The sequence below is a fragment of the Streptosporangium sp. NPDC020072 genome (assembly GCF_040631445.1).
GTDB lineage: Bacteria > Actinomycetota > Actinomycetes > Streptosporangiales > Streptosporangiaceae > Streptosporangium.
This window is the reverse complement of sequence record NZ_JBEYAB010000004.1, coordinates 1-53,865: the sequence shown is the minus strand read 5'-3', so window position 1 is coordinate 53,865 and position 53,865 is coordinate 1. Positions and strand designations below refer to the sequence as shown.

At 68.5% G+C, this 53,865-nt stretch carries 59 protein-coding genes, 3 tRNA genes and 2 pseudogenes (1 of these 64 only partly in view); 28 read left to right on the top strand and 36 right to left on the bottom strand.

The window, feature by feature from the left end:
- On the bottom strand, positions 1-387 hold the 5' portion of the coding sequence (locus ABZ470_RS09720) for a DinB family protein (RefSeq protein WP_362911043.1). 141 nt of this gene lie to the left of the window's left edge; the window shows 387 of its 528 coding nt (coding positions 1-387); its start codon is at positions 385-387; its stop codon lies off the left edge, out of view.
- 491 nt (positions 388-878) lie between these two features.
- On the opposite strand from ABZ470_RS09720, the gene ABZ470_RS09715 reads away from it, so the two are divergent.
- Positions 879-1,565, top strand: coding sequence for a dihydrofolate reductase family protein (locus tag ABZ470_RS09715; protein ID WP_362911042.1), 687 nt, complete (start codon positions 879-881; stop codon positions 1,563-1,565).
- 4 nt (positions 1,566-1,569) lie between these two features.
- Here the strand turns inward: ABZ470_RS09715 and ABZ470_RS09710 are convergent, their stop codons facing one another.
- Positions 1,570-2,076 carry a DUF6461 domain-containing protein gene (locus ABZ470_RS09710; protein WP_362911041.1) on the bottom strand — a complete coding sequence of 169 codons (507 nt, stop codon included), beginning with the start codon at positions 2,074-2,076 and terminating at the stop codon, positions 1,570-1,572.
- Positions 2,077-2,156: 80 nt separating this feature from the next.
- Here ABZ470_RS09710 and ABZ470_RS09705 point away from each other — a divergent pair, with 80 nt between their 5' ends.
- Positions 2,157-3,518, top strand: a complete 1,362-nt coding sequence (locus ABZ470_RS09705) for a hypothetical protein (protein ID WP_362911040.1) — start codon at positions 2,157-2,159, stop codon at positions 3,516-3,518.
- A 58-nt stretch (positions 3,519-3,576) separates the two neighbouring features.
- Here the strand turns inward: ABZ470_RS09705 and ABZ470_RS09700 are convergent, their stop codons facing one another.
- Entirely contained in the window at positions 3,577-4,050 is a 474-nt protein-coding gene (locus tag ABZ470_RS09700) for a carboxymuconolactone decarboxylase family protein (protein WP_352013526.1), read from the bottom strand.
- 271 nt (positions 4,051-4,321) lie between these two features.
- Between ABZ470_RS09700 and ABZ470_RS09695 the strand changes: the two genes are divergently transcribed.
- Together ABZ470_RS09695 and ABZ470_RS09690 are read left to right on the top strand one after the other, a co-directional pair.
- The gene (locus ABZ470_RS09695) at positions 4,322-4,906 is read left to right on the top strand and encodes a TetR/AcrR family transcriptional regulator (protein ID WP_352013527.1); all 585 of its coding nucleotides are present in this window, start codon (positions 4,322-4,324) and stop codon (positions 4,904-4,906) included.
- Entirely contained in the window at positions 4,903-5,988 is a 1,086-nt protein-coding gene (locus ABZ470_RS09690; RefSeq protein ID WP_362911039.1) for an acyltransferase, read from the top strand. The genes ABZ470_RS09695 and ABZ470_RS09690 overlap by 4 nt, the downstream gene beginning before the upstream one ends.
- Before the next feature lie 2 nt (positions 5,989-5,990).
- Here ABZ470_RS09690 and ABZ470_RS09685 read toward each other — a convergent pair whose 3' ends face one another.
- A complete protein-coding gene (locus ABZ470_RS09685; protein ID WP_362911038.1) occupies positions 5,991-7,508 on the bottom strand; it encodes an alpha/beta hydrolase in 1,518 nt (505 codons plus the stop codon).
- Between the two features lie 255 nt (positions 7,509-7,763).
- Here ABZ470_RS09685 and ABZ470_RS09680 point away from each other — a divergent pair, with 255 nt between their 5' ends.
- Together ABZ470_RS09680 and ABZ470_RS09675 are read left to right on the top strand one after the other, a co-directional pair.
- Complete coding sequence (locus tag ABZ470_RS09680) at positions 7,764-9,014, top strand: histidine kinase (protein ID WP_362911037.1); 1,251 nt, start codon at positions 7,764-7,766, stop codon at positions 9,012-9,014.
- Positions 9,011-9,673 carry a response regulator transcription factor gene (locus ABZ470_RS09675; RefSeq protein WP_362911036.1) on the top strand — a complete coding sequence of 221 codons (663 nt, stop codon included), beginning with the start codon at positions 9,011-9,013 and terminating at the stop codon, positions 9,671-9,673. Before ABZ470_RS09680 ends, ABZ470_RS09675 begins: the two co-directional genes overlap by 4 nt.
- A 9-nt stretch (positions 9,674-9,682) precedes the next feature.
- Here ABZ470_RS09675 and ABZ470_RS09670 read toward each other — a convergent pair whose 3' ends face one another.
- From ABZ470_RS09670 to ABZ470_RS09655, 4 genes are all read right to left on the bottom strand, one after another.
- Complete coding sequence (locus tag ABZ470_RS09670; RefSeq protein ID WP_362911035.1) at positions 9,683-10,534, bottom strand: DUF72 domain-containing protein; 852 nt, start codon at positions 10,532-10,534, stop codon at positions 9,683-9,685.
- An 83-nt stretch (positions 10,535-10,617) separates the two neighbouring features.
- Positions 10,618-11,688 carry an aryldialkylphosphatase gene (locus ABZ470_RS09665; RefSeq protein ID WP_362911034.1) on the bottom strand — a complete coding sequence of 357 codons (1,071 nt, stop codon included), beginning with the start codon at positions 11,686-11,688 and terminating at the stop codon, positions 10,618-10,620.
- Positions 11,685-12,701, bottom strand: coding sequence for a phosphotriesterase (locus tag ABZ470_RS09660; RefSeq protein ID WP_362911033.1), 1,017 nt, complete (start codon positions 12,699-12,701; stop codon positions 11,685-11,687). Before ABZ470_RS09660 ends, ABZ470_RS09665 begins: the two co-directional genes overlap by 4 nt.
- Positions 12,702-12,857: 156 nt before the next feature.
- Complete coding sequence (locus tag ABZ470_RS09655; protein ID WP_362911032.1) at positions 12,858-13,799, bottom strand: RNA ligase family protein; 942 nt, start codon at positions 13,797-13,799, stop codon at positions 12,858-12,860.
- A gap of 343 nt (positions 13,800-14,142) precedes the next feature.
- On the opposite strand from ABZ470_RS09655, the gene ABZ470_RS09650 reads away from it, so the two are divergent.
- Positions 14,143-14,631, top strand: a complete 489-nt coding sequence (locus ABZ470_RS09650) for a DUF1648 domain-containing protein (RefSeq protein WP_362911031.1) — start codon at positions 14,143-14,145, stop codon at positions 14,629-14,631.
- 73 nt (positions 14,632-14,704) lie between these two features.
- Here the strand turns inward: ABZ470_RS09650 and ABZ470_RS09645 are convergent, their stop codons facing one another.
- Positions 14,705-15,706 (bottom strand): 5'-nucleotidase, encoded by a 1,002-nt coding sequence (locus tag ABZ470_RS09645; protein ID WP_362911030.1) that lies wholly within the window; start codon positions 15,704-15,706, stop codon positions 14,705-14,707.
- Between the two features lie 165 nt (positions 15,707-15,871).
- On the opposite strand from ABZ470_RS09645, the gene ABZ470_RS09640 reads away from it, so the two are divergent.
- Positions 15,872-16,333 (top strand): HIT family protein, encoded by a 462-nt coding sequence (locus ABZ470_RS09640; protein WP_362911029.1) that lies wholly within the window; start codon positions 15,872-15,874, stop codon positions 16,331-16,333.
- Positions 16,334-16,362: 29 nt separating this feature from the next.
- On the opposite strand, the gene ABZ470_RS09635 is transcribed toward ABZ470_RS09640, so the two are convergent.
- Entirely contained in the window at positions 16,363-16,914 is a 552-nt protein-coding gene (locus tag ABZ470_RS09635) for a hypothetical protein (protein ID WP_352013540.1), read from the bottom strand.
- Positions 16,915-17,024: 110 nt separating this feature from the next.
- Between ABZ470_RS09635 and ABZ470_RS09630 the strand changes: the two genes are divergently transcribed.
- On the top strand, positions 17,025-18,188 hold the full coding sequence (locus ABZ470_RS09630; protein ID WP_352013541.1) for a histidine kinase: 1,164 nt from the start codon (positions 17,025-17,027) through the stop codon (positions 18,186-18,188).
- Complete coding sequence (locus ABZ470_RS09625) at positions 18,188-18,790, top strand: response regulator transcription factor (protein WP_362911028.1); 603 nt, start codon at positions 18,188-18,190, stop codon at positions 18,788-18,790. Before ABZ470_RS09630 ends, ABZ470_RS09625 begins: the two co-directional genes overlap by 1 nt.
- 28 nt (positions 18,791-18,818) lie before the next feature.
- Here the strand turns inward: ABZ470_RS09625 and ABZ470_RS09620 are convergent.
- Positions 18,819-19,313, bottom strand: a pseudogene (locus tag ABZ470_RS09620) (phosphotransferase); the annotation flags it as partial.
- 558 nt (positions 19,314-19,871) lie between these two features.
- On the opposite strand from ABZ470_RS09620, the gene ABZ470_RS09615 reads away from it, so the two are divergent.
- Complete coding sequence (locus tag ABZ470_RS09615; RefSeq protein ID WP_362911027.1) at positions 19,872-20,054, top strand: hypothetical protein; 183 nt, start codon at positions 19,872-19,874, stop codon at positions 20,052-20,054.
- Positions 20,055-20,129: 75 nt separating this feature from the next.
- Here ABZ470_RS09615 and ABZ470_RS09610 read toward each other — a convergent pair whose 3' ends face one another.
- The 4 genes from ABZ470_RS09610 to ABZ470_RS09595 all read right to left on the bottom strand — a co-directional run bounded on the left by ABZ470_RS09610 (position 20,130) and on the right by ABZ470_RS09595 (position 23,250).
- On the bottom strand, positions 20,130-21,044 hold the full coding sequence (locus ABZ470_RS09610) for a hypothetical protein (protein WP_362911026.1): 915 nt from the start codon (positions 21,042-21,044) through the stop codon (positions 20,130-20,132).
- A 199-nt stretch (positions 21,045-21,243) separates the two neighbouring features.
- Positions 21,244-22,911, bottom strand: coding sequence for a TROVE domain-containing protein (locus ABZ470_RS09605; protein WP_362911025.1), 1,668 nt, complete (start codon positions 22,909-22,911; stop codon positions 21,244-21,246).
- A gap of 112 nt (positions 22,912-23,023) precedes the next feature.
- Positions 23,024-23,093, bottom strand: a tRNA-Asp gene (locus ABZ470_RS09600).
- Positions 23,094-23,175: 82 nt separating this feature from the next.
- A tRNA-OTHER gene (locus ABZ470_RS09595) sits at positions 23,176-23,250 on the bottom strand.
- A gap of 631 nt (positions 23,251-23,881) precedes the next feature.
- On the opposite strand from ABZ470_RS09595, the gene ABZ470_RS09590 reads away from it, so the two are divergent.
- Together ABZ470_RS09590 and ABZ470_RS09585 are read left to right on the top strand one after the other, a co-directional pair.
- Entirely contained in the window at positions 23,882-24,103 is a 222-nt protein-coding gene (locus ABZ470_RS09590; protein WP_352013546.1) for a hypothetical protein, read from the top strand.
- A 295-nt stretch (positions 24,104-24,398) separates the two neighbouring features.
- The gene (locus ABZ470_RS09585; RefSeq protein WP_362911024.1) at positions 24,399-25,025 is read left to right on the top strand and encodes a hypothetical protein; all 627 of its coding nucleotides are present in this window, start codon (positions 24,399-24,401) and stop codon (positions 25,023-25,025) included.
- Positions 25,026-25,544: 519 nt separating this feature from the next.
- Here ABZ470_RS09585 and ABZ470_RS09580 read toward each other — a convergent pair.
- On the bottom strand, positions 25,545-25,781 hold the full coding sequence (locus tag ABZ470_RS09580; RefSeq protein WP_362911023.1) for a hypothetical protein: 237 nt from the start codon (positions 25,779-25,781) through the stop codon (positions 25,545-25,547).
- A gap of 563 nt (positions 25,782-26,344) precedes the next feature.
- On the opposite strand from ABZ470_RS09580, the gene ABZ470_RS09575 reads away from it, so the two are divergent.
- On the top strand, positions 26,345-26,491 hold the full coding sequence (locus tag ABZ470_RS09575; protein ID WP_362911022.1) for a hypothetical protein: 147 nt from the start codon (positions 26,345-26,347) through the stop codon (positions 26,489-26,491).
- Positions 26,492-26,516: 25 nt separating this feature from the next.
- Here ABZ470_RS09575 and ABZ470_RS09570 read toward each other — a convergent pair.
- The 5 genes from ABZ470_RS09570 to ABZ470_RS09550 form a co-directional block, all read right to left on the bottom strand.
- A tRNA-Ala gene (locus tag ABZ470_RS09570) sits at positions 26,517-26,589 on the bottom strand.
- A 114-nt stretch (positions 26,590-26,703) separates the two neighbouring features.
- A complete protein-coding gene (locus ABZ470_RS09565) occupies positions 26,704-27,444 on the bottom strand; it encodes an HAD-IA family hydrolase (RefSeq protein WP_362783694.1) in 741 nt (246 codons plus the stop codon).
- Positions 27,445-27,473: 29 nt separating this feature from the next.
- Positions 27,474-27,593 (bottom strand): DLW-39 family protein, encoded by a 120-nt coding sequence (locus tag ABZ470_RS09560; protein ID WP_013130296.1) that lies wholly within the window; start codon positions 27,591-27,593, stop codon positions 27,474-27,476.
- A gap of 343 nt (positions 27,594-27,936) precedes the next feature.
- Positions 27,937-29,652 carry a pentapeptide repeat-containing protein gene (locus tag ABZ470_RS09555; protein ID WP_362911021.1) on the bottom strand — a complete coding sequence of 572 codons (1,716 nt, stop codon included), beginning with the start codon at positions 29,650-29,652 and terminating at the stop codon, positions 27,937-27,939.
- Between the two features lie 50 nt (positions 29,653-29,702).
- Positions 29,703-29,987 carry a GNAT family N-acetyltransferase gene (locus ABZ470_RS09550; protein ID WP_352013554.1) on the bottom strand — a complete coding sequence of 95 codons (285 nt, stop codon included), beginning with the start codon at positions 29,985-29,987 and terminating at the stop codon, positions 29,703-29,705.
- 201 nt (positions 29,988-30,188) lie between these two features.
- Here ABZ470_RS09550 and ABZ470_RS09545 point away from each other — a divergent pair, with 201 nt between their 5' ends.
- From ABZ470_RS09545 to ABZ470_RS09535, 3 genes are all read left to right on the top strand, one after another.
- Positions 30,189-30,560 (top strand): STAS domain-containing protein, encoded by a 372-nt coding sequence (locus tag ABZ470_RS09545; RefSeq protein WP_362911020.1) that lies wholly within the window; start codon positions 30,189-30,191, stop codon positions 30,558-30,560.
- 69 nt (positions 30,561-30,629) lie between these two features.
- Positions 30,630-31,028, top strand: coding sequence for an ATP-binding protein (locus ABZ470_RS09540; protein WP_362783685.1), 399 nt, complete (start codon positions 30,630-30,632; stop codon positions 31,026-31,028).
- Between the two features lie 89 nt (positions 31,029-31,117).
- Positions 31,118-32,188 (top strand): polysaccharide deacetylase family protein, encoded by a 1,071-nt coding sequence (locus tag ABZ470_RS09535; RefSeq protein ID WP_362911019.1) that lies wholly within the window; start codon positions 31,118-31,120, stop codon positions 32,186-32,188.
- Here ABZ470_RS09535 and ABZ470_RS09530 read toward each other — a convergent pair.
- The 4 genes from ABZ470_RS09530 to ABZ470_RS09515 form a co-directional block, all read right to left on the bottom strand.
- Positions 32,163-32,591, bottom strand: a complete 429-nt coding sequence (locus tag ABZ470_RS09530; protein ID WP_362911018.1) for an NUDIX domain-containing protein — start codon at positions 32,589-32,591, stop codon at positions 32,163-32,165. The two genes, ABZ470_RS09535 and ABZ470_RS09530, sit on opposite strands and share 26 nt — an antisense overlap.
- A complete protein-coding gene (locus ABZ470_RS09525) occupies positions 32,591-33,289 on the bottom strand; it encodes an HAD family hydrolase (RefSeq protein ID WP_352013559.1) in 699 nt (232 codons plus the stop codon). Before ABZ470_RS09525 ends, ABZ470_RS09530 begins: the two co-directional genes overlap by 1 nt.
- Before the next feature lie 80 nt (positions 33,290-33,369).
- Positions 33,370-34,473: a ferritin-like domain-containing protein gene (locus ABZ470_RS09520; RefSeq protein WP_352013560.1), complete on the bottom strand. Its 1,104-nt coding sequence runs from the start codon at positions 34,471-34,473 to the stop codon at positions 33,370-33,372.
- 108 nt (positions 34,474-34,581) lie between these two features.
- A complete protein-coding gene (locus ABZ470_RS09515) occupies positions 34,582-35,889 on the bottom strand; it encodes an MFS transporter (RefSeq protein ID WP_352013561.1) in 1,308 nt (435 codons plus the stop codon).
- A gap of 236 nt (positions 35,890-36,125) precedes the next feature.
- Between ABZ470_RS09515 and ABZ470_RS09510 the strand changes: the two genes are divergently transcribed.
- The 3 genes from ABZ470_RS09510 to ABZ470_RS09500 all read left to right on the top strand — a co-directional run bounded on the left by ABZ470_RS09510 (position 36,126) and on the right by ABZ470_RS09500 (position 39,203).
- Positions 36,126-37,256: a M20/M25/M40 family metallo-hydrolase gene (locus ABZ470_RS09510; protein ID WP_362911017.1), complete on the top strand. Its 1,131-nt coding sequence runs from the start codon at positions 36,126-36,128 to the stop codon at positions 37,254-37,256.
- A gap of 92 nt (positions 37,257-37,348) precedes the next feature.
- Complete coding sequence (locus tag ABZ470_RS09505) at positions 37,349-38,476, top strand: glutamate--cysteine ligase (protein WP_362911016.1); 1,128 nt, start codon at positions 37,349-37,351, stop codon at positions 38,474-38,476.
- A 64-nt stretch (positions 38,477-38,540) separates the two neighbouring features.
- A complete protein-coding gene (locus ABZ470_RS09500) occupies positions 38,541-39,203 on the top strand; it encodes a nitroreductase family protein (RefSeq protein ID WP_362911015.1) in 663 nt (220 codons plus the stop codon).
- Positions 39,204-39,245: 42 nt separating this feature from the next.
- Here the strand turns inward: ABZ470_RS09500 and ABZ470_RS09495 are convergent, their stop codons facing one another.
- On the bottom strand, positions 39,246-40,778 hold the full coding sequence (locus ABZ470_RS09495; protein WP_362911014.1) for an NAD(P)-binding domain-containing protein: 1,533 nt from the start codon (positions 40,776-40,778) through the stop codon (positions 39,246-39,248).
- A 176-nt stretch (positions 40,779-40,954) separates the two neighbouring features.
- Between ABZ470_RS09495 and ABZ470_RS09490 the strand changes: the two genes are divergently transcribed.
- Positions 40,955-41,497: a carboxymuconolactone decarboxylase family protein gene (locus tag ABZ470_RS09490; protein ID WP_362911013.1), complete on the top strand. Its 543-nt coding sequence runs from the start codon at positions 40,955-40,957 to the stop codon at positions 41,495-41,497.
- 110 nt (positions 41,498-41,607) lie between these two features.
- On the opposite strand, the gene ABZ470_RS09485 is transcribed toward ABZ470_RS09490, so the two are convergent.
- The 3 genes from ABZ470_RS09485 to ABZ470_RS09475 all read right to left on the bottom strand — a co-directional run bounded on the left by ABZ470_RS09485 (position 41,608) and on the right by ABZ470_RS09475 (position 44,267).
- Entirely contained in the window at positions 41,608-41,847 is a 240-nt protein-coding gene (locus ABZ470_RS09485) for a hypothetical protein (RefSeq protein WP_352013567.1), read from the bottom strand.
- Between the two features lie 249 nt (positions 41,848-42,096).
- Entirely contained in the window at positions 42,097-44,028 is a 1,932-nt protein-coding gene (locus ABZ470_RS09480; RefSeq protein ID WP_362911012.1) for a hypothetical protein, read from the bottom strand.
- A complete protein-coding gene (locus ABZ470_RS09475; protein ID WP_362783659.1) occupies positions 44,028-44,267 on the bottom strand; it encodes a hypothetical protein in 240 nt (79 codons plus the stop codon). Before ABZ470_RS09475 ends, ABZ470_RS09480 begins: the two co-directional genes overlap by 1 nt.
- A 1,262-nt stretch (positions 44,268-45,529) precedes the next feature.
- Between ABZ470_RS09475 and ABZ470_RS09470 the strand changes: the two genes are divergently transcribed.
- Together ABZ470_RS09470 and ABZ470_RS09465 are read left to right on the top strand one after the other, a co-directional pair.
- Entirely contained in the window at positions 45,530-46,291 is a 762-nt protein-coding gene (locus tag ABZ470_RS09470; RefSeq protein ID WP_362911011.1) for a DUF2127 domain-containing protein, read from the top strand.
- Positions 46,292-46,368: 77 nt separating this feature from the next.
- Positions 46,369-46,794 (top strand): hypothetical protein, encoded by a 426-nt coding sequence (locus ABZ470_RS09465; RefSeq protein ID WP_362911010.1) that lies wholly within the window; start codon positions 46,369-46,371, stop codon positions 46,792-46,794.
- Positions 46,795-46,799: 5 nt separating this feature from the next.
- Here ABZ470_RS09465 and ABZ470_RS09460 read toward each other — a convergent pair.
- From ABZ470_RS09460 to ABZ470_RS09440, 5 genes and pseudogenes are all read right to left on the bottom strand, one after another.
- Positions 46,800-47,024 (bottom strand): annotated as a pseudogene (locus tag ABZ470_RS09460) (IS5/IS1182 family transposase); the annotation flags it as partial.
- Positions 47,025-47,086: 62 nt separating this feature from the next.
- Entirely contained in the window at positions 47,087-47,317 is a 231-nt protein-coding gene (locus ABZ470_RS09455; protein WP_352013571.1) for a BldC family transcriptional regulator, read from the bottom strand.
- Positions 47,318-47,329: 12 nt separating this feature from the next.
- Positions 47,330-47,563, bottom strand: a complete 234-nt coding sequence (locus ABZ470_RS09450; RefSeq protein WP_362911009.1) for a hypothetical protein — start codon at positions 47,561-47,563, stop codon at positions 47,330-47,332.
- Positions 47,564-48,313: 750 nt separating this feature from the next.
- Positions 48,314-48,730, bottom strand: coding sequence for a hypothetical protein (locus ABZ470_RS09445; protein ID WP_362911008.1), 417 nt, complete (start codon positions 48,728-48,730; stop codon positions 48,314-48,316).
- On the bottom strand, positions 48,727-48,948 hold the full coding sequence (locus ABZ470_RS09440; RefSeq protein ID WP_362911007.1) for a hypothetical protein: 222 nt from the start codon (positions 48,946-48,948) through the stop codon (positions 48,727-48,729). Before ABZ470_RS09440 ends, ABZ470_RS09445 begins: the two co-directional genes overlap by 4 nt.
- Before the next feature lie 633 nt (positions 48,949-49,581).
- Here ABZ470_RS09440 and ABZ470_RS09435 point away from each other — a divergent pair.
- The 4 genes from ABZ470_RS09435 to ABZ470_RS09420 all read left to right on the top strand — a co-directional run bounded on the left by ABZ470_RS09435 (position 49,582) and on the right by ABZ470_RS09420 (position 51,939).
- Positions 49,582-50,868, top strand: coding sequence for a helix-turn-helix transcriptional regulator (locus tag ABZ470_RS09435; RefSeq protein ID WP_362911006.1), 1,287 nt, complete (start codon positions 49,582-49,584; stop codon positions 50,866-50,868).
- The gene (locus ABZ470_RS09430; protein WP_362911005.1) at positions 50,856-51,062 is read left to right on the top strand and encodes a DUF397 domain-containing protein; all 207 of its coding nucleotides are present in this window, start codon (positions 50,856-50,858) and stop codon (positions 51,060-51,062) included. Before ABZ470_RS09435 ends, ABZ470_RS09430 begins: the two co-directional genes overlap by 13 nt.
- 100 nt (positions 51,063-51,162) lie before the next feature.
- Positions 51,163-51,423, top strand: a complete 261-nt coding sequence (locus ABZ470_RS09425) for a winged helix-turn-helix domain-containing protein (protein ID WP_362911004.1) — start codon at positions 51,163-51,165, stop codon at positions 51,421-51,423.
- A gap of 303 nt (positions 51,424-51,726) precedes the next feature.
- Positions 51,727-51,939, top strand: a complete 213-nt coding sequence (locus tag ABZ470_RS09420) for a DUF397 domain-containing protein (RefSeq protein WP_362911003.1) — start codon at positions 51,727-51,729, stop codon at positions 51,937-51,939.
- Positions 51,940-52,007: 68 nt separating this feature from the next.
- Here the strand turns inward: ABZ470_RS09420 and ABZ470_RS09415 are convergent, their stop codons facing one another.
- Positions 52,008-53,084 carry a methyltransferase domain-containing protein gene (locus tag ABZ470_RS09415; RefSeq protein ID WP_362911002.1) on the bottom strand — a complete coding sequence of 359 codons (1,077 nt, stop codon included), beginning with the start codon at positions 53,082-53,084 and terminating at the stop codon, positions 52,008-52,010.
- Positions 53,085-53,169: 85 nt separating this feature from the next.
- Positions 53,170-53,586 (bottom strand): SPASM domain-containing protein, encoded by a 417-nt coding sequence (locus ABZ470_RS09410; protein ID WP_362911001.1) that lies wholly within the window; start codon positions 53,584-53,586, stop codon positions 53,170-53,172.
- Positions 53,587-53,692: 106 nt separating this feature from the next.
- Here ABZ470_RS09410 and ABZ470_RS09405 point away from each other — a divergent pair.
- On the top strand, positions 53,693-53,865 hold a 173-nt coding region (locus ABZ470_RS09405), incomplete at its 3' end, for a helix-turn-helix domain-containing protein (RefSeq protein WP_362911399.1).

The following is a 53,865-nucleotide window of genomic DNA, read 5'->3' as shown; positions in this document are numbered from 1 at the left end:
CAGGTCGGCGTCGGTGAGGCCGTCCAGCACGGTCAGCCAGGTGGTGCGGAGGCCACGCAGCCACTCGACGGCGCTCGTTCCGTCGCCCGGCCAGGTGACCTCGGTCCTGTCCCGAGGCGCGCGTCCCTGGGCGTGGTCGATGGTCACACTCCACCACCAGCCGATATGCCAGCTCACCCAGCCGATGGTGGGAACGGGGATGGGGTCGGGCTCGGTCTCCGCCCAGTCGGGCACCCATGCTCCGGTGGCGTCACGGCGTACGGTCCAGCAAAGGGGGGCGGGTTCCCACAGGAAGTCATCGGGTCGTAGTCGTTCCAGGTGGTAGTCGAACAACGACCAGGTCAGGTCGAACTGCCAACGCAACAGATCACATCGAGATGCACGCATCAAGACAGAATGGCAGGCTCCGGACAACGATCGACCGTCCCACACGGGGGTTCGGACGAGGTGCGGGGTGGGCACCGCCACGACGCGGGGGTTTTCCGTGCCAGGGGTCGAAACGGTCGGTCGGCGCCACCACGCCACCAGGGCCGCCCGTGAAGGTTCGTGAGAACGTTGATCGACACCGCCACGGCACCAGGGTCGTCCGCGGAAGTTCGAAGCCGGGTGAAGGATCGGTCGCTGGGACTTCCCTGGGAGAGCGGGGCCGGGGAAGGATCAGTCGACACCGCCACGGCGCTGGGACCCTCCACACGAGGGTTCGAAGCCGGGTGAAGGCGTTGCGACGCCGCCACGACGCCGGGGCTTCCCTGGGAGGGTGAGGCGGAGTTCCGCCGGAGGGTAGCGTGGGACGCGGCGCCGTACAGGTGTGGAGTCCGCCGGTTCGGATGGAGGCTCCGCCTTCGCGCCGTCGTCGGGAACGTTCCGGGGAGCACCACATGACCAGGCCGTTCGTCCTGTCCTCCGTCGCCGTCTCGCTTGACGGTTACATCGACGACGCGACCTCGGAACGGCTGCTGCTGTCCAACGACGAGGACTTCGACCGGGTGGACGCCGTACGCGCCACCTGCGACGCCATCCTCGTCGGCGCCGGAACCGTCCGCGCCGACGACCCCCGGCTCATGGTCCGCGCCGCGCACCGCCGTCAGGCCCGTGTCGCCGCCGGTCGACCGGAGTCTCCGCTCAAGGCCGTCATCGCCGGGCACCGGCCCCTCGACCCGACCGCGAGGTTCTTCACCACCGGCGACACCGCAAAGGTCGTCTACGCCGCCACCCCGGACGTCCCCGTCCAGGGGGACGCCCTCGCCGAGGTCGCCTCGGTCGTCGACGCCGGTGACCCCCTCGACCTGCGGGCCGTCCTCGCCGACCTCGCCGAACGAGGGGTGGAGCGCCTCATGGTCGAAGGCGGCGGCACCGTGCACACCCGGTTTCTGGCGGCGGGTCTCGTGGACGAGCTCCACGTCGTCACCGCGCCCTTCTTCGTCGGCGACGCCGCCGCCCCCCGCTTCGTCAACCCCGCGTCGTTCCCCTACGACGCGAGGAACCGCATGCGACTGCTCGAAGTGCGACCCATGGGGGATGTCATCCTCGCCCGCTATCAACCCGTCCGGCCGCCGGAGGCCTGACGGCTCAGTAATCGAGGAAACCGTGGGCGACCGCGACGCGGCTGGACGGCGTCGGCCGCACCCCGGTGACGCGTTCGGCCAGCGCTCGCGCCGCGGCGAGCCCGCCCGTCGCCCTGCCGTGGACCAGCCCGAGCTCGATCCGGTCGGCCAGGAAGGCCGTCTGGTCGTCGACCTCGTGGGGGAACAGCGGGTCGAAGGACAGGATCTCGTGGCCGTCCGCGTAGTGGTTGAAGCCCGCGACCATGTTCACGTTGACGAAGACGCTCGCCACGACCGTCCCCGCTGACAGGGGCCGCAGCACCTCTCCCAGCGACCCGGCGTAGCCGATCGCCTCGCCGAGGATGGTGCCGCCCTCGGCCGGGTAGGCGCAGATGAGCCCCACGTCGATCTCGCCTTCCTCGTCGTCGCCGTCGAGCACCTCGACACCGAGACGGGCCAGTGCCTCGTGCGGGGTGAGGCCGCGGACGTGCGTCGCGCAGAACGCCTCGTCGTCGAGCCAGCCGTACGTCATGGGAGCCCTGCTCTCCGTAGGGGGTCGGATACGGGAATCCTGGCAGGCGGGTCCGACAGAAACCGCGCACGGTCTGCGATTTGTGGGGGTTTATCGATTTTGTGAAGGTGTACGGGCTCGTTCCACTGGATGCAATTTTGGGTGTTCCGGAGAAACGGTACGGCGATCACTTCGATGATGTCGGTATGCCGATGGGGTTGATGTCGCTAATTGTGAGAGCGCTGTTGGGCGTGGCCCTCGCGGTCGCGGTCAACCAGATCCTCAACAACGGAGTGTGGAGCCCGCTGTGGACTGTCATTTCCGTGGTGCTGGCCGTACTGCTCGCGCTGATCCCTGAGCAGACACCAGAAAACACACCGGAGACCCCTCGCAACAAACCCCTCGAAAAGGTATTTTTCATCGTAAATAGCGAAAGCTCGACCAACGCCAGGCTGGGCCTGTTCCTACTCACAGCGCTGATCTTCACTTTCCTCTCATCGTTCATCCCAACCGGGATCATAGGCAACGCGGAGGGGAAGGCGTCCTCCATGCCGCCCTCCATGCCATCGCCCACACCGAAGGCCTCGCCGGGGAGCCCGTCGGAGAGCCAGCGGAGAAAAATTCCCTCTCCGCCCAGAGCCGATCCGTGCCGTCTGGTCGACGCCGTGAGACTGGGCCGGTTCGGGAAAACGGAAATCGATCCAGCTTACGGAAATTTCGACCGGTGCGATGTCCTGATATATCCACCGGGAGAGGATGAAGTGGATGTCAAGGTTGAATTCGATCCCGGTCCACTTCCTGAGCAGACGACGTCCTCCGAAACCATGAAGAACGTCATCGTCATGAAGGAGCCCGCCCAGAGCACGGAATGCGAACGCAGGATGGCGTTTTCCGCGGACAACGACACGATCGTGTCGGTAACCGCCAAACGCGGGGAGAAGGGCAGGACCTCCCTGTGTGACATCGCAGACACGGCGGCCGAGATCGCCGCCGAGAAACTCGGTGCCGGAGAGCTGGAGAAGTATCCCCGCTCTCTTCCCCAGGACTCCCTGGCGAACGAGGACGCCTGCGCGCTTCTCAGCCCGGACACCCTGGGAGAGTTCGTCCCAGGCGTCGACGCGGCGAATCCCTACGTGGGCTACGGCAACTGGACGTGCAAATGGTCCAGTACCACCGGTGATCTGCGGGTGAACCTGCACTTCGACCAGGGGCGGCAACCGGACTCCACCGACGGGGCACCCACCCGGCTCAACGGCTACCGCGCCTTCGTCGAGAGGTGGGCGGACGACGAGAGGGCATGCCTGACACAGGTGGTCTACCGCTCCTATCCCGACCGGTACGGCAGGACGAAGGCCGAGACGCTACAGCTGCTGGTCGACGGTTCCTTCCCGATGGACCGGCTCTGCCGCGTCTCCACCGAACTGGCCTATTCCGCCACCGCCCAGCTGAGGGGGGCCGCCTGACCGTACGGCGTGCGACGCCCCGGGACCCGGCGGCGGGCCCCGGGGCGTTCGCTCCTCGTTACCCGAACTGACCGGGCTGGTAGTCGCCCGCGGGCTGCTGGATGATCACGTTCACCCGGTTGAAGGCGTTGATCAGGGCGATGAGAGCCACCAGGGCGGCGAGCTGCTCCTCGTCGTAGTGCTTGGCGGCGTTCGCCCAGACGTCGTCCGGAACGCCACCGGCCGCGTCCGCGATGCGGGTGCCCTGCTCGGTCAGTTCCAGGGCGGCGCGCTCGGCGTCGGTGAAGACCGTGGCCTCCCGCCAGACCGCGACCAGGTTGAGACGGAGCGGGGTCTCTCCGGCGTGCGCGGCGTCCTTGGTGTGCATGTCGGTGCAGAAACCACAGCCGTTGATCTGGCTGGCGCGGATCTTCACCAGCTCCTGCGTCGCGGTGGGCAGCGCCGAGTTGTGGATCGCCGTGTTCGCCGCGATGAGGTGCTTCAGGAACTTCGCCGCGACCGGGTTGTCGAGCGGATTCAAACGAGCGTCCATGGTGCGCTCCTTGTCGTTGCGGTGGTTACACCTCTCTGACCAACCAGCCGGGCCGGATGTGACGCAAATGAGTGTGATGTACATCTCCTGCCCGTCGAGCCCCTGTCCTCACCGCCCGGAGGGGCACCCGGGCGAGGGCTCGGCGAACGACAGTCCTGACACTCTTGGTGATCGAATATGCACGTAAGGTAGTAGTTGGCCGGGCGGCTTGAAGCTTGGCCGGGTGTGTTATTTTTTGACCATGCGGCCAGAAAACAAGCCGGATCGACAAATGTCGTTCATCGAGGAGGCGCGGCGAGCACAGATCATCGCGTCCGCGATCGAGGTGCTCGCCTCGGTCGGCTTCGCCAAGGCGTCGCTGGCGGCCATCGCCAAGCACGCGGGCATCAGCAAGGGGGTGATCTCCTACCACTTCGCCGGCAAGGACGAGCTGATGGAGGAGATCGTCACCCAGATCTACACGAAGATCGCCGAGCGGGTCATCGCCAGGCTGGAGGGCCAGGACACCGCCGTCGGGATGCTGCGCACGTACATCCTGTCCGTGGCCGAGCACATGCGCGACCACCGCACCCAGCTCCTGGCGCTGGGTGAGATCTTCCACAACCTGCGCGACGCCGAGGGCAAGCCGCGGTACGGCGCGCACACCAACGAGGAGCTCTACCAGGGCATCGAGCACATCTACCGGTTCGGACAGAGCACGGGCGAGTTCCGTGCCTTCGACCTGCGCGTCATGGCGATCACGCACTCCTCCGCCGTCGACGCCATGTTCGCCTACTGGGCGGTCACCCCTGACCACGACCTCGACGCGCACGCGCGCGAGTTGGCCGACTTCTTCGAAAGGGCGGCGGCGAAGTGAAGACCGAGACCAGGACCAGAACCAGACTGTTCGCCGTCGACAACCTGCGTGTAGTGCTCACGGTCCTGGTGGTCCTCCACCATGTCGCGATCACCTACGGCCACATCCCCGCTTGGTACTACTTCGAGGAGGCCAAGGACGCCAGCGGCGTCGCGCTCGACATCCTGGTGATGTTCAACCAGGCGTTCTTCATGGGGTTCTTCTTCCTCATCTCCGGTTTCTTCACGCCCGCCTCCCACGACCGCAAGGGGGGCGGGGCTTTCGTCCGTGACCGGTTGAAGCGGCTCGGCATCCCCCTGCTGGTGTTCCTCCTGCTGCTACGGCCCCTGCTGGTCGCCGGCTTCTACCCGGACGGCATTCCGTACTGGTTGTTCTACCTCGGCTCGTGGGACGCGGGCCCGATGTGGTTCGTGGAGGTGCTGCTGGTCTTCGGCATCGTGTACACGCTGTGGTCGAGGCGGACCGGAGCGTCGAAGCAGGCCGTCGAGCCCCGGCGCACCGAGCTGACCGCGCGGGCGATCGTGCTGTTCGCGCTCGGGCTGGCGGTGGCCACGTTCCTGTGGCGGTTCCTGGTGCCCGTCGGGACCTACTGGATCATAATCGGGCTGCCGACGCCCTCCCACCTGCCGCAGTACGCCTCGATGTTCGTCGTCGGAGTGCTGGCCTACCGGCGTGGCTGGTTCGAGACGCTGCCCGCCAAGGCGGGACGGATCGGCTTTCTCGCCGCGACCGGGGTGACGCTGGTCGTGCTGCCGCTGAGCATGACGACCGAGGGTGTGCTCCACCAGGCGTTCAACTCCCTGTGGGAGTCGACGTTCGCCGTCTCGATCATCGTCGGGCTGATCGTGCTGTTCAGGAACCGGTACAACCGGCAGGGGGAGGGTGGCAGGTTCCTCTCCGAGCACGCCTACACGGTCTATTTCATCCATCCGGTCGTGCTCGTCGCGGTCGGCTACGCGCTGGCCTGGCTGCACGCTCCGGCGATCGTCAAGTTCGTCGTGGCCGCCGCCGTCTCGTTGCCGCTGTGCTGGGGGGTGGCCTGGCTGGTGCGCGCGCTACCCGGCGCCAGGCGGGTGTTGTGAGGTCAGGTCTCCGTGCAGGTGGTGTCGGTCGCGGGCATGACGCCGTCCACCAGATAGCGGTTGACGATCCGGTCGACGCAGTCGTTCTTCGGGGAGAACAGGCCCGCGTAGACGGTGTGCCGGAAGGCGCCGCGCAGGGTGACCAGGCGTGATCCGGTCAGGGCCCGATGGGTGGCCCGCTGGCCCTGGTACGGGGCTCCCGGGTCGCCCGTCGCACCGACCATCAGGACCGGCACGTCGTTGCGGACCCGGGTCGGCGGCTCCGCGGGCGCCACGGGCCAGAACGTGCAGGGGGTGAGGTTGCGGATGAGCGGCCCGAACAGGGGCTCCCCTGCCCGGTGGGCCTGGATGTCGCGGTAGTAGGTCTCGGGGTCGCGGGAGGCCGCCCGGTCCGCGCAGAAGATCGCGTTCTGTACGGCCGACGCCCCGTCCGCGTCCGGCCCGGAGAAGCCGGTCAGCACCTGCTCAAGGACCGGGGTCGGGGTGACCTCGACCCCCCTGGCCGCGTCACCGAGCACCTTGACGTCGGCGGCGAAGCTGCCGTAGGCCTCGTCGCTGTCTCCTCCGGTGACGTTGAACATGATCATGGGCAGCACACGACTGTCCACCTGGAACCGGCCGACCTTCAGCGGGCCCCGGCCGGTCGCCCGGTTGATCCGGTCGACGACGGCCAGCACCTCGCCCGCCGTACGGCCCAGCCGGTAGCGGTCGTGGTGACGGGCCGTCCAGGCCGCCCAGTCCCGCATGACCCCGGCGAGGGCCGGGCCCTGGTACCGGGCCAGGTCGGGGCCGTAACGGTCGACGTCGAGCGCGCTGTCGAGGACGACCCGGTCGGCACGGCCGGGGAACAGCTGGAGGTAGACGGCGCCCAGGTAGGTGCCGTACGACGAGCCGAGGTAGGACAGCTTCCGCTCACCGAGGGCGGCGCGGATCACGTCCATGTCCCTGGCGGTGTCCCTGGTCGAGACGTACGGCAGCACGTCCCGGTGGGCGGCGCAGCGGGAGGCCAGGTCCCTGGCCAGCGCCGTGGTCCGGTCGAAGGAACGCCGGTCGGGCCCGGCGGAGCCGACGATGGGACTGGGCCAGCCACAGTTCAGCGGGGTGCTGCGCCCGACGAAGCGGGGGTCCATCCCGATCAGGTCGTAGCGGGCGGCGACCTCGGGCGCGGCGTTCTTCACCATGAGCGCGAGGTAGGTCACCGGGACGCCGGGGCCGCCGGGGTTGTAGAGCAGCGTGCCGCGCCGGTGCGCGGGGTCGGTCGCCTTCAACCGGGACATCGCGACCTTGATGGTCCGCCCGTCGGGACGGCCGTAGTCGAGCGGCACCGTGACCTCGGCGCACTGGGCCTTCGCCGCGTCCAGTTCCTTGCCCGCCTCGTCGTCGGGGCCGTTCTGGCAGCGGTGCCAGTCGATCCGCTGGTTCTGGAACCTGGCCAGACCGTCGTCGGCCGTCGCCGTACCGGTCAGAACGGTGGCCAGGGCCGTCCCGGCCAGCACCGCCGCCATCCCTCGTCCGCGCATCGGACTCTCCTCTCGCTTCGTCATGCGGGGCACGAGGCTAGGCGGGCGGGCCGCGGCGGCGCGTCAGTCCGGAGTCTGGTCTTGACAACCCTCGCGACCTGGGCTTTCACCTGCCGGGGGAGGGTTCTTTGCGGAGGGTGTCCTCCTGGGGTCGCAGGTCCTCCGCGTCATCGTCATCCCCAGGGGGCACGTGTTCACCGGGCCGCGGAACCTAACATGTGTCACGCGATGCGGCTGTTCAGGAGGAATGCCCCGATGTTCGGAGTTCACCGGCGTGACGGGGTACTGGCGGCCGTGATCCTCCTGGGGTGCGTGGTCCTCAACGACCGTGTCTACGGCTCCCCGGGGCCGTTGGTCCTCCAGGTGGCGTTGGCGGCGCCGCTGGTGTGGCGGCGGCACGCGCCGTTCACGGTGTTCTGCGTGGTGGCCGGGGCGGCGCTCGTGCAGTGGTTCGCCGACGTCCAGACGCTGACCGACGTGGCGTTGCTGGTCGCCCTCTACACGGTCGCCGCCCGTTCGGCCTGGCGGTACGCGCTCGCCGCCGGGGTCGTCCTCGAAGCGGGAGTCCTGCTGGCCGCCGCCCGCTGGGCCGCGCCCGCCGACAGGTTCCTCAACTCGGCCGCCTTCCTGACCGCCGTGGTCGTGGCCGTCGCCGTCACCGGCGTGAACACCCGCATCAGGCAGGAGCGCGCCGTACGGCTCGAACACGAACGGGACCAGCGGGAACGGCTCGCGGTGGCCGAGGAGCGCGGACGCATCGCCAGGGAGATGCACGACATCGTCACCCACAACCTGTCGGTGATGGTCGCGCTGGCCGACGCCGCCGTCTTCGCCCAGCGGTACTCACCCGAGCGGGCCGAGGGCGCCATGCGGCAGATCTCCGGCACCGGACGGCAGGCGCTGACCGACATGCGGCGTTCCCTGGGCGTGCTGCGGGCCGACGAACCGGACGCGAGCCGGCATCCGGCTCCCGGCCTGGCCGAGCTCGAACCGCTCGCCGCCCGGACGCGCGCCGCGGGACTGTCCGTCCGTCTCTCCCTTGAGGGGGACGTCTCGGCGGTTCCCGCCGCCGCGCAGCTCACGGTCTACCGGCTGGTCCAGGAGGCGCTGACCAACACGTTCAAGCACACCCCCTCCGGGACACGCGCCGCCGTACGGGTGCGGTGCTCGGGCGACGCCGTCACCGTCGAGGTCGTGGACGACGGCCCGGCGGCGCGGGTCCCCGGCCCGCCGTCGGACGGGCACGGCCTGGTGGGCATGCGCGAACGCGCCGCCGCGTACGGCGGGACCCTGGAGGCCGGTCCCCGTGACGGCGGCGGCTGGCGGGTCGCGACCAGGCTCACCCTGACCACGACGGGCACGACCGGACCGGACGTGGCCGGGGGCCTGGGCATGGCGAGGACGGCCGGGCCCGGTTTGGACGGGGCGGGTGAGACCGGGGGCCCGGAAACGCCGGGTGCCGCCGGGCCTGGTCCGGGTGTGGCGGCCGGTAAGGGGGCGGTGTGACGATCCGGGTGTTGCTGGCCGATGACGAGTCGCTGCTGCGAATGGCCTTCACCATGGTCCTGGACGCCCAGCCGGACATGGAGGCCGTCGGGGAGGCGGCCGACGGCGCCGAGGCCGTACGGCTCGCCAGGACACTGCGTCCCGACGTGGTGCTGATGGACGTCCGGATGCCCGGGATGGACGGCATCGAGGCGACCGGCCGGATCACGCGTGTCTCACCGTCGTCGAAGGTGCTCATCCTGACCACCTTCGACCTCGACGAGTACGCCTTCGCCGGGCTGCGGGCCGGAGCCTCCGGCTTCCTGCTGAAGAACGCCCTGCCCGAGGAGTTGCTCGCGGCCATCCGCAACGTCGCGGCGGGCGACGCCGTGGTCTCCCCCAGGATCACCCGGCGGCTGCTGGAGACCTTCGCCCACCGGCTTCCCCACGGGGAGCGTCCCGTGTCCGACGAACGGCTGGAACGGCTCACCGCGCGTGAGCGGGAGGTGCTCGTCGAGGTGGCGCGCGGTCTGTCGAACACCGAGATCGCCGCCGAACTGCACCTCGCCGAGGCGACCGTGAAGACCCACCTGGGCCGCATCCTGCTGAAACTGGAGCTACGCGACCGAGTCCAGGCCGTGGTCTTCGCCTACGAGAGCCGCCTCGTCCACCCGGCGTGAGCGTTCCGGTCAGAACAGGGTGAGCGGCTCGACCGGTACGGGCTCCGGCAGCGGGGCCAGGGCGGGCAGGTGGGACCGTACCTCGTCGTGGAAGCGCCGGGCGAGCGCGGGGGCGTCGGCGTTGTCGGGAGTGTGCAGGAAGAAGGTCGGCGAACGACCCTCCCGCAGCCACGTCACGACCGTGTCCACCCAGGGCCGCCAGCCCTCTGCGGTGCGTTCGGCGTCGTCCCGGCCGATGTAGCGGACGATCGGGTTCCCCGTGAGGGCGGTCGTACGGCGCGGCATGCGCGGTTTCTTCGTCCAGGACTCCCGCTCGGCGTCGGTCGTCGGCGGCGTCTGGAAGAGGACGACCGTGTCGAACGGCACCCACTCGGCCCCGGCGCCCGCCAGGACCTGTTCCAGCAGCCGCGCGGACCGCTCGTCCTCGAAGAACGCCCGGTGCCTGACCTCGACGGCGTACCGGTGGGATCGGGGAAGCCGGTTGAGAAAGGCCGCGAGAACACCGAGGTCACCCGGGGAGAACGAGCCGGGAAGCTGGATCCACAGCGCGTGCGCGCGTGGGCCGAGCGGCTCGATCGCGTCCAGGAACGCCCTCAGCTCCTCCTCCGCGCCGTTCAGCCGGCGTTCGTGGGTGATCGGTTTGGGCAGCTTGAGCACGAACCGGAAGTCGGGGTCGGTCTGCTGCGCCCACAGCTCGACCGTGTTCCTCGCGGGTGTGGCGTAGAAGGTCGTGTTGCCCTCGACCGCGTTGCACAGACTCGCGTAGGCGTGCAGCCGTTCCTTCTGCGGAAGGGGGTGGGGGATGAAACGCCCCTGCCATGAGGTGTTCGTCCACATCGCGCATCCCACATGAAGCCGCATGTACCGACGCTATCCGAGTACGGCCCGCGTCCGGTCATCGGATGCGGGCCGTACTGGTGATCCACCGGGTTCGGCGGCCGGGTTCAGCGGGGTTCGGCGAAGGCGAGGGCGCGGGCGGGGTTCTCCACCATGATCTTGTGGATGACCTCGTCGCCGACGCCGAGTTCACGCAGCGCGGGCAGGAAGTAGCGCGAGATGTAGTCGTACCCCTTGCCGCCGTACTTCCTGAGCTGGATCTTCTGGCACACGTCGTGACCCAGCACGATCTGGTCCGCGTAGCCCCGTTCGATCAGGTCCGCGACGCCCCGGACGACCTTGTGGTCGCTGGTCAGGAAGAGGTGTCCCCACGGGCTTCCCGGCGAGGCCAGGAAGTCCAGCTCGATGAAGGCGCCACGGGCGACGAGACGCTCGGCGAGCGAGGGGTTCGTCACCGCCTCCATGCAGTGGCCCATGACGACGTTCGTCGGGGCGACGCCCTCCTCGTCGAGGATGTCGAGCACGGCGATCTTCTCCTCGCCGACTCCCCCGACGTGGAAGGTGATGGGGGCGCCGGTGATCCTGCTCGCCCGGCCGCTCGCGCGCACGCTCTTGAGCTCGTTCTCGGTCAGCGGCGCGGAGTCGGCGCCGACCTCGCCGATGATGCCCGAGCGGACGCCGGTCTCGCCGACCCCGAGCACGACGTCGCGCACGATGATGTCGGTGAGGTCGTCGACGGTGAGCTCGCCCATGTTCTCCGGGTGGAAGGTCGGGGTGTACCAGCCGCCGCCCATGACGACGTTGAGCCCGCTCTCCCGGGAGAGCCGCAGGAGTCCCTCGGGGTCGCGGCCGACGCCGATGGGCGAGACCTCGACCAGGGTGCCTCCCCCGACGTCGGCGAAGGCGAGCACCTCCGTCAGCATCTCGTCGAAGTCACCCATCGCGTCACTGTCGGCGTTGGGGAACCCGTGACGCGTGCGGGCGAGGTTGGCGAGGGTGAGCGGCTCGGCGGCCTCCGGGGAGTCCTCTCCGGGACGGCGGAAGCGCGCCGGGCGCCGCAGGTCGACGAAGACGTGCTCGTGCATGAGCGTCTCCCCGAGCGTCGACGGGTCGACCGGGCCCGTGACGGTCAGCGCCTTGCCCGCGATGTTCGGGATCTCGAAGGGGTAGCGGCTCACGAGTCTGCCTTCGGGGTCGTGATGGTCAGAAGTCGCCTCGGGTTGCGCACGGTGACGGTCTCGATGAGGGCGTCGTCCGCGCCGACCATCCGCAGGTAGTGGACGAGCTGCTGCAGGATGAAGCCGTACCCGCCGCCGCCGTAGGCGAGGAGGTGCGACTTGGCCGAGACGTCCTGCGACAGCAGGACCCGCTCGGCGTGTCCCCTGCGCGCCAGTTCGACCACGGCCGTCGCCACGTCCTGGTCGTCGGAGACGCTCAACACGGACGGCAGCCTGCCGAGTTGGTCGAACTGCACGAACACCCCGCGTTCGAGGAGCGGTTCGAGCTCGTCGGGGTGCGGGGAGAGCGGGTCGCAGTGCCCGACGACGACGCGCGTGAGGTCCGCGCCCTCCTCGGCGAGCAGGTCGAGCACCCGCCGCTGGGTCGCGGGGTCGGCGGATCGGTCGAGCGTGATCGCGGCACCGGTGGCCGCGGAGGCCCGCGCCGCCGCGGCGAGGATCGCGCGTCCCGCGGGCTCGCCGGGGTCGAGTGCGCCGAGTTCGCCGATGACGCCCGCGCGCACGCCGTCCACGCCCTCGGTGATGTCCCTGACGATCTCCTCGGTGAGCCCGTCGACGTCGCCGGAACCGGTGGGGCGGTATCGTCCCGCGCCCATGACGACGGCCAGGCCGGTCGCCTCGGCGATACGGCGCAGCGCGGCCGGGTCACGCCCGAGGTCGGGGGTGGTGACGTCCACCAGCGTGCCGCCCCCGGCCTGCTTGAACGCGGTGGCCTCGCGGACGGCCAGCGCCTCGTCGCCGAGAAGCAGGTTGTCCCTGTTGGGGAGGCCCAGACTGACCTCGCCGAGCAGTTCCATGGTGAGCGGTTCCTGCGGTTCGGTCCCGTCGCTGAAGTCGCTCAGCAGATGTTCGTGGGGCATGACCGCGCCGAGGGCGTCCGGCGCGAGGTCACCGGTGACGGTGACGACCCTCGCCGCGCGCGCGGTTGCCGTGGTGGAGTCGGTGGTGGACACCGGGCCAACATAACATAGAAGATCGTATATGATACAGAGGGCAATCCGTGTGTCTCCGAGACGGAACGGCACGTGGACGCGCCGCGCCGCCGGCCGTACGAAACCATGGACAGGTCCGTTCCGAACTCCCCTGCCCCCGGGCCGGCCGACGGCCCGTCAACCCCCGGCCAGAGCCTCGGCGGCCCTGCGGACGTGGGCCTGCAACGCGGCCTCCGCGCGATCGTCGAGGGCCGCCGTGGTCGCGGGGAAGGCGTCGGACAGGTCCACCATGACGTCGAGGACCACCTCGTCCAGGAGTTCGTCGAGGGAGGACGGCCCCGTTTTGGACCGTGCCCCGGCCAGCCGTGGCCCGTTGACCATCTCCAGGGCGATCCGGCGTAGCTCCTCCGAGGAGAGCATCACCTGCGGGTCCCAGGGACGGCTCTGGTCGAAGCGCCGTTCGTCGAACTCCTCGATCTTCAGTTTGCGGGCGGGACGGCGCGCGGGAGGCAGGGGGGTGTCGGGCCGCAGGACGATTCCCTCGGCCGTGTTGTCCGGCACCTCGGGCAGGCCGAGCATCCGCGGCACACGGGTGGGGAAACGGCGGGGCAGACCGTCGAGGTCCGTCAGGCTCCCCCTGGCGAGAAGCGGCACGACGTCGAGACCGGTGTCGGCGGCGATCGAGGCGATGTCCGCGTAGGGCAGGAAGGTCCCGGGGTCGTCCGGCCCCTCGTGACGCAGCACGTCGAAAAGGGCGAAGCGAATCCCGGGGCTGTACCAGACGCCCGTCTGGACGGGGGACGCGCCCGGCACCGGGGAGACTTCGGGGTGGGGGTAGTGGCCGCCGTACAGCTCGCCGTAGAGACGCACCGCCGAACCACCGCGGGCCAGGGCGGCCTCCACGGCCCCGGCGAAGGCGGCGCGCAGGAGCTGCCAGCCGAAGAACGGCTCGTCGTCACGCAACCACGCCTTGCGCTTGCCCACCGACAGGCCCTCGCCGTCATGGGCGATCACCATCTGGGCCCCGTGGACCTTCTCGGTGGCCACCCACGGACCTCCGGCGGTGCCCCCACCGGCCCGGTCGGCGGCGGGGATCTTGGGGTAGGCGAGATGCCGCATCGGAGCAGTATGGCCGAGACGAACTCGGAAACACCTCTGCTTTTCCGGCCGGCCCGAAGCCCGTTCCGGCCCGGTCCTGAGCCGGTGGTCAGATCGGGTGCGCCCCGGGGCCGCCGATCGTGATCTCTGTATCGTGCGGCGGATCGCTTCTGCGCCGAAGGGCCGAGGCCACGGTGGCCCGTGCGCCGTGGTCTCCGTGGAGCCGTCTCATCACCGGAAATGCTTTACCTGGGGCCTACGACCTTTTTGAGATGGTCTCCACGACCAGGAATGACCAGCCTTCCGGACAATCCTCCTCGTCGTCACAGAAAAGTAACAACAGCCCAGGAGAAGCGGGTTCGGCGTGGATGAATCACATGGCTCTCGCTCCATATTGTGGAAGCTCGCATTACTCACCTGCGGACCGCTGCTGACGACGGCGCTGTCGGTGTGGGCCTTCAGCCAGGTACCGGCCGACGCGGTGGTCCCTGTCCATTGGAATGCGATCGGCGAGGCGGATCGATACGTGTCGAGGCTGGAGGCGCTCCTGACGCTTCCCATCGTCTCGATCGTCGTCAGCCTCGTGGCCTGGCTGGTCGACATGCTGGGAGGCGTTCAGCGGAACGTCGTACCCGGATGGGTGCTGATCTCTCTCATGCTCGTGACGGCGCACGGCTTCGTCCTTCAGGCGGCGCTGTCCGGCAGGGCGGTCCTGCCCCGGGTGATCGTCGGGGTGCTCGGCCTGGCCGTACTGACGCTGGCCGGCAGGCCTTCCGTACCGGCCGGATGGAGATGGGCAGCCGCCCTCCTCGGCTGCGCCGTCCTCGTCGCCGCCTTCGCCGTACCGCTGTGACCGCCCGGCCGAGGCGGGACCTGGCGCTCCGTACGGTCCCGGTGGCCGCTCGCCGGGCGAGCGGCCGGGGTGGTCATCGGATGGTGACGCGGTCTCCCTGTGGGGCTCTGACCGGCGAGTTGTTCACGATGTAGGAGGCCAGCGCCCCCCTGTCGTCGGGGCCGCCGTGGTAGACACCGGTGCTGTCCGTCCACTGCGGGAAGCCCTGCCAGCCGCCCATCAGGATGTAGTTGGCCGCGATCTTGATCACCTGGGTGTCGGTCACGGGCACGCCGTTCAGCGTGATCTCGGTGACAGCCCCGTCCTGCACCGTGTAGCGCAGCGAGGACGAGGGGGTCAGCACCCAGCCGGACGGGTTCCGGTAGGCCAGCAGTTCCTTGAGCCGCGCGCCGGTCATCGCGTGCACGTCGATCGCCAGTCCTGCGGGCTGGGTGGCCCACAGCTCCTCGTAGGTGACCGGCCCCTCGTCCAGGTCGGTGTGGAAGCCGTACCTGCTGACGAGGGCGACCTCCGCGCCGGAGACGGCCTGGACCGCGTCGAGGTAGGCGTCGGCGACCAGTTCGACGAGCGGGCCGCCACTCGGCGTCAGCGGGATCTTCTCGGCGGTCGCGCCGAACGTCTCCTCACCACCCGGCGAGGCGCACTCGAAGTAGTGGATGACGTTGGAGGTGAGGCCGTCCGGCTGCCCGATCTCGACCTGCACCGAGGTCTGCTCGGTGTTCTCGTCCCAGTTGAAGGTTCCCAGCACCGTGTGGAAAACCGCGCCGTGGTTGTCGGGGACCTTGAAGCTCCTCCATTTCTCGGCGCCGACGAGGCGGTAGCGCACGAGCTGGAAACCGGCCGGCAGTCCCTCGAAATAACCGTGGATCTTGAAGGTCAACGGGCACTTCGTCGCCGTGGTCCGTTCGAAGGCGATGGTGACCTTCCCCACGGGGTTTCCCGCGAGGGCGTCGGCCTGCTGGGCCGGAGGGGTCTCACCGGAGGTGACCGGCTCCGGGGCCGCCTGCGCCACGGGGGCGAAGACGCCGGACGCCAGGACCACGGCGGCCACCAGCCCCCCGAATCTGCTCGACAATCTCACAAAAGTCCTTTCTCGAAACCCTTCTTTCTCTTGACGGGATGGACGTTAGACAGGTCGACTGACATTTTTTAAAGGGCGACCGGAAAGCATTGTTGCGGCTGGTTCCCACGGGGAGAAAATGATTCGCAACGACCCTTCTCCACCGCCACCATGTGAACCATGAAAGATGACGGCGGACCGGGCTGTGTGTTCTGCGCGATCGTTCGCGGCGAGGCCGAGGCGAGCGTTCCCTACGCGGACGACCGGGTGATGGTGATCATGGACATAGGGCCCGTGACCCCCGGTCACCTCCTCGTCATCCCGCGCGTCCACGCCGTGGGTCTGGAGGACCTCGACGAGGAGACGAGCGCGCACGTGTGGCGGATCGGCCACCGGATGGGCCGGGCCCTGCGGCGCTCCGGTCTGCGATGCGAGGGCGTGAACGTCCTCCTCGCCGACGGGGAGGCGGCGTTCCAGGAGGTCTTCCACTTCCACCTGCACGTCTTCCCGCGTTTCGAGGGAGACGGTTTCCGGATAACCGCCGACTGGGGAACAAGGACACGCGACCTGCTCGACCAGGAGGCGGAGGCGATCCGGTCCGGCCTGACGGAGTTGGATCCGCACGAGAACCTGAGACTCTGACGGTTTCCAGATGTCACGGTTTCCAGATGTCACGGCAGGAAGATCAGGCCCAGGCCGATCAGGACGTCGAACACGCCACACCACTCGGCGTAGGAGCGGGCCACGACCCTGCCACGGCGCAGGTGCGCGAAGTCCCAGACTCCGTGCAGCAGCCATCCGGCCCCCACGATGTACCGGCCGGCCTCCGGGTCGAGGGCCAACCCGGCCAACGCGAGCGCGCCGTACCCGATCATGCCGAGCGCCTGGAGCCTGAACTCGCCGGAGCGGCGTGCGTGCCCGTCGAGCACGCCCCACACCAGTACGGCCAGCGCCAGGGCGAACAGGACGGTGGACGGCGCGACCAGGTTCAGCAGTCGCGACCCGATGACGATCGCCGTGCCGACGCCGAGCAGCGGCCATGACAGCGCGGGGCGGTCCAGCTTGGCGACGACGAGGTAGAGCAGCGGCAGGAGAGGCAGGATCTGCGCGAGGTTCCCGGCCCCACCATCCAGGGTGAGGAACGCCAGGCCGACGGCGACGGCGGTCGGCCAGCGGCCTTTCAGTGCGTCGATCCAGCGTGTGGAGGGCGTCGAGAGGCGCATCGGGAGGCTCCTTCGTGTGGGGCCTCCAGGCTCTTCGACGCGGATGCCTGTCGGTAGCGCCGAAACCACACGTGATCGCATGACATCTGTCATCAGTGGACAATGGCCGTGTGCGTGACGTACCGGTCGATCCAGGGGCGGGACTGACGAACCTCCGTCGCTCCACCTGGTGGAGCCTCATCGGCGTCACCGTGTTCTTCCTGGCCCTCAGCGTCAGGAGCCGGATCATGGACCCGGCGGTACCGGTCGCGGTACGGCTCGCCGCCGTCGCCGCCCTCGCACTGACGGTGACGGCCGTCGCGGTGTCCGTCAGCCGTCGGCTTCCGCGCCTCCCCCACGGGTCTCCATCTGTCACGACCCCGGTGCGGTGGCTGGTGGCCGGTGGCGCGGGCTCCGTGATGTTGGGGGTGATCCTGCTCGCCCTGCAGGACCGCGGGCTCTGGTCGTTCGGCCCGGCCATGATGGTCGCGATCACCGCGACCTTCCTGTCGCCCCGGCGCCGCCGCCTGTTGATCGTCACCGCTGCGGCGGGTGTGGCCGTACTCGGCGGGATCACGGGGCGGGGCTCGGTCTTCGCGGCGGCCTTCCCCGCCGGGCTGATGATCCTCAGCGGCTGGGTCACACTCGGGATGCTGTGGGCGTGGGACGTCGCCGAGCGGCTGAACGCCGCCCGCCGGTTGTCCGCGGAGCTGGCGGTCAAGGACGAACGACTGCGGTTCGCCGCCGAGTTGCACGACATCCAGGGCCACCACCTGCAGGTGATCGCGCTCAAGAGCGAGCTGGCGGCGCGGCTGGCCGAGGCCGACCCCTCGCGTGCGGCCGCGGAGATGCGGGAGGTACGGCGGCTCGCCGCGGACGCGTTGCGCGACACCCGGGCCGTTGTCCAGGGATACCGCCGTGTCACGTTCGAGGAGGAGATCGCGAACGCGACCAGGGTGCTCACCTCGGCCGGTGTCGACGCCCGGACGAAGCTCGACCCCGCCCTTCCTCCCGGCCCGGGACGGCACCTGCTGGGGCTTGTGGTGCGGGAGGCGACCACCAACGTGCTGCGCCACAGCCACGCCCGGTACGCCGAGATCGAATACCGGACCGCCGACGGCCTGGCCCGTCTCACGGTCACCAACGACGGTGTGTCCGAACGGCCCGACGCGGACACGGGTACCGGCCTGCGGTCACTCGCCGAACGGCTGCCGACCGCCGGAGGCGAGCTGACCTGGCGGCACGACGGCGACCGCTTCGTCGTGACGGCCCGCGTGCCCATCGAGGAGATGTGATGATCCGGCTGCTGGTCGCCGATGACGAGGATCTGGTCAGGGGTGCCCTGGTCGCACTACTGGGGCTGGAGGACGACCTGACCGTCATCGCCGAGGCGGCCACTTCCGCCGACGCCGTACGGCTGACGCTTGAGAATCGGCCCGACATCGCCGTGCTGGACCTGGAGATGCCACCGGCCGACGGCCTGCGTGCCGCCGAGGAGATCAGGGCGAACTCCCCTATCAAGATCATTCTGGTGACGCGACACGCCCGCCCCGGGGTACTGCGCCGTGCGCTGTCAGTCGGGGTGAGCGGGTTCGTGCCCAAGACCACCCCCGCGACGAGGCTGGCGGAGATCATCCGGGATGTCGCCGCCGGACGGCGCTACGTCGACCCCGAGATCGCCGCCACGGCCCTGACCGAGGGCGCCTGTCCGCTCAGCGACCGGGAACTCGCGGTACTGCGGGCCTCCCGGACCGGGGCCTCGATAAAGGAGATAGCCGTCCAGGTCCACCTGGCTCCGGGCACCGTGCGCAACTACCTGTCGGCGGCCATGGCCAAGCTCGGCGTCGGCTCCCGCCACGCTGCCGCCCACCGCGCCTGGGAGGAGGGCTGGATCTGAGCCGCGAGCCGTCCTCCCTCGGGCGCGTTCAGGAGAACCTGTTCCTGCGCCAGTCGTCGAGGACCGCCAGCGCCCGGGGCGTCTCCTCGGGGAAGCTCAGCGTCTTGGCGAGCATCCAGAGCGCGGCCTGCAACCGCCGAGCCCGCAGGAACGGCCCAAGCCCCGGATCGTCCGGATCCACCCCATACTCCTGTACGGCCCGCCGCCCCGAGCCGAGCATGCATGCGAGGTCCCAGCCCACCGGACCGAGACAGGCCTCCTCGAAGTCGATCCAGCGCGGCCCGTCAGGGGTCGCCAGGAGGTTCCCCGCGTGCGCGTCTCCGTGAACGGCCTGGACAGGGCCCGGCCGGCGGTGTGATTCGGCGCGCAGCAGATCGAGTTCCTCGCACAACTCGGCGAGCGTCCCCCGGTCCGGGTGATCCCGCGAGTCCAGCAGGTCGAGGAGGAGGACGGTCTCCTCAAGCGCCGGTCCGAGATACGGCAGCTCTCCGGGACAGTCGCGAAGAGCCGTGTGCAGATCCGCCGGCGCCCGGCCGGTCGCGGCCTGCCGAACGTGGTGACCGTGGGAACACGGGCCACGATCGGCGCCGGACGAAGATGCACCCGAACGCTGGAAGAGTCCTTCGACACCACCGGCTCACCGACCCGCACACCGTACTCGGCGGCGACCGCGACAGCGACGGAGACAGGCGTGGCGACGTTCACGGAACCATTGTGTCCCGGCGTTCACGGGGCACCGACGGCCCGGGGTTCTCGGTTCGGAGCCGACTCTCCGGTCATATTTCGAGGCCGTGGCCGCAACCTGCTCCGACAGTGACGTTCACAGACGGCGTCCTGGTCTCGGTACCTCCACGAAAGACCGTGTCATCGGTTTTCCGCGCGACCCGCACAGCATCGCCACGCCGCCGGTGCGCATCCGGGAGTTATCGTCAAAGAAAAGTCGACCACAAAACGGGAACGACGACAGCCGGAGGAGAGCTCGTCGAAGCAGGTTCGGAGAACGAACCAGAAAACGACCTTTCGTGATTCTCGCCTGACCAGAGGAGCCGGAGCGAACACTCTCATGAAAAGACTCAAGGGAATGATCTGGTGGAAGGTCGTCCTGGTCGGCGTGATCGCGCTGCCGACTTATATCGCACTGTCCGTTTCCGACGGCGAGAGGGGCTGGGATCTGCTCGCACGATCCGCCCCCGTGATCGTGATTCTTGTCCTCTCGGTCGTTCTGGCGATCCGCGAGTACCGCGCGGGTCGCCAGAAGGACTAGCCGAAAAGCGCACGAGCCCACGCCCCGCCGTTTCGGCACGATATGGATCGTGGGAACGGTGGACACGTGTTCCGTTCAGTTGGGGACCCTGAACGGGAGCCGGCAGGGAACGAGGTTGGCGCACTTCTCAACCGGTCCCTCAGAGTTGAGTTTCAGCGACTTCTCGCCCCAGCGCGACTGGTTTATCGGCAGGTCACCGAAGTCCACGACCTCGGCCTCCGGAGGGGCGACGACCTTCACCTTCGCGTTCCAGTGGTGGTACCGGGTGTCCACCACGCTGTCGTACGTTCTCGTGACCGTCTTGCCCTTTGGCCTGAATTCCTGTTCGGTTTCCACGTACCGCGTGACCAGGCGGACGGGAAGTCCGTTCCTGTCGACGAACAGTCTGAACGAGATCTTCAGCTTTTCCGGGTTCATGGGGCCCCGCTCGGCGTACAGATCCTCGGTTCTGAGGGTGCCGCGATACTCACCCGAGTGAAAGGAGGTGGCTTTCGAGATCACGAACTTCAGCCTCGCGGGGCTGAGGACGTCAACGCGTTGTTCGCCGCGCTGGCCGTACCACTGCCAGGTCGCGCTCTTGCCGAACCTGATCCAACTCGTTCCTTCGGGCATCGGCCCCCACTCGAAACCCTGGACATAGGTGTAGCGCCCCACATTGACCGCACGGAGGGGGGTCCTCATGGTTTCCAGTTCGTCGGCGCTGAGAGTAGCCTTGTTCTGCGGGGTGATCTTCACCTTCTCGGTGAGGTCGTAACCGACCACTCCGGGCTTCCCGAACGCGATCGTGCCGGTGGTTCGGCTGGTGTAGGTCTCCTTCGACGCCTTGACGGTCGTCCGGCTCGTCTCGGAGACCAAGACGCCCCGTCCGGCCACGAACTGCTTCCTGAGAGCTTGGACCGGCTCTACAGGCGGCGCGGCAAGAGCGGTTCCGGTATCGGTGAGTAAAGCCGCGAACACACCAAGCGCGACGACGACGCTGAGACGCTTCATAACGCTCCTTCGGCTAAAGCAGGCGATGAAGATCGTGCCACCCGTGAATCACATACGGATGTCGGACGATCGCGTCCTCATTCATCGGACGGAATGCCGCCCCGGAGCTTGAAACGACGGGCCGACCTCTTCTGGCGCGACATGGACCGACCGGAGGCCCCGGCCCCCTTGGTCGGTGGGCCGGGGCTCCGGTCCGGTTCTACGCGCGCACGAAGCCGTTGATGACCAGTGGGAGCGACGCGTCCACACCCGCCATGTTCAACACGCCTTCGTCGTCCGGCTCACCGATCGAGTAGCCGGCAGCGGTCATCGCCGCGACCACGACCCGGGCCCGCGGGTTGACGCTGTCTCGGTAGGCGCGCAGCGCCTGCGACGGGTGAGTACGGCCGGCCCACGTCTCGTTGTCGGTGAAGACCACGATGCCATCGGCGTGGAACCGCTCACGCCGCGCCCAGACGAACGGGAGCGACAGGTCGGTGCCGCCGCCCGAGGGGCTCCAGGTGGAGATCTCCCGGAGGTTCGTGCGCGGCGTCACCTTGGAGGGGTGGACATCGGTGTCGACGTCGATGACGTGGACGTCACCGTGCTCGATGCGGGCGAGCATGACAGCCATGGCGCAACCGACCTCGTACGGCGAGCCGACCGGCGACCCGCCGACCCGCACCCCGCCGCCCCAGCTCATCGATCCTGACGAGTCGACGGCGACCAGCAGTCGCTTCCCCGAGGGTGCGACGGCGCCGAAGGCGAGCTCGTACGTCTCCTCCAACGCGTCGGAGACCGCCGGCACCGGCTGCCACACCTGCCGGTCGGCGCGCGGGTTCGGCTGCGCCTGTCCCGAGTTGTAGACGCGGAGTGCGAGCCAGGCGTCCATCGGGTGGATGCGCGCCTTAAGGATCGCGTCACGGTCGGTGAGCCGGGCGACCGCCCGGCCGGTGGCGTCGCCGAGGGGCTTGAGCGCGCCGATCCGGGTCATGCGGGCCAGGTTGCGGATGAGGGCGGTCATGCCGACGGTGTCGATGAGCGCCTCCCACACGGCGGGCTCGCGCAGCATCGCGTCGGGGAGGAACTCCCACGGCACCCGCGCCTCCGTCACGACCCGGACGGCCTGGTCGACTGTGGTGACGGCCTTCGCGGTGAGGAACCGGTCGACCGCCGGCAGCTCGTCACGCGCCTCGTCATCGGTGACGTTTCCGGCGATCCACCCGAACAAGGCCTTCCGCTGCTCGGAGTCAGCGGCAGGGTGGGCGATCCGCAGCACGTCCCGCAGGTCGAACGCCTCACCCTGTGGCGTCTTACGCTGCCGCGCCTTCACCGCCTTGAACGCCACGTGGTCCGGGTCATCCCGCAGGAACCAGGAGCCGAGCGCCGTCCGAAGCGACCGGCCCACCCGCGGCGCCGTACCGCGTGAGGTCGGCTTCCCGCCAAGGTTCTTGTAGTAGCCGAAGAACTGCGCCAGATGGTCCGTCGTCCGGGCGACCTTCGCAAGTGCCGACTTCGCCGCCTGGCGCGTGTCGGCGTCCCCCCGGGCGTAGCAGGCAGCGAGCGCGAACAGCGCCGGGCGCGGCTTCGGAGCGCGCGGCGGGCGAGCCGTTGAAATGTCCGTGAGCAGCCGCACAACGCGCGGTCCGTCCTCGGCGATCGCCTGGAACAACACGCCGGCGTTCTCCGCCGTCAGCTTGTCCTCACCCACGTAGTAGGTGCCGCCCGTCGTGCCGAGGATGAGGAAGTCCTCCAGGCGGGTCCACAGATCCTTGGCGAACACGTAGCCGCCCGCGGCGTTGGGCACCTGGTCGCTGCGTCCGGGGATCGGCTGAGACTGCGGGGTCGTGACCGTCGACACCGCGGCGAGGGGATCACGGGGAGCCATGGGCGTTTCCTTCCGTTCGACCCGCCCAGAGGCGGATATGCGAAAAGGGGAGAGCGGATGTGGGATCTCCGGCCGGCTGTGCCCTACCAAGCTGGGCGATGGGTCAGGCGAGCTGACCCGACAGGACTCGAACCTGCATTCATCATGTGATAACCGACTGGATTCGACCCGCTCTCCCCCCGTTCATCAGTCCTTCCTGCGGCGCGGATGTGGAGAGACCGACCGGCCGTTGAACGTGCTGGGCCGCTGCACCACACCACCCGAAGGCGGCGCCGGGATTCGAACCCGGGTCTCCGCTTTTACAGAGCGATAACCGATCGAGATTCGACCCACGCCACCGGCGGACCGATGAACGATCAGGTCTGGAGCCGTCACGGATATGGGGACGCCCACCGGCCTTTTTGGTGCTCTACCGATTGAGCTACGTGAGTGGAAGCCCACGGCGGGACTCGAACCCGCAACCGCCCCATTAACAGTGGATAACCGACGAGCTTCGACCCGTGCCGGCACCAGACCTGACCAGCTCATCGGGCCGAGAGAAGGCACGGATATGAGGGCGGACACCGGCGGCATCTGATTTGAAGAGATAACCGATGTCCTTCGACCCGCACCGTCTCCAGGCCCGATGAACTGCATGCAACGCTACCGATTCCCGTGACGCGTCACACCTGAATTTCCGGACGAGAGTGACAACCGAGGAAAATGTGATCACATCCCTCCGAGTGGTGTGATCACGCGGCCGTCCGACGACGGCAGGCTCGTGAACGATGGTCGACGTCCTCGCCTGGCGGTTTCTGCCGGGGCCTTCGTACTTCTGCCTCATCCCCCCGGAGGGCGACAAGGACGCCTTCGCGTGTGTGTCAACCGGTAGGCGTTCCTCGATCCGTTGGATGTCAACGGTCACAGACGGCCTTGAACCGCAGAAGCCGGGACGATCAGGCCTCTACACCAACCACCAGGAAGTCAGCCCTTGCGATTGGCGATCATCCCGGAGCCGAGGCCTCCGGCGGAGGCCCGGAAGGCGGCGCGGCAGGTGGTAAAGAACAGCAACGACCACGGCAGTGACCAGGAGGGCGGAAAGCAGCAGGACGCCCAGGAGGATCACCGTGCGGACGGCCTCGTAGCCGACCCAGAGATAGATCTCTCCACTGGAGACTCCAGACAAAGGGGCCTCGACTGCTTCGTCGGGTGACAAAGTCGCTCCTCGCCATATGCGTCATATGCGCCGTAGGTACGGAGTGAGGGTATATCGTCACGCGAGGCGCGTCTTGTGGTCCTGGTGCGTACGGCGGTGTGGCCCCGACTCTGCGAGTTGAACGCCGACACACCGTCGAAGAGTCGCACGGCCGGAGACCTTGCCGTTTTCACATAACCGGGAGCAACCTCATGAGGACTAGCATCCTTTGAGGCCACACGGACTGGTGCGACCAGAAGCTGTTATCGGGCCACACCCGCGTAGCCGTACGAACAACCGACCAAGGACCACGATGTCGATAGCCGAGAGTCTGGCAATCCTTCACCGCGCCGCCGAATCCGGAACGGTCGTCATCACGGCGTCGGAGCCCGCCTCCACCGAAGCCGTCCGCGACCGCGAGACAGGGCTGAAGCCCCATTTCGGAACCATCGAATGGACGGCTCCGCCCAGCTACCGGGCTTTCCTCGCCGAGCACAACACCTTTTCCTGTAAGCGCTGGGACGCCTCATCCGACCGGTACATCGAGTTCGTCGTCGTCGGTGACGATGCCGTCGTCGAGCTGAACTCCGATCTCGTGCACATGCCCGAGCATGCGGACCGCGGCGACGGCCGGTGGCTGTCCACCAACCACCTGGTCGGCTTCGCCCTCGCCGACGCGGACAACGAGGCGGTCTGGTGCTTCGATGTCACCCAGCCGGACGCGGACGGCGAATACCCGGTCTACCACCACCACTACGACGACCAGGAAGGGCGTGCCCGCTACGTTGAGGGCGGGGACTGGGAGGACCCGGCCAACTCCACCCCGGACTTCCCCACGTTCGCCGCCTGGCTGGACGCGATGACCAAAGCGTTCACCGCGCCCGAGCCACCGAGCTGGTTCGAACAGCTGGGCTCTCCGGGCTTCTACCCGGGGCTGTAGGAGACCGTACGGGTAAGGGTTCGATCATGGTCGGCGATTCGGGCGTCCTGCCGAGGTGGCACCAGCACGCCTGTCGCGGAAGTTCATCGCTTCCATCGACTTGGACATACCGGACACGCCACGAAGTTCACCGAGATGACATCAACCACAAGCCAGCGTGCGACAAAGCGAAGCGCCCCCTGAAGCACAAGTTCGGAACGGAACCTTCATCCACCCCGCAACCTGTTACGGATTTTATTCCAGGAGCATTCTTTGCGCGAGTTCGGCGCGTCCTGAAGATCCCGTGAGTGATCGGAGAACTCTTAAAAGCACCCCGGACATTGGCCGAGCTTCGGCTCGTAGTCACTGCGGAGGAAGTCGATTCGCCGTGGCACTACCGGAGAGGGCACCGGGTGAAGCGGCCGACGAAGAGAAGATAACTCAGGCGTCTCCGGAACGGCCGATCGTAAAGGGGTGGAGGCACGGAGAGCCTCCACCCCGAGACTGTCCGTGCTCTCCACTTTCATTGGCTGTGCCGAGCTAGTCGTGGCAGTGCCACGGGCTCACGTCGCAGTCGTCGTGGTCATGCTCGTCGTCCGGCATGAGAGACGTCGGCGGCGTCGGCGTCTGCGAAACCGCTCCTGCGCCGCTTCCCCCACACTGGCTCCACTCGCACTCCGGTGCCTGCGCAGCCGCTGGACCAGCGCTGACCAGGCTTGCCGCACCGACCGAGAAGAACGTGGCCATGATCAGCACGGCCTTGCGCTTCTTGTTCATGCGTTATCTCCTTTCGTCATCCAACACGCGAAAGAAGATCAGGTCGCTCTTGAGAACCGGTTGTGGATCAATGAGAGGTCGCTGCCATCCGACCAAGCAGGCAGAAGGCGGACGTTCGGTACGAGAAACGGGACGGCGCCGAGTGCCGACAACCGTGGCGCGGCTCCCGCAAGGTCGTCAAGACGACCGGACTCGTCGAGACCGAGTGGCCACTCAAGGAAGACGCGCACGGCTGGCGTCTGGTTGTGGCGCATGCGTCCAGGACGCGGATGGCGAAGGCTTCGGAGGCGAGGGATGAGACCTCGGCCGTGGTGGCCCGGAGGAAGGCGCCGGTGTCGTCGGTTTCGGTGAGGTGGCCGCCGATGGCCTTGAGGATCTGCGGGCGCATGTGAAGGACCCCACCCAGAACGGTGACAGGGGCTGGTCTTCGCGGGGCAGGCGACGAGCCGCTGAGAAACGCCGGCTTCAACCGGCGTGTCCGGGCTCAGGCTCCTTCCGGAGATCCGTTCTCGCGATCCGCGGCCGCCCTCCCCGCGAACGCCGGGGCGTCAGTCCAGGAGCTGATGGGACACATAGGCACCCCACGCGGGCTGGTCTACCCCCACTCCACCGACGAGCGACAGCGGAAGGTGACGAGGAAGCTCGACAGCCTCGTCGAGGCCACAAAGGAGCAGGTACGCAACGGGCACAGAGACGAGAAGGTCCGTTGAAGATCACAAATGCCACGAAAGCGAGTGGAGCCTAGGAGATTCGAACTCCTGACATCCTGCTTGCAAAGCAGGCGCTCTGCCAACTGAGCTAAGGCCCCGAGACCAGGTCGCCGACCGGCATGTGGAAGTGCGCTCGCGACCTGCTTCAGGCGTACACGGTAGCAACTGGACGCCCTCCGACGCCACTTGACGCATGACCACCCGGAGAAGGGTCAGCGGGCGGAGGCGCCCACGGGGGTCTCGGCGGGGCGGTCGGTCAGGACCAGGGAGGGCAGGTCCCTGACGGAGTCCAGGATGTGGGTGGCGCCGCCCTTGAGGAGGCGTTCCCTGCTGTGGGCCCCGGTCATGATCCCGGCGACGACCGAGGCTCCTGCGCGCCGTCCGCAGAGCATGTCGTTCTCCGAGTCTCCGGCCACCGCGACCTGGCGGACGTCCTGGACGCGAAGGCGCAGGAGCGCGCTGAGCACCATGTCGGGCATCGGGCGGCCACGGCCGACGTCCTCGGTGCAGAGCACGAGGTCGAACCGGTCGGACCAGCTCAGGTCGGCCAGCACCCGGCTGATCAGGGAGCGGCTGAAGCCGGTGGTCAGGCACACCTTGACGTCGCCGTCGCGGAGTGTGTCCAACGTCTCGACGATGCCGGCCGCCGGGACGAGGCCGGAACGGCCGATGGCGCCCTCGTAGGAGCGCTCGAAGGTCAGATTGGCCGCCTGGGCCTGAGCCTCGTTGTCGGGGAAGATGCCCCGGAAGACGTCCAGTGTGGAGCGGCCCCGGGACCGGTGTACGTGCACCATGGCACGTGCGTACGCGCCGGTCCCGGGCACGATTCCCTGTGTGGCGATCGCCTCGGCGAACGCCCGTTCGACCATGACGACATCGCCGATCGTGGTGCCCGCCAGATCCAGGCAGACGAGCCTGATGGGGAGCGTTCCCCCATCGTGGGCAAGGACCATGAAAGCACCCGAATCGGTAGCCGCGTTGTTCAGTTCTCGCTTCCTGTGGCCTCAGTCCACAGGTCGAGCTCGGCGCGGTCCGCCTGCACCTTGCGCCAGATCAGCAGTCCCCCAAGCGCGACGAGCGCGAGAACGAGCAGCTTCTTCACGGTGTGACCCCACTTCTTGACGGTCTCACCTGCCGGGGTGAGACAACGCCCGGTTCCAACGTTTTCCCTGCAGCCTAGCAAGGGATCGGGCCATGATCCGGTTTGGGCGACAAGCCGAAGCGGCCAATCACCGTCAACCGGGTGATTCTAAACATCACGCCGTACGGCTCGCATCCAAACGGCCGCAATACGCGACGAGTCGGGCCTCATGGCCGTTCCCGCTTCACCATAACCCCCGGAAACCTCTGGCGGCGCACCCACCCGGGGACGATCTTCCCCAAAGCCCGCACGATCAGGAAATATGCGTATTTTTGGGTAGGCGCAGGGGAGGAAAACCGGGAGGTCAGCGCCGTTCCCGCCTTCCGCCGCCCTTGCGACGAGTGCCCCCGGGCCTGGTCAGCGCGTCGCGTCCCCGGTGCACGATGTCCCTGACCGCCTTCAGCCCGGCCTCGTCCCTCGCCGCCGCCAACGCCGCCTTCGCCGCGTCGTAGGCGTCGAGGGCCTCGTGCCAGTCGGCCGCCTCGGCGTCGGTGCCCGCCTGGTCGAGCAGGTCGATCTCCTCGCCCAGCGAGGTCACCTCCTCCTCGACCGCACGCCTGGAGTCCTCGAACCGGGCCCGTTCCCGTACGGCGGCCCGCCTGCGCCGTACGGCTCCCCGGGCCATCCTGGCGGCGAGGGCGGCGGCGGCCAGGCCGAGCAGCCACAGGACGACGACCCAGCCGACCGGCATCTCGCTCGTCGAGCCGGAGAGGTCGGCGTCGTCGACGTTGGCCGTCTCCATGTCGGTGACATCCGCCCCCTGGAAGGACGCGCCCTTGAGGTGGGTGGAGGACAGGTCGGCACCGATGAGGGAGGCGTTCCTGAAGACCGCGTCGAAGTACTGGCCGCTGCTCAGGTCGGCGTGTTCCATCATGGCCCCGGTGAAGTCGGCCCGGTCGCCCTTGGCGCTGCCGAGACGGGCGTCACGCAGGTCGGCGCCCTTGAAGGAGGCGCCCCTGAGGTCGGCGCTGCCGAGGTTGGCCGTGGCCAGGACGGCGGAGCCGAGGTCCGCGCCCGTCAGGTCACCGCTGCCGACGTCGGCGCCGATGAGACGGGCCTGGCGCAGGTCGGCTCCCTTGAGGGAGCGGAGCCTGGCCCCGGACAGCGACGCCTTGCGCAGGATCGCGCGGTCGAGCCGTACGGAACTCAGGTTCAGGCCGTCGAGACGGGCACCGGTCAGGTCGGCGCAGCTGAGGTCGTCGGGGAAGTCGCTGACGCCGGTGAGGTCCCGGCCCGCGTACCGCTGGCCGCTGCCCGGCTCGCAGTTCGCGCCGGGGGCGGGCAGGTCGGTGGGGACGCCCTTGCTGCCCGCCAGGTCGAGGCCGGTGGCGTCACGCAGGTTGGCCTCGGTGACGTCGGCGTCCTGGAAGGTGGCCCCGTCGGCGGCGGTCGAGTACATCTCGGCCTTGGTCAGGTCGGTCCTGTGGAAGACCGTGTCGATCAGGATCGCGTTGTAGAACCTGGCCCCCGCCGCCCTGACGTCGGTGAGGTCGGCCCGGCGCAGGTCCGCGTAGTAGACGCTCGCCTCGCGCAGGTCGGCCCCGGTGAGCCTGGCGCCGTCGAACTGGGCGTTGTACGCCTTGGCCCTGACCATGCGGACCCCGCGGAGGTCGGCCCCCTCCAGGTGGGCGTAGGCGAACATGGCGTCGTCGAGGGTCGCCTCACGCAGGTCGGCGCCGCGGGCGTCGGCGCCGGGCAGGTTCGCCTCGGTGAGGTCGGCCTCCCGCAGGTCGGCGCCCGCCATGCTCACGGTGGACAGGTCGGCCCCCTTGAGGGAGGCTCCCCTGAGGTTCGCCCGGGTGAGGGGGGCGCGCAGCCGTACTCCGTCGAGGGTCGCGCCGTGCAGGTCGGCGCAGGTCAGGTCGGCGGGCAGGGCGGCCGTGGTGAGGTTCCTGCCGGACAGGTCGACGCCGCTGCCCGGCCTGCACGCCGCCTCGGCCGATGCCGGAGGGGCCTGCGTCACGGCCGCCAGGATCACCGTCGGGGTGAGAAGGGTGAGAAGCCGGAGAAAGACCCGCATTTTCCACTCGCTATCTCCCCCGAAACATCAGGATCCTACCGAAAAGCGGGTCAGGCGTCCTTGACGAGGTCGGCGTAGTCGGGATGCCGGTCGATCCACTGCCTGACGAACGGACAGCGCGGCACCACCTGGACGCCCTCGGCGCGGGCGGCGTCCAGGGCCGTGCGGACGAGGGAGCCACCCACCCCCTTGCCACCGAACTCGTCCTCCACCTCGGTGTGGGTGTAGACGATGACGCCGTCACGCCGGACGAACTCCAGCTGTCCCGCGTGCCTTCCGTCGATCAACGCCTCGTAGAGGTCGCCTTCGGGTGAGAGCTTGACGTCGACGTGCACGAGAAGTCCTCCTTCGTCGGGCCGCCGGGCGGCGGCCTACCGATCAGCCTCCACCGGAGGGGATTCATTCCCCCGCGGACCACGGAGCCGTGGCGGCCTGGTAAAAGGCACCCAACAGGATTTCCGGTCAACGGTAAACTGGATGGTCACGGCGTCGGTCGTGTGACGCCTTCCGATCCGACAGCCCGCAAAGGTGGCCCCGTGACCACGGTCGTCCGCGTAACCGTCGTCCCCGGCGACGCCCCCGAGGGGATTCTCCTTCTCGCCCTGGGTGGGGAGCTCGACTACACCAACGCCGAACGGCTGCGGCACGACCTGCACGAGGCCGTCGGCCCCGAGCCGCGTGACCTGGTCGTCGACCTGACGGAGCTGAGCTTCTGCGACTCGTCCGGCCTTCAGGTCCTTCTCGGTGTGCGCGAGCTCGTCCAGGCCCGTGGGCGCCGGATCGCGCTGGCCAATCCGCACCAGCGGCTGAAGCGGATCTTCCACCTGACCGGTCTCGCCGAGGCCTTCGGCGTCCAGCCGACCGTCACACAGGCGGTGGAGATCATGACGAGCCAGACCCCGCTGTAGGACGTAAGTCGGCGGGGACCGGGCAGATGTCTAACGACCACCGGACGGGGCGAGGTCGAGGGGGAAGGCGTGACCGGCGACCAGGAACAGCAGTGGCCGATCGATGAGGATCTCGGCGCCCTGCGGGACTTCCTCCTGCGCAGGGCGGCCCTGGCGGGCCTGCGCGACGACCGCCTCGACGACCTGCTGATCGCCGTCAACGAGGCCGTGATCAACGTGCTCGAACACGGCGGCGGCGAGGGCACGGTGACCGTACGGCACGACGCGGACTGCGTCACCGTCGACATCACCGACACCGTGGGCGCGCTCGGCAGGCGTGACGTCCCGCCCCGGCGTCCCGCCGACGCCGTGCGGGGCTTCGGCCTGTGGCTGATGAGTCAGCTCTGCGACGAGTTCACCATCCGGCGCAACGACGGCCGCTCGCTGGTACGCCTGCGGATGTGCCTGGACACCGTCCCCGCCCGGTAAGCCCTCTCCGAAGCTTTGCCTCGCGTGGAGATCGGCACGCGAATCCCGGGGGGATCACCTGGCCATCGTCTGCGCGCGAGGGGGATGCGATGGGCCGTCTCAGGGTGATCGGCGTCGTTGTGGTGGCCGTGGCGACGGGAGCCGCGCTCGCCGGGTGCTCGGGACAGGACAAGGCGGAGAAGGACCCCGCGGCGATCGCCGCCGCGGCGAAGGCCTCGGCGTCCGCGGTCGCGGCCAAGAAGGCGGCCCAGCTCAAGTCCAGGGCGGTGACGGCGGCCCAGGTCCGCGCCAACGAACTGGGGCAGATCCCGGTCCTGATGTACCACCGGGTGGTGGACAAGCCCGGCACCCAGGACGACCGCACCCCGAAGCAGTTCCGCACCGAGCTGGAACGGCTGGCCAAGGAGGGCTACGTCCCGGTGACGGCCGCCGAGTACGTCACCGGGCGCATGGACATCCCGGCCGGCAAGCACCCGGTCGTGCTCACCTTCGACGACTCCTCTCCCTCCCAGCTCTCACTGGACGGGATGGGCGTCCCCAAGCCCGGGACGGCCGTGGCCATCCTTGAGGACGTCGCCAAGCGGAACCCGGGCTTCCGGCCGGTCGCCACCATGTACGTGACGCGCGACATGTTCGGCAAGGCGACGCCCGAGGAGGGCACCGAGATGCTGACGTGGCTGCACGACAAGGGGTTCGACATCGGCAACCACACCCGGGACCACAAGAACCTGCGGGGTAAGCCCGAGGACCAGGTCACCGCCGAGATCGCCGCGGGTCACAAGCTCATCACCGACCTGATCCCCGCCAAGCCCGTCACGCTCGCCCTGCCGTACGGCAACCAGCCGAGCACCAAGTCGTGGGGGCTCAAAGGGACCTCCGGAGGCGTCTCCTACGACTACGGCGGGGTGTTCCTGGCCGGGTACACCCCCGCGGAGTCGCCCTTCAGCAAGAAGTTCGACCCGCAGGGCATCCCGAGGATCCGTTCGATGGACAAGACCGGTGACTGCGCGAAGTTCTGCTCGACCGCCTGGCTCGACTGGCTGCAGGCCCACCCGGACGAGCGCTACACCTCCGACGGCGACGTGAACACGGTCGCCTTCCCGAAGTTCAAGTCGCCCTTCGCGCTCAAGCGCTTCAGCGACCGAATCCTGGCCTACTGAACAGGGCGAGGGTCTCCGGCAACTGCGAGTGGCGGGGTTCCGGCAGTTCGCCGGGGTCGAACCAGCCGAGCCGGTCGAACTTGTGCGGCTCGCCGATCGCGACCTCGGCGGGGTCGACTCTGACCGCGAAGACGACCGCGACCCAGTGGGAGTCGGGTACGGCGCGCACGACGTTGCGGACGCCGATCGTCTCGATGTCGAGCGCTTCCGCCGAGTACTCCTCGCGGACCTCGCGGGCGACGGCCGTCTCGAACGACTCGCCGTATTCGAGGGCCCCGGCGCCGCAGTCCCAGGTGCCGGGTTCGTCCCGCGCGCCCGCGCCGCGCCGGGCGAGCAGCACCCGGCCCGCGCCGTCGTGGCAGACGAAGACACACGAGACGGATGGCGTACGGTTCCCCTCCATCAGAAGTGGTCCAGTAGCTCGGGGAACGCCCGCAGGGTGAGCACTCCCCGGTCGCCGGGGTCGAGGGTGGCCTGTTCGAGCACCCAGGTGTGGGCGTTGGGGATGAGGACGGCGTTCATTCCGGCCTGCCGGGCGGGGATGATGTCCGACTTCGGGGAGTTCCCGATCATCCAGGTGCTCGCGGGTGTCAGCGCGTGCTCCTCGGCCAGCCGTAGGTAGGCGGTGATGTCCTTCTCCGCGACGATGTGGATGCCGTCGAAGTGGTGCGCCAGCTGGGAGGCGTCCAGTTTGCGGCGCTGTTCCGCCTGGTCGCCCTTGGTCAGCAGGAGCAGCCGGTGCCGGGTGCCGAGGTCGAGGAGCGTCTCGGCGACGCCGGGGACCAGCTCGACGCGGTGCTCGACGAGCGCGACCGCCAGCTCGTCGATCCGGCGCCGTTCCCGCTCGGTCGTGGGCCGCTCGTTGAGCCGCTCGAAGCAGTCGCGGAGGCTGCGCAGGAACACCTTGCTGCCGTAGCCGTGGACCGCCGTGTTGGCCTTCTCGATGTCGTTGAGGACGGCGCGGAGTTCGGCCCTGTCGAGGGTCGGATGCTCAAGCCAGTCGAGGAAGTCGTCGATGACCCGCTCGAACAGGACGTTGTTCTCCCAGAGCGTGTCGTCGGCGTCGAAGATGAGCACCCTGCCGGTTGACCGCGGTGGCACGACTCTCCCTTGCTCGGATTTCCGCATGCCGTACAAGAGGTACAGGGCACCCGGAGCAGCGGCAAAGGGTTTTCCCGCCGTCAGGACGCGGCTTCGGCGATGACCTCGTCCACTTCCCGGCGGCGCGCCGCCTCCTCGGCAGCGAAGCGCTCGACCTCGATCCGCTCGGCGATCTCCTCGTCCTGCCGCATGAGGGCGTCGAGGTCGCCCCTGGACATCTCCAGGACGCCCATGTCGTCGTAGGCCTGGCGGATGCGCTCACTCCACAGGCCGATGTCCTTCACGCACGGGACGATCCGGCTGAACAGCAGGCTCTGGAACATCCGGATGTACGGCGAGTCCCTGAGCATCTCCTGGGCCTCGGCGCGGGGGATGCCGAAGTTCTCCCAGATCTCGACGCCGCGCAGCCGGTCGCGCATGAGGTAGCAGCCCTCGATGACGAAGTCCTCGCGTTCGCGCAGCTCGGCCGCCGACAGCTGCGCGTAGTAGTCGCGCAGCGCCAGGCGGCCGAAGGCGACGTGCCTGGCCTCGTCCTGCATGACGTAGGCGAGGATCTGCTTGGGCAGCGGCTTGGTGCTGGCGTCGCGGATCACGCCGAAGGCGGCCAGCGCCAGACCCTCGATGAGGACCTGCATGCCCAGGTAGGGCATGTCCCAGCGGGAGTCGCCGAGCGTCTCGCCCAGCAGGTCCTGGAGTTTGCCGTTGATCGGGTAGACCAGCCCGAGCTTCTCGTGCAGGAAGCGGGAGAAGATCTCCACATGCCGGGCCTCGTCCATGGTCTGGGTGGCCGAGTAGAGCTTGGCGTCCAGGTCGGGGACGGTCTCGACGATCCTGGCGCCGGTGATCATGGCTCCCTGCTCACCGTGCAGGAACTGGGAGAACTGCCAGGCGGCGGCGTGGTGGCGCACCCGCTTCCGCTCCCGCTCGTCCATCTTCTCCCAGTGCCTGGTGCCGAAGATGGCCAGCGACTGGTCGGGCATGCCGAGCGCGTCGTACGGATCGACCTCGATGTCCCAGTCGATGCGTTTGACCGAATCCCACTGCTTGTCCTTTCCCTTCTGGTACAGGGCAAGCAGTTTCTCCCTGTTCTCGTCGTACTCCCAGGTGAAGCGGGCGTCGCCGGTCATCGGCACATCCCAGGTCGCCTCGCCTACGGGGGTCGTGTAGAACCGGCCGGTCGACACGGTGATCACCTCCATGGCACGCGGACGTACGCCGTAGGAACGGTTTCACGCGCTCCCTGGGGTGTCAACGGCGGGGCCGTAAGTCCGCAACCAGGGAGAACCCGGTTCTCACACCGCCTCGACCGCCGCCGGGGCCTCCGTTTCCTGGGCGGGGGCGCGCAGCCCGCGCACCCCGGGGAAGAGCAGCGCGGCGAGCGAGGCCAGCAGGATGAGGGCGGCGCAGCCGAGCAGCGCGGGCCTCGGCCCGACCAGGATCGCCGCGGGCCCGGCCAGCATCAGGCCGATGGGGCCGAACATGAGGGACCCGAGGGCGTCGTAGGAGCTGACCCGCGACAGCGCCTCCGGCGGGATCTCACGCTGCATGGTGGTGTTCCACAGCACGCCGAAGACGTCGAAGCACACACCCATCACGACCGCACCGAGGACGACCGTCCACAGCGGCGCCGAGATCCCGAGCAGCAGGTACGGCAGCGCGGTCGGCAGTGTCATGAGTGTGGCGATCAGGATAGGACGGCTGGGCCGTAGCCGCAGGGTGACGACGATGCCGCCGAGCATGCCGACCGCCTCGCCCGCCAGGACGGCCGACCAGGCCGCCGCCCCACCCATCTGTTCCTTGGCGACCAGCGGCCCGAGCACGCCGTGCGCGGCCTGCATGGCCAGCACCAGCAGGGAGAACTGTGCGACCACGACCCACAGCCACTGCCGTGAGATGAACTCGCGCCAGCCGCCGCGCAGGTCGGTGAAGACGGAGCGCACGCCGTCGAGGAGCGACGTCCTGGCGGGCCGTACGGTCTCGGCTTCGTCCGAGGCCCGGGCGGCGGCGGTCTTGAGGCGCAGGGCGGCCACGAGCACGGCGGCCAGGGAGAACATCAGGCCGCTGACGACCAGTGCCCAGCCCGCGCCGATCAGGACGACCGTCATGCCGCCCATGACGAGACCGGCGACCCGGGAGATGTTGGTACCCAGCCCCAGCAGGGCGTTGGCGGTCTGCAGGCGGTCGGCCTCGACGACGTCGGGGACGATGCCGGTCAGGGCGGGGAAGAGGATGGCCGTGGAGACGCCGCTGACGGCCGCCGCCGTCGCCAGGGCGGGCAGCGGGGTCCAGCCGGTGAGCATCATGCCGGCGAGGCTGAGGAAGGCCGCCGCGTTGAGCGTCTCGGCGGTCATCATCACCCGGTCGCGGGGCAGCCTGTCGGCGATCACACCGCCGACGAGCATGAACACCACCATGGGCAGCGACTCGGCGGTGAGGACGACCGACAGGGTCCCGGCTGTCGCGCCGGGCAGGGCCAGGACGCCGAAGGCGAGGGCCACGGGGGCGAAGGAGGTGCCGAGCACCGAGATGGTTCTGGCGACGAGCAGAAGAGAGAAGTCCCGATCCCGGAGCATGCCGAGATCACTCCGGTAGCTGTGCACGTGCCGTCCCCTTAGACCCCAAACCAGAAAGAGAACCCATTCTTCCGGTTCCCGGGTCATATGTCGCATGAATTTTGCCCCCTGTCCAGGAGCCAGGCAACGCAGAAGAAGCCCCAAAAGACGAAATATCCGACAATTGACTGACAGTCAGCACCTCATGTCATCCTCGCGACCACGGCGGCTCCGCAGGACCTCGCGCCCGCCTGACGGCCGGGGACCGCTGCCGAAGGAGTCCGATGAGACCGCTGAGCGTCATGCGATGGGCGGCGCACGAGGACGGCGCGAAGATGATCGACCGGCTGGGGGAGCTGGTCTCGTGCGAGTCGCCCCCCGGTTCCCTCCCCCACCTGCGGGCCTGCGCCGACCTGGTCGCCGGCTGGGGCGAGGCCGTACTCGACAGACCGGCGCGGCGGGTCGTCAGGGACGGACTGCCCCACCTGCTCTGGGCCGCGCGGGACCAGCGGGTGCTGCTGCTCGGGCACTTCGACACGGTGTGGCCCGCGGGAACGATCAGGCAGTGGCCCTTCACCGTGGACGGCGACCGCGCGACGGGGCCGGGGGCCTACGACATGAAGGCGGGCATCGTGCAGATGTTCACCGCCCTCGGCCTGCTCGCGGACACCTCACGGGTCGGGGTGCTGCTCACCTGCGACGAGGAGAGCGGCTCCGTCACCTCCCGCGAGCTGATCGAACGCCAGGCCCTGCGCTCGGGGGCGGTGCTCGTCTGCGAGGCCAGTGACCCGGCGGGCGCGCTGAAGGTCGCGCGCAAGGGCGGCTCCCTCTACCGGCTCACCGCCGTCGGCAGGGCGGCGCACGCGGGCGTCGAACCCCAGCGGGGCGTCAACGCCACCGTCGAGGTCGCCCACCAGGTCCTCACCGTGCAGGCGTTCGCCTCCCCGGCGGAGGAGACCAGCGTGACCCCGACGGTGCTGACCGGCGGCACCACGACGAACACCGTCCCGGAGACCGCGACCCTCTGCGTCGACGTCCGCGCCTGGACCAGGGACGAGCTCGAACGGGTCGACCTGGAGATCCGCAGGATGACCGCGCGGCTGCCCGGGGCCGTGCTGTCCGTCGGCGGCGGGATCAACCGCCACCCGCTGACCCCGGAGGTCGCGCTGCCGCTGCTCGCGGTGGCGCAGGCCGCGGCCAAGGACATCGGCCTGCCGCCGCCGGACGGCGCGCACGTGCCCGGCGCCTCCGACGCCAACTTCACCGGCGCGCTCGGCGTGCCGACGCTGGACGGGCTCGGCGCGGTCGGCGGCGGCGCGCACGCGCGGGGGGAGTACGTCGACGTACGGGCGATGCCCGACCGCGCGGCGCTGCTGGCCGCACTCGTCGCGAGGCTTCTGACGACGCCTTCCTGACGAAGGCCCCACATCGGACGGTCGCCCCCCATACGCTGTGATCGGCCGCGCTCCCGCGCGTCCGGGGCTACCGCGAAAGTGGGCGCGACACGATGAACAGGGACAGCCGGCGGATCGGGGTCGAGGAGGAGTTCCTGGTCGTCGATCCGGTCACCAGGTGCGCGGTGCCCCAGGCGGAGGCGGTGCTGCGCCGGGCGGCCGACCGGCTCGGACCCCAGGTGGGCGGGGAGATCACCAAGCTCCAGGTCGAGTCACGGACGCTGCCCTGCCGTACGGTCACCGACCTGTACGGCCAGCTCGCACGGGGCCGGGCGGAGCTGGACGCCTCGGCGGCCGAGGAGGGGCTGCGGATCATGGCCAGCGGCACCCCGGTGCTGGGCGACGTCGTCCCCTCGCCGATGACCGAGGGGCCCCGGCAGGACCTGGGCAACGCGACCTTCAGGGGTCTGCACGACGAGCTGAGCATCTGCGCCCTGCACGTCCACGTCGAGCTGCCGGAACGCGACCGGGCAGTGCTCGCGGGCAACCACCTGCGGCCCCACCTGCCCACGTTGATCGCGCTCACCGCGAACTCGCCGTACTGGTCGCGGCGCGACACCGGCTACGCGAGCTGGCGCACGCTGGTGTGGAACCGCTGGCCGGTCGCGGGGCCTCCGCCGTACTTCACCTCGGCCGACCACTACGACTCCCACATCGCCATGCTCCAGGAGGCCGGGGCCCTGGTCGACGTGGGCACGGTCTTCTGGGACATCAGGCCCTCGGCGCACCAGCCGACGCTTGAGATCAGGGCCGCCGACGTGCCGACCACCGCCGAGGAGTCGGCGATGGTCGCCGCCCTGGTCAGAGGCCTGGTGACGACCTCGCTCGCACTGGTCGACCGGGGGGACCCGGGGCCGGTCGTCTCAGCCGACCTGATGCGGGTCGCCTACTGGCGGGCCGCCCGCGACGGGCTCGGCGGGTACGGCGTCGACGTGCGCACCGGCCGTCCCGTGCCCGCCGCCGAGCTGGCCGTACGGATGCTCGACGCCGCGGCTGCCGGGCTTGAGGAGCACGGGGACCTCGACCTGGTCACCGGCTGGCTGAAGCGCCTGACCGGGGAGGGCGACGGGGCCACCCGCCAGCGCCGCGCCGCCGAGGAAGGCGGGCTCGCCGGGGTCGTCGACCACCTCATCACCTGTACGGCCCCGCCCGCCCTCCAGGAGGAGAGCACGTCCGCGTAACGACATCCCGGTCCGCCCGGTCCACCCTTGAGGGGAGGCAGGACGGACTGGGAGGCGTTTTCCGTTGACCGAGACCGCAGAGCACCCGACGATTCCCCTGGACACCAGCCGTAGGCCGCCTTCGGCCATGGCCCACGACGCCAGGGCGTTCGCCGACACGATGACCGCCCGCAGATCGGTGCGGGAGTTCGCACCCGACCCGGTGCCCGAAGGGGTGATCGAGGCGGCCGTACGGGCGGCGGCGAGCGCGCCGAGCGGCGCCAACCTGCAGCCGTGGCGATTCGTCGTCGTGACGGACCCCGAGCGCAGGCGACGGCTGCGTGCGGCCGCCGAGGCCGAGGAACGGGAGTTCTACGCGCACCGGGCCTCCGCCGAGTGGCTCGACATGATCGCCCCGATCGGCACCGACTGGCACAAGCCGTTCCTGGAGATCGCCCCGGTGGTGATCGTGATCTTCGAGGTGCACCAGGGGCCGCGTACCCCCAAGCCCTACTACGTCAAGGAGTCGGTCGGCATCGCGGTCGGTCTGCTGATCGCGGCGCTGCACCACGCGGGGCTGGCCACGCTGGTCCACACGCCAAGCCCGATGCGCTTCCTCAACGAGGTGTGCGACCGGCCCCCTGAGGAGCGTCCCTACCTGGTGATGCCGGTCGGCTACCCGGCGGCGGGCGTCCGGGTGCCCGACCTGACCCGCAAGCCGCTGGAGGAGGTGATGATCCGCTGCTGAGGCCGTTCCTCCGAGCGGATCATGCCGGGATCGCCCGGCTGCTCAGGTGAGGTTCTCCTCGAAGAAGGCCAGCAGCGGTTCCACGTGCCGTTCCGGACGGCGCCAGTCGGCCAGCAGGTCTTCGAGCAGGTGCCGTTCGGCCACCTGCTCGGTGCCCCGGTGGCGCCGTACGACCGGGTGGATGAACGCGCTCTCCCGCGCCCGGCCGGGTTCGGGGTGCCGTTCGATGGCGAAGACGTCGCCGTAGTCCTCACGCCCCCAGCGCAGCGTGACCGTGTAGTAGTGGGGCTCGTCCCCGAACCGGGAGAGCGCGTAGTCCTCCGGCAGGTCCGTGTAGTGCCTGACCAGCCCGCTCGCCTCGTCGAGCACCAGCACGTCGCACAGGTACTCGAACTGGGTCCACAGCGCCGAACTCCAGTTCACCCGGTCGAGCACCAGCGCCATCAGCTTCTGCGGGTCGGCGGGAACCGTGTCGTACGGCAGCGCCACCCCCTCGTAGCGTTCGCGCAGCAGGGCGGTGAGCGTGCGCAGGTTGTAACGGAAGCCGTCGATGAAGGCCGAGGACGCCCGGCGGAAGTCACGTGCCTGGGCGATGGTGCCCGCGAAGTAGAGGTCGTCGACGTTGGACGAACGCCAGTCCGGGTGCAGCGAGGGGAGCCTGTCGTCGCGTTCGGTCTCCGGACGGCAGGACGGGTCGAAGATCGAGGTGTCCATCCTGAAGCCGGTGCACCGGATGACCGCGTCGTATTCGAGCACGGCCTGTTCCCCGTCGGCGTGGGAGTAGGTGATGCGAACCTCGTAGTGCTCCCCGGTCCAGGAGATCTCGTCGATCACGCAGTCGAGCACCGAGTGCAGCGTCTTGAACTGGTAGCTGTCCAGGATCGCCCCGTACTGACCTCGTACGTCACCGGGGTGTTTGGTGTTCCACGCCAGGCGCAGCGGTCTGCGGCTGGCCAGGTGCACCATCGCCGCGTGGCCGAGGATGGCGTTGGCGGTCTCGAACGCCGAGTTGCCCTTGCCGACGACGAGCACCCGCTTGCCCGCGTACGCCGCCGGGTCGGTGTCCATCTCCTCGTAGCCGACCGCGTGCTCGATGCCCCTGATCTCCGGCACGTACGGCGCGCCCCACCCGGTGGCCACGACGACACACCGGCAGCGCAGCACGTCGTCCCCGGTGCGCACGAGGAAGCCGTCACCGGAGCGCTCGATCCGGCTCACGGCGGTGCCGTACCGGACGGCGAGGCCGTGCAGGCTCTGGAAGTCGGACAGGTAGCGCACCAGGTCGTCGGCCGCGGGGAGGTACTCGGCGCTGTAGTCGGGGAACAGCAGTCCGGGGGAGTCGTTGAGCAGCGAGTTCCAGTCCCAGCGCAGCCTGATCTCCGGGTCGGTGCTCGTGGTGTGCACCTTGTTGAGGGAGATCAGCCTGCGGTGGCGGGGGTAGGTGCGGAAGAAGCTCGCGGGGGCGTCCGCGCGTTCCAGCGTCACGTAGTCGGCGCCCGCCTGCTGCAGGAAGTAGCTCAGCTGGAGACCCGCGGGCCCCGCTCCGACGATGACGTACTGGTGCGCTTCACTCATGGGTGACATGGCCTCCGCTCGTGACCCCTTTTGACCATGGGGGACCCCCAGAAGGCTGTCAATGACGCGTAGTTGGCCGGATCAGGACGTGTCACCTTCTGCGCACTTTCGGCGAAGACGGGTGGGATGACGCCGTGTCACCATCGGCCTTCACCGACCTTTCGAGGAGTGACGTCATGGCACACATCGATCTCGGCGTGGACGAGCACGCGTTTCCCGGCATCTCCGGGCTCATGCGGTTCAGGCCGGAGACGGCCGGGCCGCTCGGCGCACTGGCCGAGGTGCTGCTGCGCGGGCCACACCCGCTGTCCGCCGGTGAGCGCGAGCTGATCGCCGCCTACGTCTCCGGTCTGAACGAGTGCTCCTTCTGCTGCGCGTCCCACTCGGCGTTCGCCGCCGCCCAGCTCGACGAGGGGATGACCCTGGTCGAGCAGGTGCGCGCCGACCTGGACGCGGCGCCGGTCTCCGGCAAGCTGCGCGCCCTGCTGCGGATCGCGGGCGTCGTGCGCGGCGACGCCCGCGAGGTGAGCCGGGAGCTGGTCGAGGCGGCCCGCAAGGAGGGCGCCACCGACCTGGAGATCCACGACACCGTGTTGATCGCGGCGGCGTTCTGCATGTTCAACCGCTACGTCGACGGGCTCGGGACACTGGCCCCCGAGGGTGGGGAGGGATACGAGGCCTCGGCCCGGCGCATTGTCGAATCGGGCTATCTGTCCTGAATGTTGGTCCGGGCCGAAAGGGTGATTCCTTCACGGCCCGGATGGATATCTCCGGATGCTCCAGAATGGCTAATCCGACATATGTAGTCGATAGCGGATTTATCCGGTGACTAGCGGGAGACCTTGCGCCGCCTCATGAGGCGGTTCCACACGACACCCAGTCGGACACCCCAGATGCCGGCGCCGACGACCAGGAAGAACGTCCCGGTGACGTAGGTCCACCAGCCCCCGCCGTGGGAGAGATCGTGAATGCCGCGGACGATGGAGGAGAGACCGATGATGGGGAGGATGAAGGTCAGAAAAATCCAGGTGCTGCCAGGTTGTCCACCGGATGATTCCTTGGGAGACATAACCCCACTCTACGATGCGACCCTCTCTCGTGAAACGAATTAATTTACCCCCTAACAGGAAACAATCCTTCCTGAGAGAACTACGGGGCAGCCGGATGTCGGCCAACCGGTGGCGCCGCGCCTGGACCCGCGGTGGTGGCGCGGAAAGGGGACGGTGCCGCCCGCGGTGAATCGCGGGCGGCACCGTACGGGTTCGTGGTGAAACATTCCTTCACGGTCGGGATATGGCGGATGGCGTGCTCTCGGCCGTTACCTTCCGGGCGGGGCGATGCGGACGACCTCGGAGCCCGGTGTCACCCGGCTGCCCGTGGTGATGTCGAAGGTGATGAACCCGCTCGCTCCGGGGATGCGCTTCTCCCCGGTCTTGAAGGAGCTCAGGGCGTTGCCGACGTCGTGGTTGTTGGGCAGCGTGTCGGGCCCTCCGGAGGTCAGCTTCCGGTTGTAGGCGTCCTTGACCGCCGCGATCGCGGTCAGCAGCGCGTCATGGGACATGACGGCCCACCCGCTGTCCAGGTCCTTGATCTTGAATCTCTCACCGAACCTTCTCTCGAACTCGGCGTAGACGAAGGCGTTGTTGTTCGTGTTCCTGGAACTCCTGAGATAGCCCGGGTCGGCGAGAGGGACGTAGACCAGCGCGGTGGGCACCTTCGGGTCGGTGAGCTCGGGGGTGTCCCTGGGCTGCGCGGCGCCGTCCGAGCCGGTGATGACCGTGATGAGCTTGTCCGGGCAGGCACGGTTCTGCAGCTCGTGGAGGAACTTCGGCAGGAAGGTCTGCCGTCCCGCGTACAGGACCATCTCCTGCCCGCACACGTCCTGGAGAACCGGGTTGCCCCGCGTGTCGAAGTAGAACTGCCTGCGATGGTCCTTGTCGCCGAGGAGGTCGGCGAACTGCTTGAGGAAGGCCTCCTTCAAGGAGGAGGTGTACAGGTCGGAGCTGCCCTGGGGGGTCTCGTCGGTCCAGACGAGCACCGCCTTGCCGCTCAGAGGCTTGCGCTTGGTGTCGCTCAGGTATCCGTTTTTGAAGAGGTAGTCCCGGATGGCCGTGAGCTGGCTGGTGGTGGAGGGCGCGACCCGCAACAGCCCGCGGATCGGCTTGCCCCCATCGATCGTGCCGGTGGCGTCGAAGCCGTCGGCGGTGATGACGTCGCTGACCATGGAGATGTCCGCGGCGGACAGGGCCCGGGCCGCCTGGATGCTCTCCTGCTGGCTGAGCCCTGTTCCCACGACGGCCACGAGGTGATCCGGGCCCTCGGTCATGGTCTTCAGGTGGTCGACGGCGTGACGCCACTGGGTTTCGTCGCTGCCCATGTTGGCCAGGACCAGGCGGATGTTCGGACGGGTCTGGCTGTCGTTGGCGGCGCGCTGGGCGGTGAGAAGCCCTTCCAGCTGGTGGACGCTCCGGTTGCCCGTCAGCGAGCCCTGTCCCGAACCCATCGGGGCCAGGAAGGCGATCGTGACGTACGGGCCGGTCATCGCTCTCTCGTTCTCCTGACCGATCAGCTCCAGGACCTTCGCGGCCTCCGGGCCGAACACCGTGGAGGTGCCGATGGCGTCGGTGACGCCCACGCACTCGCGGCCCCCGCCCTGACCTGCGCCCCCCTGCCGGACGTCGACGCTCATCAGCGCCGAATCACCGGTGCCGCACTGGCCGTCACGCACCAGCACGACGGCGGTGGTCGCGGCGGCGGCCACGGTCACACCGACCGCCAGGGAGATGACGATCGTGCGCCGGGTACCGAATCGCGCCGGCAAGGACCGCCGGGCTGTGGCTGTGGCAGCGGGCTGCTGCGGCTCTTGGGCGGAAGGCTCCGGTGCTGTGGCCGCAGCCGGGTCGGCGAGCTGCGGCGGTTCCTGGGAGGAAGGCGGCGGCGGGGAGGGCACGGGTGCTCTGCTTTGCTGGTACAGCCTTTCGCGTGCCTGCGCCCAGGCCTCCACGTCGTCGTCGTTGACACCGCAGGCGCGCACATAGTCCCTGACGAACTGCTCCGCGGGCAGTGTCCGCCTCCCGAGAACGGTGGAGGCGGTGCTGCTGCGAATGCCGCCTCGTCTGTCGATGGTCTCGAAGGTCAGGTTGTTGACCTCTTTGAGGTCCTTCAGCTTCTGGGTGAACTGCTCGGGCGTGGTGACGTCCTTCAGCTCCTCCACCAGCGACCGCACCGGGGCCTTGTCCTGTCCGGGCATCACAGCCACCTGCTTCCGGCTGTTCCGCCGGCCAGCCACGAGCTGATCTGGGCGGCCGCGCCGCCCGTCGCGAGCACCAGCAGGAGGCTCTCGGGCAGCGGCTGGCCGCTCACCCGCAGTACCGCCGTGACGAGGACGACCACGATCAGGACGACGATCCGGTGGCCGGAGGGCATGGTCACCGGGGTGGGGCGCGTAGCGGGCGCCGGCGACTTGCGGCGCGGGGTACGGACGGACATGTGAGCCTCTTTCCTGGGCGCGGCGTGGAATCCGCTGCGGTGTTCGTCGGGCGGTTACCGGCCGCCCTTGATCTGTGGTCGTAAGAGTTACGCATTTCCCGGTCACCGGTCTAGATTTCCTGACCTTTCCGTCCTTCGGAATTCTCCGGAAGCGTTCGGTCGTATGCGACTTATAGCCGCGGCCCATTCCGTACGACCGTTCCGAAACCGCGATTCGCGGCCGAAACCTTCCCGCATCGGAGAACCGGACAAAAGATGGGAAATAAATAAAGGGGCCCCTGCCGGTACAGGGGCCCCACATGTCCCTCGAACGGTCCACGCCGCGCCCAGGAAGACAAGACGGGCATCCGAGGTGGCGGGCGCGCGAGCGCCTCACCGGTCCCAGTCTTGCTTCCTTTGCCCCGCCAAACAAGATCAAATGGCTTTCGGGATGATTCGGAAAGTCCCCTGAACTGCTAGAACGTCAATCCATACGCTCCCTGGAAGCCGTACCGGCCGCGTCCTGCCGCTCCTGGCGACCGGCCCGGCCACCTCGGCCCGAACGCGGTTGTGTCGGCCGCCCCACCAATCTCAACCTGCTGGGCGCGGATTCGGCCCCGTTCCGGATCGGCCCGCAGCCCGGTCGCGTCAACCGTCCAGCATGTTCGACGCCGCCAGGATCGGCCGCCGACGCTCTGGGCCAGGGCCTGAACCCGGCGTCGGCGACGTCGGGAAAGGGCCCGTTTTCCGGACCGGCCGGCCCCCTTCTCAAACAGAGCGCTCACCATGTCGTCTTATCCGCTGAGTTCCGCCTTGCTTTCTCCCTCACGGATGAGGCGTTATCCACTGAGGTCACCACAATGTTCAGCGGAGAATGGGAGTTATTCACCGAGCCGGAGCGAGTGCCGGCATCAAGGCCCCGCGTTGCCCGCCATCGACGTCCAGGACCGATGGGCCCACCGATCCGTGCGTCGGCTTCGCTGTCGGTCTCGGTGGTGGGTCGTTGACGCGGCCGTCGTCATCTTGGCCCCGGACTCCCGAAGCCGCGACGAGCCGCAAAGCAGGCGGGCCGGTCCAGCTCAGCGAGGGTTTCCCGGGGCCGAGTTCCGGCGGCTTGTCCCGGGTCGGCGTGGGGGACCGGATTGGCGGGGCGATCGGAGTCAGCGCCGTGAAGTCGTGGTCCTGTCCGGTCAGCCTCCTACTTCTCCCCTGACCGCGGCTTCGGGAGCTCTGGGCCGTGTCGGCCCGTCCGGCGCCCCGGGGACGCGCCTAGGGTGGCGGTCATGGACTGGTCGCTGCTGACCTGCGCCTTCACCGGCCACCGCACCTACGCCCCCGACGAACCCGAACTGCGCGAACGCCTGCGTACGGCGACGGCGGCGGGTGAGGCGTGGCGCTGCCTGCGCTGCGCCGACTTCACCGTGGGACCCGCCCAGGGTGGCGGCCCCGCCGACCTGGCGCCGGACGTGAGCCGGGGCGACCACCTGCGCGACATCGTCGTGCTGCGCTTCTTCGCCGTCGAGCGCCTGTTCAGAACGGTCCTGCTGCTCCTGGCGGCGTACGCGGTCTGGCGCTTCAGGGGAAACCGGGAGCCGCTCCAGCAGATCTTCCAACGGGAACTGCCGATCCTCGGCCAGGCCGGCCTCGACGTCCAGCACTCCCGTGTCCTGTCCTGGATCCAGGACGCGCTCGGCGCCGGCGAGACGACCCTGCGCTGGATCACCGTCGCGCTGGTCGCCTACGCCGCGGTCGAGCTGGTCGAGGCGGTGGGGCTGTGGCTGCTCAAACGGTGGGGGGAGTACTTCGCGTTCGTCGCGACTGGCGTCTTCCTCCCCCTGGAGATCCACGAACTCACCCAGCGGGTCACCCCGCTACGGCTGGGCGCCCTCCTGGTCAACCTGGCCCTGCTCGGCTACCTCGTCTGGACGAAACGGCTGTTCGGACTGCGCGGCGGCCGGGCCGCCTACGAGGCCGAACGCAGAAACGACTCCCTCGTCGAGATCGAACGCGCCGCCATGACCGGCAGGAAGCCCTGGACGCACTGACCACAGAGGTTGAGTACGGCCAAGGCGTGTCACGAAAGTCGTTTGGTCCGCTTGTCGGACACGCCTACCCTCTGCCCATGGTCCAGATGGGGAATGACGAGCTGCGTAGCTATCAAGTGGGACCAGTGCACGCCGAGCTTCGCGCGCTCACGGTGAGTGATGACCGTGAAGGCGTGCTCGAAGGGACGCCGCACCTGCACCGCCGCTTTCGTCTGATGGGCATTGAGAAGGCGATGGCGGCGACGCCGCATTTGTATGTGCACGATCTCGACAAGCTCCGGGCCGACGCGGAGGGGCGGGTCGAGGAGTGGCTGCCGCGAGAGACGGTTCACGCTCGGCTGACGTCATGGTGGAAGCCCGAGGACATCGCAGAGCCTGGACACACGGTGCTCTCGGTGATGTGGTTCCAAACGGCCGCGCAGGACCCCTTCGCCCACCTGGCCACGATCGTGCGTCCCCTGGACTGGGCTTCGCTCGCCAGGTTCGTCCCTTTTGAAGACTAGGCGTGTCACGGCCGTTCGTTGCCGGCCGCGGTCGCCTCGTGGCGTTTGTCGTACCTCGTGGCCACGGCACGGTGCCTCCTGAGGCGGTTGATGCCGCACCCGGCCGCGTGCCGGGCCTTGTACCGCGGATCGAACTTCGGCGGTCGGCCACCGCGCGAGCCGCGTCTCCTGCGGTTGCGGGCCTGGTCGGCCCTGTCCGGAATGGCGCAGCGGATACCGCGTCGCCGCAGGTGAACGTGGTTCTTCCGGAACAGTCCCAGCACCGCATGAGGGAAGAGTCACCCTGGGTGCGTCAGGACGACGTCGAGTCGTTGAGGAGCGCCTTGATGTCGGTTTCGCGGTAGCGGCGCTGCCTGCTGGGGGTCCTGACCGAGGGGATGCGCCCGGTGAGGGCCCACCGGTTCACGGTCTTGGGGTCCACACCGAAGATCCGGGCGACCTCGCCGGGGGTGAGGAGCCGTTCGGTGGTGCCGGGCCCGGTGGAGAAGGTGCCGTCCGGGGCTACGGCCTTGAGCGGAGACATGGGGACTCTCTTTCAGTGACGACTGCGGTGGAGGATCTCGTCGTGCCAGGCCAGCGCCTCGGCCAGCCGGTGCAGGGTCGTACGGCCCAGCACGTCCCGGGCCCCGGCCCCGCGCTGGTCGAGCCGCAAGGGTTCGTAGCGGATGGCCCACCACCGGGGCAGGCCGGGCAGGTCGTGTCGTTCGTACCGCCAGGCAGGGTGAGTGCTGACGAGCAGGCCGATCAGCTGTCTCTCGTAGTCGGTCACGGTCGTCCTGGTTCGAAGGGCGGGCAGGGGAAACGCGTCGTTCGGGTTGGCGGGGCCCTGTGGAGACGAGGGAACGTCCTGGTGGAGACAGGGAGGGGGCGGGTGCCCGGCCCCGAGCCGGGGAGCAGGTGGCCGGGCACCCTGGAGGAGGACCGGCCCCAGGACACAGGGCCGGTGCGCCAGACGGCTCCCCTTCCCCAGCACGCCCGGAACGTGCACGGAAACCGCCTGCGAGGGAGTGCGGCCCAGACCCCTCCCGCCTGGACCGCACGCTTATGGGGTGTGAAGGGGTGCGGCTCAGGTCCCTCCTACCTGAACCGCACGTCATGGGGTACGGCGAGCAGCGGGTGGGATGAATTTCCACCGCCCGCCGTACCGGCTTTCAGGAGCGCAGAAGTCTGCGCAACGCCGTAGACCGACCCGGTTGAGCGACCTGAACAGGGCATACGGCCTGAACGACCCGGGCGGTCCGCGTTCGAAGAGCGCGGGCGACGGCGACGGCCTGAATGCTCGGCGGCACCGTCAAGGGCGCCTGAGCGCTCAGCTTGCGGTCGAGTTCCTCGACCGACTCGGCCCGCACCAACAGCACATCCCCGACATACGGCCTGCCGAACAGGATGCTCCGGTAGGCGCTCCACAACCCGGACCGCGAACTGTGGAAGACCAACCAACCGGGGTGAGCCGCCTGCACGGAGTTACAGGCCCAATTGGAAAGCTCAGATCCTTGACGATCCGTCCAGGCCGACAGCATCATGCCGCCCTCCCACCCGGCGAACGCCGTCCACCAGCGGATGTCGTCTCCCCAGCTGGCGAACCCCGTTCCCCGCCGAGTTCCCCGTTCCGTGCTCCGGAGGGTGGACGACCGGCCCCACTCCTCCTACGCCGAACCGGCGCCGGAGAAGGCTTCGGCGCGAGCCGCATCGCCTTGATCATCTCGGCTTCCCGCATCCGCTCCTCCAGCCCGTCGGCCGTGGGGTCCTCCACGATCACCGGCCAGGGACCGTCCCAGGCGGCCACGGCGTAGAAGGCGCGTCGCCCCAGGCTGTAGAGCACGGTCCAGTCGGCCCAGGCCAGGTCGATCCGCTCGGCTTCGGCCCGCGCTGGGCCGTCCCAGACCCGCCGATACACCGGCTCGTACGGCTGGCCGTCCCTGTGGCGTCCGGTCACGAGGCGACCTCCTCAACCAGAGCGGCGCGGGCGGTCTCCTCCTGCTCGGCCACGGCGGCCTGGACCTCGTCGAAGGTGTCGGCGTCCACGGCCGACTCGGCCCCGGCTCGTACGGCGGCGCGCGGGAAGAGGTGGGTACGGAAGGCCCAGAAGCGGCCCGCGTCACTGATGATCAACCGCCAGCCCGGGATCACCGGGCGGTTGGGGGTGTCGTGCATGATCTGGACCTCCGTGATCCGATCAGAGGCTTTTGCCGACGAGGTGATCGCCAGACGGGCCTGCCCTGCGGGACAAGAAAGAAGCCGCACGCCGTACGGCACAGCCGAGAACCGAAGACCACCGGCACCAGACCGACAGCCCGCCTGAGCACGAGAAACACGACGTCGGCCTTCACATCGAGGCGGCCTGCCGCTCGCAGGCCGTACGCCGTGGTGGTTGGGCTGGTGCGCCCGCGTCCAGATGACCCCCGACCGGGGAACCCGAGGGAACGGACGCCGGATTCGCCGAGGCAGCGGCGGCCAGACATGCCGTACCGGCGCGACAGGCGCAGCTTCCAGAACCACGCCCGGGTCATCCACAGGAACCGGCGCGAGATCCGGCTCCACACCACCGTCCGGTACGGCCCTCGCGGCCGGGACCATCGCGGGCGCCTCCGGCTCAGAGTCGGGACGCCGCTGGGCGGGCAGCAACGGGATCACCTCGGCGGGCGCGACCTCTGTCGGAGGCCGGGGCGCAGGAAGAAACTGCGGACCGTACTCACGACGGGCCTGGAGACGGGTGTTCATCAACAGCCCGGATGGCTGCACATACTCGTGCCCGTCCTGCTGCGAACAACCGTGGGTGTAAGGGGGATGACCACATCGGGCGCACCCCATGGGCAGGGGCACGGCACCAGCGACATCGTTGGTCACCAGTTCAGAGACGACGAGGAGAGCGTCAGGGTTCAGCGTTATGCCGTATTCAGCGAGCCAGAGCGTGACCGTCTGCCGCGCCTGATACGGCGTTCGGGTGCCGCGCCGCAGTGTTGTGACTTGCCGCTGATCCACCTCAGGTGCCTCGTGCAGGAGCTGAGGGGTTGCGATTGCCGTTGGCATGAAATCACCGACTTATCCGAGTCTCGACCTGCCATTCACCAAGACACACCATCTGTCGTCTTCGATGGCGTCGAGGTCAAGCATGAAGGCTCAGGTCGCTCATTGGTGCACCTTCTTCGCGATACCTGGCCGACAAAGAAATACACCTTCCTTGTATTGAGTGTCGTGTTAATGTCGCAGCACGGTCATGGAAAACGACCCTTTGCCCCCGCAGCCAGGGAGAGGCCCGTGAATCCTCATACGAGCGACCAGATATCACCTCGGGCCCGATTCACCACCGACCTGGCCGAATACCGCAAAGCCGCAAAAATGACACAAGCCACCCTGGCCAGCCGGATTCGGTGCCATGAGTCGCTTATCAGCCATATCGAAACCGGCCGCCGCGCGCCCACTCTCGACATCGCCGAGAACGCCGACCGCGTCTTCGGCCTGGACGGCCACTTCGCCGCCCTGTTCACGAAGATCTCCCAGTCACCCGCACTGGGTTGGTTCGCTCGCTGGGTTGAGGAGATCGAACCCCGCGCCGTCATTCTGCAATCGTGGGACCCGCTGCTGATCCCGGGCATCCTGCAGACTCCCGATTACGCCCACGCGATCTTCCAGACGACCTCAACCCCTGAGCAGGTGAACGAGCGCGTCCAGGCCCGTACCAGCCGGATTGCGATCTTCGATGGCTCTCCCCCACCGACCTTCACCGCCCTCATCGACGAAGGAGTACTGCACCGCCCCATCGGCGGCTCCAAAGTCCTGACGGCCCAGTTGCGCTACCTGCTGGAGATGGCCCACCACCCACGCATAACCATCCAACTGGTTCCTACCGCCGCAGGGTGCGTGCCTGGCATGATGAGCGCGTTCGGGTTGGCGCGGCTGCGTGACGGCTCCGAAGTGGTCTCTACCGATTCGGTCTTGTCCGGCCAGGTGACAGCCGACCACGACGCCGTGGCACGCATCAAACAGCGATATGACAGCATCAGAGCGGACGCTCAACCGAAAAGCGCTACGCGGCAGACAATAGAGGATGCGATCAAGAAATGGACCAGGTAAACCTTGGCGGCGCCTCATGGAGAAAGGCCACTGCCAGCGGCGACAACGGGCAATGCGTGGAAGTCGCCACCAATCTCCCTGGCATCGTCGCCGTCCGCGACAGCAAGGACCCCTCCGGTCCGGCCCTGGCGTTCACCACCGCCCAGTGGTGCTCATTCATCGGCCATGTGAACACCGGCGCCTTCGACGCCTGATCTCCCCGTGAGACCCTGGCACCGTACGGTGCCAGGGTCTCGTTGTACGACGACTCGCTCACACAGTGGGATGCGATCGCTTCCGTCTAGGCTGCCCTGCTTGCTGAGCAAGATAGCCTGCTCTCAAGCTGGAATCGTGGATCAGTCAGGCGCCCTGTACCTCGCTATCGCGGACCAGCTCCGCCAGCAGATCGTCAATGGCGAACTGGCCCCCGGAGCCGCCCTCCCCTCACAGACGGAAATCGCCCGACAGTTCGGGGTTTCCGACGGTGTCGCGCAGAAGGTCATCCGGACGCTGGTCGTCATCCCCGTGGACCGGTACCAGGTGATCTACGGCACAGCGATCGACGAAATACCGTAGGGCCGAGACGCGCCCACGATCAGGCGCACTTGCCGGTTGCTCATTCCCTGCTGCATCCGTGCAAGGCAGTGCTTCCTATCCGGGAGCTTCCTGGGCCCCTGCAGCTCGCCAAGCTTGGGGTGTTGCGACGACCACTAATGGAGGGCGGCGCACAGGCCTTGCCGTACGTCCACATTCACCTGTTCACCTGTGGACAACGGTGTCGTGAGTCCTACGCTCAGGTGAGACCGCGTCCAGACGAAAGCCCTGGACGCCAACACGACGCGGGACTACCTGTCCTCAATGGTCACCCGACTCACATAGGTGAAGATCACGGACTCCACGCAACCGTGCTCCTGGCGCAAGTCCTCTCTCAGCACCAGTCAAGGCGCGAACTGTGTGGAAGTCGCCGACCTCCCAGAAGGCAACCGGGCTGTCCGTGACAGCAAGGACCCCTCCGGCCCAGCCTTGACCTTCACCCCCACCCAGTGGCGCTCATTCACCGGCCACGTGAACACCGGCGCCCTCGACGCCTGAGCACTTACCTTCTTGTGAGGCTCAGGGTGCCGGAGCCTCGTGCGTGCTGGGTTTTCGCGGTCGCCCGCTCAGCCGATTCGCCCGACCCAGTCGCCTCGTTCCAGCCGTATGCGACCCGTGGCGGAGATGTAGGCGGTCGCTCCTCTCAGGGGGAGGTCTCCCTCGACGACCCACCGGTGCCGGATCTCGTCGAGGATGGACCACAGGCGGCGCGGGCCGCCCTGGTGCACGATGGGCGGTGCGTCGCCCTGACCGGTCGCTCTGGCCCACGAGCCGTCTTCGTGCACCATGCGAGCGGTGTGCCAACCGTCCTCTCCCTGCTCGTAGCTGTGCTCGATCCCTGGAGCCACGACTTCGAGCATGGAGGGCAGCTCCCAGTTCCAGCCCACCTGAAGAACGGGATATCTGCCCTGGGACACCTCCTCACCGTTCAGGTCCCTTGTCACGTCGAACAGGCCCCGAATGCCCGGCGGGTAGCCCGGCCCCGGCCGGGTGGCCATGAAGGTCGCCCGGTCCCATTCCACGCGGCCGATCGCGGCCCAGCGCCCGCCGCTGGTCCTGTTCGCGGTGATGATCAGGCTGGTGTTGGCGATCGTGGTGACGAACCGGCCGTCCGGCCGCAGAGCCGCCAGCCAGCTCGGCGGGATCGCGGGGACCGAGACCATGGAGACGATTCGGTCGTAGGTGCCCGGCAGATCCCCCGTGGCGTCGACGGTGAGAATCTTTGGACGCATGCCGAGATCCGCGAGGCGACTTTCCGCGATCTCCACCAGGTACGGGTCGACGTCGACACTTGTCACGTGGTCATCGCCGAGAGAACGGGTCAGTAGGGCCGCGCCGTACCCGGAGCCGACCCCCACGTCGAGAACGTCGGCGCCGTCGTAGACGTCCGCGTGCCGAAGCATGCGAACGACCAGGCTTGGCGCGGTGGATGAGGACGTCGGCATGGTCTGCGCGGGGCGGTCGGCCTGGGTCGCGTGGTCGGCGTGGAGTGTCCCCGCCTGCGTCACCAAGGTCTGGTCGCGGTAGGCCTCCGCCAGCCACCGCTCAGGGGCCTCGGGGCCGTCTCGCAGCTCCCACCGCCGCTCATCTCTCGCCCACCCCCACCAGCGCGGGATGAGCAGGTGCCGGGGAGTTCGTTCCATCGCCGCTCTCCACCGCGAGCCACGTGGACTGGCGGCTGCGGCGAGAGCACGGGCGCGGGGCTCCCAGTCCATGAGTCGCCCGGCTTCACTCGGTGTCGGGGTCACAGAACTTAGGATCGCAGGCTGGCGTGGACGCGGGGTCGCAGTCGTTGCCGTCGCCTCTCACCGGATCGCAGAGTTCGGGGTCGCACCTCTTACCTGTGGGGTTCGGGATACCGTTCACCAGCTCCTGCCATCGAGCGCCTTGCAGGATTCCGCGCAGGGGCTGTTCAAGAACGTTTCCCGCTGTCATCCACCGAGCCATGACACAGGGCCAAACGTCTCCTGTGGGACTGATCGCCGCCTTCCCTTTTCCACAGGCGCCGCAGAGTTCGGATGCGTTCCTGGAGCCGGGAGCCGTACGGCCGATGGCGCGCAGTCTGTCGCTGCGGATGTCGGTGACGCCGAGAAGGGTGAGGTTGTTTCTTCCTTCGGTGGACTCTCCGGTCGGCAGCTCGACCATGCCCGCGCGCAGTCGGATGCCGCGTGCTCGCGCCTTGTCGACGACGGGTGAAAACTGACCCTGTGGCGACGGCCGAAAACTGACCCCCCTTCAGTCACTCTGGAGGGTGATCAAGGTGGAGGACTGGGCGGAGATCCGCCGGTTGCACCGAGCCGAAGCGATGCCGATCAAGGCCATCGCCCGGCGCATGGGCATCTCGAAGAACACCGTGAAAAGCGCGCTGGCGGCCGATACACCGCCGAAGTACCGGCGGCCCGGCAAAGGCTCGATCGCAGACGC

What these genes read in the sequence shown, in the direction of transcription:
- ABZ470_RS09580 (WP_362911023.1), bottom strand. Translation starts at nt 25,781, where the DNA reads ATGAACAAGAAGCGCAAGGCCGTGCTGATCATGGCCACGTTCTTCTCG.
- ABZ470_RS09470 (WP_362911011.1), top strand. Translation starts at nt 45,530, where the DNA reads ATGGACTGGTCGCTGCTGACCTGCGCCTTCACCGGCCACCGCACCTAC.
- ABZ470_RS09535 (WP_362911019.1), top strand. Translation starts at nt 31,118, where the DNA reads ATGGGCCGTCTCAGGGTGATCGGCGTCGTTGTGGTGGCCGTGGCGACG.
- ABZ470_RS09475 (WP_362783659.1), bottom strand. Translation starts at nt 44,267, where the DNA reads ATGTCCGTCCGTACCCCGCGCCGCAAGTCGCCGGCGCCCGCTACGCGC.
- ABZ470_RS09635 (WP_352013540.1), bottom strand. Translation starts at nt 16,914, where the DNA reads ATGCGCCTCTCGACGCCCTCCACACGCTGGATCGACGCACTGAAAGGC.
- ABZ470_RS09695 (WP_352013527.1), top strand. Translation starts at nt 4,322, where the DNA reads ATGTCGTTCATCGAGGAGGCGCGGCGAGCACAGATCATCGCGTCCGCG.
- ABZ470_RS09655 (WP_362911032.1), bottom strand. Translation starts at nt 13,799, where the DNA reads ATGCGGCATCTCGCCTACCCCAAGATCCCCGCCGCCGACCGGGCCGGT.
- ABZ470_RS09700 (WP_352013526.1), bottom strand. Translation starts at nt 4,050, where the DNA reads ATGGACGCTCGTTTGAATCCGCTCGACAACCCGGTCGCGGCGAAGTTC.
- ABZ470_RS09710 (WP_362911041.1), bottom strand. Translation starts at nt 2,076, where the DNA reads ATGACGTACGGCTGGCTCGACGACGAGGCGTTCTGCGCGACGCACGTC.
- ABZ470_RS09565 (WP_362783694.1), bottom strand. Translation starts at nt 27,444, where the DNA reads ATGGTCCTTGCCCACGATGGGGGAACGCTCCCCATCAGGCTCGTCTGC.
- ABZ470_RS09455 (WP_352013571.1), bottom strand. Translation starts at nt 47,317, where the DNA reads ATGTCTCCGCTCAAGGCCGTAGCCCCGGACGGCACCTTCTCCACCGGG.
- ABZ470_RS09465 (WP_362911010.1), top strand. Translation starts at nt 46,369, where the DNA reads ATGGTCCAGATGGGGAATGACGAGCTGCGTAGCTATCAAGTGGGACCA.
- ABZ470_RS09430 (WP_362911005.1), top strand. Translation starts at nt 50,856, where the DNA reads ATGGACCAGGTAAACCTTGGCGGCGCCTCATGGAGAAAGGCCACTGCC.
- ABZ470_RS09610 (WP_362911026.1), bottom strand. Translation starts at nt 21,044, where the DNA reads ATGAAGCGTCTCAGCGTCGTCGTCGCGCTTGGTGTGTTCGCGGCTTTA.
- ABZ470_RS09530 (WP_362911018.1), bottom strand. Translation starts at nt 32,591, where the DNA reads ATGGAGGGGAACCGTACGCCATCCGTCTCGTGTGTCTTCGTCTGCCAC.
- ABZ470_RS09480 (WP_362911012.1), bottom strand. Translation starts at nt 44,028, where the DNA reads ATGCCCGGACAGGACAAGGCCCCGGTGCGGTCGCTGGTGGAGGAGCTG.
- ABZ470_RS09585 (WP_362911024.1), top strand. Translation starts at nt 24,399, where the DNA reads ATGTCGATAGCCGAGAGTCTGGCAATCCTTCACCGCGCCGCCGAATCC.
- ABZ470_RS09440 (WP_362911007.1), bottom strand. Translation starts at nt 48,948, where the DNA reads ATGCACGACACCCCCAACCGCCCGGTGATCCCGGGCTGGCGGTTGATC.
- ABZ470_RS09670 (WP_362911035.1), bottom strand. Translation starts at nt 10,534, where the DNA reads ATGCGGCTTCATGTGGGATGCGCGATGTGGACGAACACCTCATGGCAG.
- ABZ470_RS09490 (WP_362911013.1), top strand. Translation starts at nt 40,955, where the DNA reads ATGGCACACATCGATCTCGGCGTGGACGAGCACGCGTTTCCCGGCATC.
- ABZ470_RS09495 (WP_362911014.1), bottom strand. Translation starts at nt 40,778, where the DNA reads ATGAGTGAAGCGCACCAGTACGTCATCGTCGGAGCGGGGCCCGCGGGT.
- ABZ470_RS09685 (WP_362911038.1), bottom strand. Translation starts at nt 7,508, where the DNA reads ATGCGCGGACGAGGGATGGCGGCGGTGCTGGCCGGGACGGCCCTGGCC.
- ABZ470_RS09510 (WP_362911017.1), top strand. Translation starts at nt 36,126, where the DNA reads ATGAGACCGCTGAGCGTCATGCGATGGGCGGCGCACGAGGACGGCGCG.
- ABZ470_RS09415 (WP_362911002.1), bottom strand. Translation starts at nt 53,084, where the DNA reads ATGGAACGAACTCCCCGGCACCTGCTCATCCCGCGCTGGTGGGGGTGG.
- ABZ470_RS09640 (WP_362911029.1), top strand. Translation starts at nt 15,872, where the DNA reads ATGAAAGATGACGGCGGACCGGGCTGTGTGTTCTGCGCGATCGTTCGC.
- ABZ470_RS09410 (WP_362911001.1), bottom strand. Translation starts at nt 53,586, where the DNA reads ATGGTCGAGCTGCCGACCGGAGAGTCCACCGAAGGAAGAAACAACCTC.
- ABZ470_RS09615 (WP_362911027.1), top strand. Translation starts at nt 19,872, where the DNA reads ATGATCTGGTGGAAGGTCGTCCTGGTCGGCGTGATCGCGCTGCCGACT.
- ABZ470_RS09555 (WP_362911021.1), bottom strand. Translation starts at nt 29,652, where the DNA reads ATGCGGGTCTTTCTCCGGCTTCTCACCCTTCTCACCCCGACGGTGATC.
- ABZ470_RS09605 (WP_362911025.1), bottom strand. Translation starts at nt 22,911, where the DNA reads ATGGCTCCCCGTGATCCCCTCGCCGCGGTGTCGACGGTCACGACCCCG.
- ABZ470_RS09435 (WP_362911006.1), top strand. Translation starts at nt 49,582, where the DNA reads ATGACCACATCGGGCGCACCCCATGGGCAGGGGCACGGCACCAGCGAC.
- ABZ470_RS09625 (WP_362911028.1), top strand. Translation starts at nt 18,188, where the DNA reads ATGATCCGGCTGCTGGTCGCCGATGACGAGGATCTGGTCAGGGGTGCC.
- ABZ470_RS09505 (WP_362911016.1), top strand. Translation starts at nt 37,349, where the DNA reads ATGAACAGGGACAGCCGGCGGATCGGGGTCGAGGAGGAGTTCCTGGTC.
- ABZ470_RS09575 (WP_362911022.1), top strand. Translation starts at nt 26,345, where the DNA reads ATGGGACACATAGGCACCCCACGCGGGCTGGTCTACCCCCACTCCACC.
- ABZ470_RS09715 (WP_362911042.1), top strand. Translation starts at nt 879, where the DNA reads ATGACCAGGCCGTTCGTCCTGTCCTCCGTCGCCGTCTCGCTTGACGGT.
- ABZ470_RS09485 (WP_352013567.1), bottom strand. Translation starts at nt 41,847, where the DNA reads ATGTCTCCCAAGGAATCATCCGGTGGACAACCTGGCAGCACCTGGATT.
- ABZ470_RS09680 (WP_362911037.1), top strand. Translation starts at nt 7,764, where the DNA reads ATGTTCGGAGTTCACCGGCGTGACGGGGTACTGGCGGCCGTGATCCTC.